The organism is Actinoplanes sp. NBRC 103695 (assembly GCF_030269485.1).
Lineage (GTDB): Bacteria > Actinomycetota > Actinomycetes > Mycobacteriales > Micromonosporaceae > Actinoplanes.
On record NZ_BSTL01000027.1, the window covers coordinates 1 to 55,833 of the forward strand.

The window sequence follows — 55,833 nt, forward strand, 5'->3', positions numbered from 1 at the left end:
GCACCCTGCAAGTGCCTTCCGTGACAGGAAACTTGGACCCTCAGCAAGTCCTATTTTCCCTGATCAGAAGGCACTTCTTCGTTTCTGCCCAGTCCTTGGACACCCCTTAACGAAGGGTCGAGGCTAGCGGGAAGGCTTGGCATCGAGATGCCCCATAATTGACTGAAGATCCGCCATATCCAGACCGCCGGCTACGGCGGGCTCTTCGGCGAGATCGGCGAGTTCTTGCACGTCGTGATCGTCCAATACGGCTCCCATGAATCTGAGCTTCATCGCCAACCTGTGTTCCACCACTTCGTCGATGGTTTCAGCGGTGACAAGGACCGTGATATTCGTCCGGACATCCGGCGCCAGTCCAAGGCGATGGATGCGGTCGAGGCTCTGCATATATCGCCCCGCGGCGAAATCTCGATCGATGTAGACCGCGTCATGACACGCGTGATGCAGGCTGATCCCCTCGCCGAGAGTTGCGGGGTTCGAGAGCAGGGCCCAGCACGACTCATCGTTGCGGAACCGATCAAGCTCCAACACGCGATCCGCATCGGCAACTCCACCATGGACCAGGGCCGGATTGAACTCCCGCAACATAGCTTTCAAGGTATTCAAGCTACGAACGAAGTTGGTCCAGACTATGGTCTTGCGTCCCTTGCTGGCATTCTCCGCGACTATGCCCAGCGCCTCCCGATACTTGGGGGAGAATTCATAGCTAGGAAGATCCGCGAGCACCTCCGTCAACGACGCGTTCGCGGGCGCCTCGAGTGGAGGCACCCGATAGACGAGGGGGTCGTAGCGAGAGGCCCCAACGGACAACAGCGCCGGACTGGTCGCGGCCATCAGCAGGTACATGACGATGCGGCCCATGGCCTCGAAGTCGCCCGGGCTATTCGCCGCGCGTGCACTCATCTCGCCAACCAGCGCCCGGTAGATCTCATCATGCAGCGGCGGCATCAGGAGCCTGCGTATCCCCATGCTTACCGGCGGAAGGTCCAGGTCAGCCTTCGTGGTACGCGTATAGAGAGGACGAAGCGCTTCGCTCGCCGAGCGCAGGTCGCCACCCGCCAAAGCCCTCGCCACCACTTGCCGTCCGTGGCCGGGCCACACGAAGCCCATCAAGTTTTCCAAGTCACGCGCGCCGTTCGGCGCCGGCGTGCCCGTCAAGATCATTCTGCGCTCGGCCAGTGGACTGAGCGCAATACACGCGCTGCCGTAGGCACCAAGATCTCCCAGCTTCATCCGGTGCGCCTCATCCAGCACGAGCATGGCTCGCCGCTGACTCAGCCAGCGCGCCAGAACAGCGCGGTTCCCGGGGAGCCGCTCATAGGTCGCGACCATGAGATCGGCGGCCGAGTCCGCAACGCCCTCGAAGACATGCATATGCAGCGGCGACCCCGCGTACGACTCCGCGTTCTCGGTACGCCACGCCTCAAATGCAGACTTGGGCGCGACGACCAGAAGTCTGTCAACACGACCGCGCAGCTTGAGAGCGTGAAACGTGGCTAGCGTGACGCGCGTCTTTCCGGCCCCTGGAACACTGAAGTTCGCGCCGTGGTTCATCGACAGCAGCTTGCGGACGTCACGACGCTGGCAGTCTGTGAGAGGCGACGTCCAGCCTTGCTCGAACAACCATTCGATTTCATCGTCGCCGATCAGGAGCTGAGGCTCCTCGCCGTCGTCCAGCTTCCCCGTAACCGCATTTGCGTCGGCAAGGTTGCCCTCGACGAGCCGCTGCAGATCGGTGCTCCAGACGACGTCAGCGGGCCAATGCTGAAGCTCGAGGATGTTCGCCATGAGGTCATCGAGTCCTACCTCGAGGAGCCCGGGACCGAGGAGCGTCGCCGTCCTGAACCGAGGCGCGAGATTTCGCAGCATGTCAGCGAAGTCGGCGCGGGCGCGCATGATCACTGTCGACGAGTCGGATCCGAACTCGATACGAAGCGCCGGAGACCCGCTCACTCACCCTCCCGGGTGGCCCGCTGTAGCCAGAGCAGACCGTCGCCCGGCTCGGAAACGCCGCGGGAAACCTGAGCCACGATAGCTGCCAGCGTGCGACGGATGACAAGAAAACCTTCATCAAGGGCATCGATATCGAGAAGCCCCTTGCTACGTGCTTCGACGATGTCATCGACCACACTCTTGAGCAGGTCGTTCGCGTCAGAGAGCTTCTCGGGAGCTGCCGCCTTGCGCTTGCGCAGTGAGCCGTCTCGCCCCGCCGCACGGATACCCTTTTCCAGAGCGGCATCCATCGAGTTGATTAGGTCATTGGCCTCTTGGAGCGTCGCCGCTGGTGCTTTGCCGGCAGACGAGGTCGCTTTGGCCTTCAGGACGGCGTCGGTCGTCGCCTTGGCCGCCTTGACACTCTTCGACTCGCCTGTGACGGTCGCTCTGGGACTCAAGCCTGGAATGGAGACCCTGTCGCCGCCACCCTCGCCGTCAAACTTTAATTGTGCCGGGAGCTTTCCCTCAAGGTGCTTTTCCCGGAAATTTGGTTCGATCCAGCGAATATCGGTCTTGGCTTTACCAAGAACGATAGCGATGAGGCGATTCTCCTTCATGCGCTCAGCGCCTTCGTGATCTCTCGGTTCCAGTTCAACGTACTTTCTCTGCAGCTCCTTGAGCTTTTCCTGATGATCCTCGAAGTCAACGAGGCGCATGCCCGCGATCGAGCCGTCCGGGAGCTCGACCTTGCTACGCTCGATCGCGTCCCGGACAAACTGAAGAATCCATCGAGCCTGCCGGAAGGTCTTGCTCTGGATGCGGAACTTCTTGCAAATCTCGGCCTCTGGCAGCCCTCGGGCCGCCTCATCCTCGATCGCGATCAGCTGATTGATGTACGAGTAGTCACGGCGATGCTCCTTCCGGAGCTGTAGCTCAAGCTCCACCGCCCGGATGTCGGGCCACGTCCAGTCCCCAGGGAGTACACCGACCCTGATGTTCTCGCGGCCCAGTTCTCGAAGTGCAGCGTGGCGCGTGTTGCCGTTAACGAGGATCCCGGACGGCGTGATGATGCCCGGATCCTTCTGCTCGTACAGCCTGAGATCATCCATCAGGTTGTCGAAGTTGACGTCTCGACGGCTCGGGTCCGCCGGATCAGCCGTCAGCAGGTAGTGCAGGTATTCCTGGCTCTCGTCCGACCAAGGATCGGATGTCAGGCCCTTGTCCTTTGCCAAGTCATGGTCACGCTGCGCGCGGATCCGATGCGTTTCCGGGTTGTAGTACAGATCAGCGATCGGCATGGGGACGACATCGATGTGACAAGGCTGGCCACGCCACTCGATGGTCACCGACTCACGCGTGCCGCCCTGAGAACGCGCCTGCTCGATGCGGTCGGCGACCATCTCACGAATCTGTATTCCATTGGGCGGCTCTTGGATTGTCACTACGTTCCCCCAGGGCTCGAACGGCGGGCCTAAGCTTCTCGTATGATGCGGCATCACGCCTCATCCGGTTCGTCAAACGCCGCCAGCCGTGGAGGTAACGTCGTGGCTCCTGCTCCACAGTGGGACGACAGATCGGTTAAGCGCGGCACGATGGTTCGTGTCGCACTCTGGCTACTTCAGGAGGTCGGCGAGGGAAATGTATTTACCAAAGCGGATCTAAGGAACGCCTTCCCTGGTGTTGAGCAGGTTGACCGCCGGATGCGAGACCTCAGAGTACGAGGATGGCGTATCGGCACGAACACCGACGATGCATCCTTGACCCCGAACGAGCTTCGATTCGCCCAGGCCGGAGACAACGTCTGGGAGGCCGGAAAGGCGCGGCCATCAGACGGAACACTAACGAGTAAGTCGCGTAAGGCGATCTTCGAGCGAGACCACTACCTATGTGTCAGCTGCGGAGTTGGCGGTGGCGAGACCTACGCTGACACCAGCTATGACACCGCCCAGCTGGGGATATCGGTACGGCGAGAGGAGACGGGTGGCGTCCCCAGGGTCTCGTACTTCACCGAGTGCGGCCGGTGTCGCGCTGGTGGCAATGCGACCCGAGCGCTGGAGCTCGAAGAGGCGCTCCGCATCGTTGAACGGCTCAGTGGCGACCAGCGCTCGCTCTTGAGTAGCTGGATCCGCCGAGGCCAGCGATCCGCGACGTCGGCCGACCAGGTCTGGGCGATCTACCGTCGGCTCAGCGACGCCGACCGTAAAGCAATTGCCGACGCTGTGGATGCCCCACGTTGATCAGCTGATCCGCGAACGCTGCTTGAGGAACGCCTCGTGACGGTTGTGATCGTCCTGGCCAACGAACGCCTTGAATTCGCCGAGCCGGTAGGCCGGGCCGGAGGTTCCGTTCTCCACCTGGATGTCGAAGTCGCGGCTGAGCAGGCTGATACGTCGCTCCAGGTCAGGCGCAGCGATCGCTGCGCCGACGGCCCTGGAGAGCTGATTTGCCGTGAGGAAGCCGTCTGCGTCGCGAAGCGCGGTGTAGATCGGGTCGTGCTCGGCGGACACCCGCTGCTGCGGAATGCCCTCATGCCGGAAGGCGCGCGCGATTGACTCGCCGACGGCCCTGGCCACCGGCGGTGGGAAGGCATTGCCGATCTGCCGATACTTCGTCGTCTTCCGGCCGTGGAATTCCCATGGGTACTCGCCAGACCAGCCCTGAATCCGAGCGACCATGTCGCAAGTCAGCTTCGGCCCAACCGCGAAGCTGGCGCCTGGCTGTGGCGGGTTGTCCGCCACGCCCAGGCCGTCCACTCCCATATCCGCCCACGCCCGCTTTGCCCGTGTCGGCCCGAGGTCCGCACCACCGTGCTTCTTCGAGCCGCCGACAACGGTAGGTGCGATGCGGTTGGCGCGTGCCGCCCAGGCACTCGCATCTTCCCAGCCGTCGGCACCCATGAGGTCCACCAACGTCTCCCCTACAGTCAACGGCGGATCCATCGGTTCCGGCCAGCGGAAGTACGGTGCATCCACCGCGTTCATCGCCACCAGGACAAACCGTGGCCGGAGCTGGGGAACCCCAAAGTCGGAAGCCTGCAACAGCCGCCACTCGCCGACGTACTCCAGCGCGGCGAGCCTGTCCAGAACGTGCTGCCGGTACCCAGCGAACCGGGGCATGCTCAGCCCACGGACGTTCTCTAGCATCAATGCCCGTGGCTTGACCTGATCGACCAGCTCGATCGCCCAGGCGAAAAGGTCACGCTCATCAGTCGCGCCCAGTTGCTTGCCCGCAATGGTGAACGGCGGACAGGGAACACCGCCGGCGAGCAAAGAAACTCCCTCGTAGGCGCGGGGTTTCCACACCGCCTCGTCGGCTACGTCGCCGGTCTCCACCTTCCAGGAGGGGCGGTTGTTCTTGAGTGTCTGTGACGCGTTCGCGTCGAGCTCAACCGCGAGCGCATGCTCGAAGCCCGCCTTCTCCAAGCCTAGTGCCTGACCGCCGGCACCGGCACAGATCTCGACGACGTCGAAGCTAGTCACGAGACTCCTCCTCCAGGGGGTAGGCATGGCGGTCCTGGACCGCCGGGTATCTTGCCGTCAGCGATGCGGCGTCGCCGATGCGCTGCGTAACGGTGGAAACCGGATGTCTGACGAGCTGGCTGACAAGCGAGCCGCGGCCCACGCCCGCGGCCTTTACCCGGCGCCGCTGAATGCGGGCCGGTCGCGAAACATGCAGGCCAACCGGCGCACGAACACCAAACCCGAAGTGCTGCTGCGATCGGCGCTGCATCGGCTTGGCTACCGATACCGGAAAGATCTGCAGCTCAAGCTGGACAGCGTCCGCGTGCGCCCTGACATCGTCTTCACCGGCCGGAAGGTGGCGGTGTTCGTCGACGGGTGTTTCTGGCATGTGTGCCCGGAACATGGCCGTCAGCCCACGACAAACGAGTGGTACTGGACGCCGAAGCTCAGGCGCAACATGGAGCGTGATAGGTCGGTCAACGCCTCCCTAGAGGAGGCTGGTTGGCAGGTTGTCCGCATCTGGGAGCACGAGCCATTACCCAAGGCAATTGAAGCCGTACGCTCTGCATTGGAATGACCGAACATGCGTTCTACTCTATCGGCCGCTTCCCGGTACGCGGCAACCGCCACGCCTGACACATTCGAGTTCAATTCTTCACACTTTCCGCTACTCGACCTCGGCGCGGACCTGCTCGCTGAGCGGACCGTAACCATCCAGGTCAGGTGCGGGAACGGCCACCCAGGCCGCACCGGTCAAATCGAAGCCTAGGTCCTCTGCCAGCTCACGCTGCGCCGGCCACTTGCCGCAAAGTAATTCCAGACCGAAGGGGCGAACGAGTGGCCGGATCGCCCGCACTCTGCGCATGGGATCGTCGCGATTAGCGCAAACCGTCAGAATGACAGCCCGAGGAATAACGACCTGCGGCAATGTCCGGAACAGATGGGTTAAACGCGGCTGCTGTCCCGCGTCGCCAAAGACGACGTCGAGGTCGGCAGGTTCCAGCATTTTCAGCGGGTTCGGCCGCAGTGGCTCCCATCCATAGAGTTCGACTGCATATGCGCGAAGCGCGTTCGCGAGCACCCCTCGCTTGCCGTCGTTGTTCGCGCCGTCCCGCAACCACGCCCGATGCGTACGCATCAGCCATGCCTTATGGCGATCCCTCTCGAGGTCAAGCCGGATGAGCAGTGTTACCCCGCACTGCCCCTCCTTGGGTACGGCCCAGTTGCCGCCGATGGTCCCTTTGATCTCCAGCCCGACACCCGCCACCTCGGTGTCAGGGTGCCTGAGACGAGGCAACTCGAAGTTCTCGATAACGTGGAACTGCAGTTTGGTACCGATGCTGCGCCGTTCGTCGCTGTCGACACGTTCATCGCGGATGTCGAACCTGTGCGTCCGGGCACCGTCGAGGACGTAGTAGATCGCGTCTTCGACCGCGTCTCCGATGAGTTCCGGGGTCCGGCCGAAGATCTCGAACCAGCCATGGACCGCCTGAAGTTCGGAGTCATGCTCAGGGCGGTCGAGAACGTGTACGTCGCCCCTGTCGTTACGACAAGTTTCGCCCGGTGGCGGCGCGGGTCTCCCACGACCGCCAGCGCTGGTGGCCGGCATTTCAAAGAGCGCATCCGCGGCACCGCTGTCCACCCGCGGCACACTACGCGCCGCCGATCGAGCGTGGCGACAGGCGGTGTGTTCCTCGCCTGCCGCCGCTGTGGCGTAGGTCTCGCTACCTAGATGCAGCCGAGTGGAACCTGGGCCGGTTCTCAAGGTTTGGGGGCTGTCGTCGATCGAAGGGAGATCGGTCCCCCCGATCCACGATGAGGCTGGTCATGAAGAACTCTGTGTTCGTGCGGATGCTTGGCGCCGCTGTTCTGGTTGCCGGTGGGGTTGTTGTCACCGGGGCGCCTGCCTCTGCGGCCGCTCTCACCAACGTCGGGTGGTCGATCTCCAAGCCGCACCCTGGGGACTCCGGGGTGCGGTACAGCTGGAACTTCACCACCGCCACGCTGGGCACCATCAGGACCGTCGCCTTTGATGTGCCGGCCGGCACCTCGGGCGGGGCCCTGAGCGTGACCGATGTCTACGGCATCACGGCGGGCGGCACCGCTTCGCTTTCCGGGACCACCGTCACGTACACGATGGCCTCGGGGTTGTCTGTCGGGCCTGGTGTGAACGTGCTGGTGGCGATCGACGGGTTCACCAACACGGCCACGCCGGGGACCTATGCGAGCACGGTCACCACTCAGACGTCCGTGCCGGCGACCATTGACACGGCGGGCAGCAACACCGTGTCCGTCAGCAACAACTCGACGTCGGTCACCGTCAAGGTGGCGCGGTCCACCGGGTTCTCGCTGAACACGACCGGGTTCACCATGATGCTCGACCCGTCGGTGCCGGCTCTGACCGACCGGACGCAGCCCGTCACGCTCAGCGTGATGACCAACGCCGCCAACGGGTACGCGCTGGACACCCGGATCGACCACCAGCTGCAGGGGTCGGGCGCCACCATGGCGGCCAGCTCCGCCGGTAAGGCGACCGGCTTCAGCGGCGGCGCGTTCCCGGTCAACACGTTCGGTTACACCGTGGGCGTGACCGGGGCCGGCACGGCGAACGGGGCGGGCTTCGCGTCCACCGGCTACGTCGGCTACACCACCGCCGGGGAGACCGTGGCGTCCGCCACCGGGCCCACCAACGGTGACACCGTGACCCTGACCAACCGTGCGCGCGTGGACTTCCTGCAGAAGTCGGACGCGTACACCGGCACGGTCACGTACACCGTGACACCTTCCTACTGATGAAGGTCCGGCTCGCGGCGGCGATCGCGGCGACGCTCCTGGCCGTGCCGGCGCCGGTCCAGGCCGCGCCGGGTGGGACCTCCATCTCGGTGGGTGGTCCGGCCGAGCCGGTCGTGATGCGGACCGGTGGGTCGGTCACCACGAGCATCAGGATCACCAACGGTACGAACACCGCCGAGCGCGTCGCCCTGCAGCTGGCCACGTTGACGCCGGAGGACGACGGGCGGCTGTCGGTGGTGGATCGGGCCGACCCGGCGTGGTCGGGACGGGTGGACCTGCCGGCGCAGGTGACGGTTCCGGCCGACGGTGGCATCGAGGTGCCGGTCACGGTGACCGCGCCGGCCTCGCTGCCGGCCGACTACTACCTGATCGGGGTGCTCGCCGAACCGGTGGTCACCACGCCGCGCGAAGGTGTGCAGGTCAACGCCCGGGTCGCCGCCGTGCTCAACATGGACGTGCCGGGGGTGCGGGAACGCGAGGTCAGCGCGGCGTTCGGCTCGCTGCCGCGGTTCCGCTTCGCTTCCGAGTTGACGGGTACGGTCGACGTCAGCAACGTGGGTGACGCCGGCGCGATGACCCGTACGCAGGTCCGCATCGACGACCGCGACGGCCGCAACCTGGCCGTGCTGCCGGTGTCCGGCGAGGACCTCCAACTGCTCCCGGCAGGGACCAAACGCACCCTCGGGTACGCCTGGACGGCGACCGACTGGGTGACCGTGGTGCGTCCGCGGTCCGATGTGTCGTATCTGAACGACGGCGAGATCGTCGGTGATGTGACCGTGCGGGGCAGCCCGATCGTGCTGATCGCCCCGGCGTTCATCGTCACCGTCGCGGCCGCCGTCGCGCTGCTCGTCGGGCTGGCAACCGGCCTGATCGTGGCCCGCCGGCGCCGCCCGGCCATCGCCGCGCGCCACGCCACCAGCTCGCGCAACAAGACCGGCCCGCGTAACAAGACCGGCTCGCGCAACGGAACCGGCCCGCGCAACGCCGGCCCGCGCAGTGAAAACGCCCCACGGCACGCCGCCGCGGGAAGACAAGGGAAGGCCGCGCGATGAGACTGCGCGCGACGCTGGCCGTGGCCGCGTTGGTGGCCGCCCTGGCATACGCGCCTCCGTCCACCGCCGTGGCCTCCGGCGACCTGGTCTCCGTCGGTGGCGTCGCCGGCGCCGGCCCGGCGACGTCGATCGCGGTGAACCCGCGCGGCCTGGCCGTTACCGCCGACGCTCTGTACATCGCCGACCAGCGCAACAGCCTGATCCGCAAGGTCGACCTGGTGTCCGGCGTGGCGTCGGTCGCGGCCGGCACGGCGGCGCAGGGGTTCACCGGCGACGGCGGCCAGGCCACCGTGGCGTCGCTGAACACCCCGACGGACGTGGACGTCTCCGGCACCACGATGTACATCGCGGACAGCCTCAACCACCGGGTCCGCGCGGTGTCGCTGACCACCGGCGTCATCTCCACGGTCACCGGGATCGGCACGAACGCCTCCACGGGTGACGGCGCCGCGGCCACCGCCGCCGCGGTGATGGGTCCGACCGGGATCGCCGTCGACCCGTCGGGCAACATCTTCATCACCGAGCCGTCCGCCGACAAGGTCCGCAAGATCACCGCGGCGACGGGTCTCATCAGCACGTTCGCCACGCCCACCACGCCGCGCGGGATCGACACCGACTCGGCCGGCAACGTCTACGTGACCACCGGGCACACCGTGGTGCGTTATCCGGCCGCCGGCGGCGCGGCGACCACCCTGGCCGGGACCGGCACGGCCGGCTCGGGCGGCGACAACGGCCAGGCCGCCATCGCGCAGCTGAACAACCCGTACGGCGTGACCGTCGACGCGAGCGACAACGTCTACATCGCCGAGACCAGCGGTCACCGCATCCGGCTGATCACGGCGGCCACCGGGATCATCACCACGGTCGCCGGCAACGGCACCGGCGGTCTGCTGGGTGACGGCGCGGCCCCGACGGCTGCCCGGCTCTCGTACCCCGGCGAAGTGGTTGTCGGCCAGGACGGCGCGCTCTACATCGGGCAGTTCTCCACCACCGCGCAGACCCCGATCTACTCCGTGGTCCGCAAGGTCGCGAGCAACGTGATCAGCACGTTCGCGGGCAACGGCTGGTTCGCGTTCTCCGGCGACGGCGGCCAGGCGGCGGATGCCCAGTTCGACAGGCCCGCCGGGATGGCCGTCGATTCGGCCGGGAACCTGTTCGTGGCGGATTCCTACAACAACCGGATCCGCAAGATCGCGCTGGACGGCGTGGTGACCACCGTGGCCGGGTCGGGCAGCGGGTGCACGACGGGCTGCACGACCGCGCTCAGCGTGAAGGACGGTCAGCTCGCCACGACGGCGTTGCTGTACCGGCCGACGAACGTGGCGGTGGACGCCGCCGGCAACCTCTACATCAGCGACGTGGGGCACCGCAGGATCCGCATGGTGGACGCGAACACCGGCCTGATCAGCACGATCGCCGGTACCGGCAGCAGCGGCTGGCAGGCGGACGGCGTCGCGGCGGCGTCCACCAACGTCAGCTCGCCGCAGGGACTGCTGGTGTCCGCGGACGGCACCACGATCACCTTCGCCGACTCGGCCGACCGGCGGATCCGGCAGTTCACGGTGGGCGGCACCATCGCCACCATCGCGGGTACCGGAGTGCAGGGGCGCGTGGACGGCGACGCGCTCACGGTCGCCACCCTCTACCAGCCGATGGACGTGGTGTTCGGCCCGAACGGCGCCCTCTACATCGCCGACGGCACCGGCAACCAGATCCGCCGGCTCAGCAACGGCGTGATCACCACGATCGCCGGCTCGGCCTCCGGCACCGGCGGCGTGACCGGCGACGGCGGCCTGGCCGCGGTGGCGGCCCGGCTGTACAACCCGGCGTCGCTGGCCATCGACCCGGCGGGCAACCTCTACGAGGCCGAGGTCAACGTCGCATCCGGCCTGGTCCGGCGGATCGACCGGAACGGCGTGATCAGCAACATCGCCGGTACGGCCGGCATCACCGGCGGGTACACCGGCAGCGGCGTGTCCACCAGCAGCCGGCTCTTCGCCCCCGGCGGGATGATCTTCGACGCGGCGGGCAACCTCTACATCACCGACCAGAACGCGCAGCGGATCCGGATGGTCCGCCGGGCCACCACGATGGCCACCTGGTGGGTGTCGTCCTATGTACAGTCGGCGACCAACGTCTCGTACGCGTACGACCTGACGACCGTCACCGCGGCCACGCTCGGCTCGATCGCGGTGACCATCCCGACCGGCTCGGGTGGGACGCCGACGGTGAGCGCGGCGTACGGGGTGCCGGCCGGTGGCTCGGTGGTGCGCAGCGGCACGACGGTCACCTACACGCTGCCGGCGCCGCTGGACGTGCCGGTCGGCGTACACATCTATCTGCGGTTCGCGGGGTTGTCGAACCCGGCCACGGGCGTGCAGGCCGGTGGGGTGAGCACGATCAGCAACGTCGGCGCGGTGGTGGACTCGGCGGGGACGAACTCGATCAGCTTCGCCACGTCCGGCACCGCGTACTCGCCGGGCACGCCGCGGGTGGCCACGCTGAGCCAGCCCGCGGCGCTGACGGTTTCGGTCAGCCCGGTGAGCGCCGCGCAGTCGGACCGCACCTCGGCGAGCGCCTGGTCGATCGTCAGCACGGCACCCCGCGGTTACACGCTGACCGTGCAGAGCAGCGGTTTCTCGGGTACGGAGGGCACGCTCACGCCGATCTCCACCGGCATCGCGACGGCCGTGACGTCGGGAACGATCCCGGTCAATCGATTCGGGTACGCGGTGAGCATGTCCGGCACCGGCACGGTCAACGGCACCCTGGGCACGAAGTGGGCCGGCTTCTCGTCGACCCCGGAGCAGATCGTGTCCGCCGCGACGGCCGCTCCCGCCGACACCATCACGCTGAGCATGCGCGCGGAGATCGACTACCTGATGAAGGCCGGCACCTACACCGGCACCGTCACCTACACCTTGACGCCCACCTATTGAGATCGATCGGCCGGGCTGACCTCCGGAATGGTGATCATCAGGTCGTAGGCGTCGAGGATCGGCGCCTGCTGGTAGGTGTCGAGGATGCGCAGGCGGTCCGGGGCGTCGCCGATGCCGGCGGCACGGGCCGGGCGCAGATCCACCGCAGACAGGGTGCCGGGCATCGCCGCCTCGACGCTGCCCGCCTCCGGCGCCGGGAGGTCGGCGCCGACGATCGCCACGCCGCCCGGCGCGTCGGCGTCCGGGCGGTGGGTCAACGTCCGGCCGCCGGCGCAGGTCACGCCGACCGCCACATAGTCCGATCCGAGCCTGGTCGCCAGATGGTGCCCGGCGGCGGAGAGCGGGAAGCCCGGGGACCGCACCGGGGTGCGCTGGATGTGGCTGTTGTGGGCCGCAACGATGATCTTCGCGTCCGGCCCGAGGCGGTCCAGCAGCCAGAACACCGTCTCGGCCATCCCCCGGTCGCGGGCGGCCACCCGCGGGTGCACGGTCGGCGCGCCGCCCTCGCTCGCCACCTGCGCCGCGTAGCCACGCATCGCCTGGTCCAGCAGAACCGCGAGGCGCAGCTCGTGCCGGGCGATCGCGTGGGGTTCGACGCCCGCGGCGGCCCGGTACTCGGGTTCCAGCGCGTCGAACCGGGTCGCCAGCTCGGCGAGAGTCGCGGTGATCCGGTCCCGCTCGGCCGCGTCCAGGCCGAGATAGGCCGCGTACGCCGGCAGCGCGTGCTCACCGGCGTACTTCCCGATCAGCGCGGCCAGGCGGTCCAGGACCGGCTCGGCATCCGGGTCCACTTCCCGCAGGTAGCGGCGGATCCCCTCGATCGCCGGCAACGACGATGAGGTCGAGCCCGGCACGTCGAGTCCGAAGAACCGGACGGGCGGGGTGGCCGCACGCATCCACGCCAGGTGATCGCGCATCTGCGCGCACCGCCCCATGGTGTACGTGATGTTCTCGTCGGCCAGCGTCCGCAGATCCTCGGCTGTTCCGGCGCCGCGCACCCAGGCGTCGACGGCGAGGCCCTCGCTGAACCCGGTCTCCATCGCGTACACCGTGAAGCCCAGCCGCTCGGCCAGGAACCGCTGCAACCGATGCCGCAGCAGGTAGAACTCGCTTACCAGGTGCGCGTTCTCGCCGATGGCGATCACCCGGGCCGCTGCGAGGCGCTCGGCCAGCGGTTCGAGGTCGTCGAGCGGCGCGGCCGGATCCACAGTGGTCAGCGGAATGGCGTGCTCGGCGACGTACCGGGAGAAATCCATCGCGCCAACCTACTCGTGCCTCCTCAGAGGCGGTAGGTACGCGGCTTGGTGCTCGACGCGTTGCCGACCGGGTCGAAGGCATAGAAGGACACCGCGTACGACCTGCCGTAGATGCCGGTGTTCAGCAGGAACGAGAACGGCGCCGACGTGTCGGTGGCCACGATCCGGTTGTTGACCCGCATCTCGACGCGCTGGACGCCGTTCAGGTCGCCGGCCGTCGCCGGGATGCGCAGGAAACCGCGCGGCAGCTTCGTGCCGGTCGCCGGTGCGACGATCGTGATCGTCGGCCGGGTGTTGTCGACCCGGACGACGCGTCGCGAGATGGTCGCGTTGCCCCAGCGGTCCTTGACCGTCCAGGTGAGGATCCGGGCGCCGTCGCCGCCGATCGGCAGCGTCGTGGTGAACGGCGGGGTGATGTCGGTCGCCCCGCCGAGCAACGTCGCCTCGGCCACGCCGGACGGGTCACTCGCAACGATCGTGCTGGTCAGCGTCGTCCCGTTGACGAAAGCCTTGTCGCCGGGGCTGACCGAGCCGACCGTCGGACCCAGGTCGTCCACCTGGAAGGCACTCTGCACCTTGGTGACGTTGCCGGCGCGGTCGGTGAGCTCGAAGTTCAGGTGTCCGCTGTGGCCGAGCGCGTCCCAGTTCAGGGACCACGGCGCGGCGCTCGTCCGGCCGAGCTCGGTGCCGTCGGCGTCGAACATGACGAACTCGACCACGTCGGCGTCCGGGGTCGCCGTGACGACCGTGTCGCCGTGGACCAGGTCGGTCAGGCCAGGCGTGAACGTGGCCGCCGGCGCCTGGGTGTCGACCCGCACCCGGGTGGTCAGCGAACTGACGTTGTCGAAGTTGTCGTAGGCCCGCACGGTCACGTCGGCCTCGGTGTCGTTGAGGTCGGCGGGCGGCTTGAGCAGCACCGGATCGGCCGTTCGCCGCTGCTTCTTGAGCACCACCTTGTTGTTGATCAGCACCTCGATCGAGACCGCGCCGGTGGTGAAGGTCGGCGAGATGAGCTGCTCGATGCCGATCCACTGACCGGCCTCCAGACCGGTGCTGAGCACCAGCGGAGCGGCCGCCGCCGCGGGGGCCGTCAGGCCCGGACCCGCGATCACCACCAAGCCCAGCGCCGTCACCGCGGCCAACTGCCGTGCCTTCACGTCGCGCCCCCGCTCATCGCTGTGCGTTCCCCGTCAGACACGATACGACAGCGTCCACTGTCGACGAGCCAGCCGATCAGTCAGGTTTCCGGCAGTTGAGCGTCCAGGGTGGACGCCTCAGCCGGCCAGCGTTCCGGCCAGGTGCGCGGCCGCGGCGATCGTGGCGGCGTACTGCGCGCCGACCAGCCGGCGGATGGCGATCGGTTCCAGCTCGGCGGCCTTCGCGTCCTCGGCGAGCCAGCCCGCGTACCGCTGCTCCACCTCCGCCAGAGCGGCCCGCGCCGCCGCACGGACATTGCCCACCGCCGCCTCGCCGCGCAACGCCCGCAGCAGGATACCGCCGTAACGCAGCCGCCATTCGTGCACGTTGAGGGCGAGCGACGTGGCCTCGGCGACGGTCGCCGGCCGGTCCGCCGACTGGCGCAGGCTGCGCTCATTGCGAGCCGGGCCGGTCTCGGAGAGGAAGCGCGTGAAGAACCGGGCGGCACGCCAGAACGGCGACTGCGGGGCGAGCAGGTCGTCCCCCACCGCGGCCAGGGTGCGGCTGAGCAGGTCGGCGACGTCGATGAGCTCGGCGGCGTTCGCGGCCAGTGCGTCCCGGTACGAGACACCGGCCGGCGACGTGTCCCCGACGCGCGGGTCATGCCAGTACGGCAGCTCGCTCACCAGCATCAGGGCGCCCCAGCGGTCGGCGTACCAGGTGGTGCTGCCGCCGCGGATCAGCCACGGCTCCCCGCGGGCCATGGTCCGCTCGTAGACCTTCGCCAGGGCGGTCGCCTCGTAGATCGCGTCGTCCAGCACCACCAGGTCGGGCGCCTCCGGCTCACCTCGGTCCAGCGAGATGCCCAGGTGGACGGGCACACCCTGGAGCACCGGGTGCAACGCCGGCTCCGGCCGGCTGAGCCAGTAGTACGCGCCGCCCAGCTCGCTGTTGTGCAGCGAGGCGACCAGGGCCGGCCGGTGCTCGTCGATCAGCCGCATCAGCGCCTGCGTCTCGGCGATCGGCTTGTCGAAGTACGCGCCCTCGTGGTTGATCGGGAACGTCCACTCCACCTGATCCCGTCCGGCCGGGCGGTAGAAGTTCCGCGCGTAGTGCGACCGGGTGAACGGCCCGCGCAGCCAGCCCTCGTTGAGCCGCAGCCCGTCCGGGTCGGCGCAGTCCACGATCCGCCAGCGGTGCCCGAGACGTTCCCGCAGGCCCGGGTCGGCGCATAACCGCTCGGCCAGGTGCAGCGCGGTCAGCCCGCCGATCGGCTCGTTCGGGTGGGGCAGCCCGAAGGCGAGCGCCTCCGGCACCGAGCCGGGCGCCTCACCCGGCCGCCGGTCCACGGTCAGGCACCAGAGCGGGTCGCCCTGCCGCGAACTGCCGCACCGCCGCAACGTCGCCGCCTCCGGGTATTTCTCGGCGATCCGGCGCAGCCCCGCGTGCAGCTCGTCCACCCCCGCGAACGCCGGATAGTCCGGCACCGTGTCGAGTTCGGTGAGCAGCCAGTCGGGGAGGGCGTCGATCATCCGCCCATCCTTACGAAGAGTGCGCCGATGAGACCAGACGGTCACAGCGGTGTTCCGGTCGCCGTCAATCCGATAAACGCACTGGTCGACGGGTCCGGAGTCCGATTGTGATCTCCCTCTGAGTTGACGTTCTCCAGGCCGGCACGACCAGTCAACCTGTTCTGTGGCACCCGCAATGACCGTTACCACGAGGTTCCCGGTCGGGCCGGCATCCGCCGGCCGCCGCAAGATCGTGACCGCGCCGTCACGTGACGTTGTCCTCCCGTATACCGGGGGATCCTCCCGGATGCCGGGACGTCATCCGGCGGCCTTTCGGAACTCGCCGTCGGTCAGCAACGGGACCACCGAGCTGCTGTCGATCTCGGCGGCGATCGCCACGTCCTCCGGGAAGCCGCCGGCGATGAGCTCACGGCCGCTGACCGTCGCCGTCAGGTCGCCCGGCTCGGCGGCAGCCGCGGTCAGCGCCTCCGGCGAGGCCTCCGAGAGGTCCAGGCCGCGCAGGACGGCCGCGGCGCCCCACAGGTCCTCGACGGCCGGGCGCAGCGAGCCGTCCGGCCAGTGCTCGCCGCCCGCCACCACGGCCACCGCCACGTCGCCCTGAGCCGCGATCCACCCGGCCACCGCGGCGGCGTTGCGCAGGGAGGCGGCCACGACGCGGGCCCGGCCGGCGGCCAGGGTGAGCGCGATCGTCGAGCCGTTCGGCGACGGCAGGACTACGCGTGCTCCGGGCGTACCCCCCTGGCGAAGAGTGACCGGCGACAAGCTGAAGTCGCCCGGGCCGGCCGCGCGCCGTCCCAGAGCCAGCGCCGCGTCCTTCTCCTGCGCGTAGCGCGCGGCCGTCTCGTCGTTCCAGCGGTACGGCAGGACCACCATCCCGGTGTCCAGGGCGACGGTCACCGACGTGGTGAAGGACAGCACGTCGACGACCACCACGATGTCGGCGTTCCGGCTGATCACCCGGCCGCCGGTGAGACCCCACTCGAAGCTGACTCGCACGGCTGGGGATTATGCGCGAAGCGCCTTGACCAGCGGCAACGCCGCACCCAGCGCAACCAGGACGATCACCGCCGTGAACCCCACCAGCGCGGCGGTCAGCGACACCGACAACGTCGCGACCCCGAGCCCCACCACCGGCACGGCGAGCCCGATGTAGCCGGCCAGGAAGATCCCCGCCAGCACTTCTCCCCGGTGCGCCGCCGAGGCCAGCGACCCCGCCACCGCCAGCGCCGCCTTGAACAGCACCCCCGCGCCGCCCCCGCCGAGCACCCCTCCGGCGAAGAACCATCCGAGCGACCCCGACCCCGCGACGACCACCGTCACCATGACGATCCCGATCACCAGCAGACCGGCGCCGAGACCGACCTGGGTCCGCAGGCTGACCGTCCGCAGGGCGATCTGCCCGACCACCGCGGCGGCGAAGGCCACGAACACCACCGACCCCGCGACCGCCCGCGACGTGATGTGCAGTTGCCCGGAGACGAACCCCGGCACCAGGGACGTGAACAACCCGAGCACCGCGAACGCGGCGAAGGCGATCCCACCGGCGAGGTAGAAGCGTCCCCGGGCGTCGTGCGGCACCCGTACCCGCTGCGGGCGGTAGGCGGGCCGGACCGCGGGGACGTCGGCGGTCTCCGGCACCAGCCCCACCCCGACGAGCGCCAGCGCGAGCAGCACGAGGAACACCACGAACGGGGTGACGAGGGGCGCGGGGATCCATTCGGCGAGGGCACCGGACAGCAGGGCGCCGACGCCGAAACCGCCGATGTTCGCCGCCGTGGCCACGATCTGGCCGCGGGCCACGCCGGCGCCGGGGCGGGCGGTCAGGTGCAGTTCGAGGATGTGCGCGGTGATGGTCGCCGTCAGCATGCCGATGCCCAGCCCGGAGATGAGGCGCGCCAGGATCAGGCCGGGCAGGGCGGGCCACAGCAGGAAGAGGACGGCCGAGGCGAGTTCGAGGGCGACGGCGGGCAGCAGGATGCGCCGCCGGCCGAGAGTGTCGCCCAGATGCCCGGCGAGGAAGAGGCTGACCGCAACCCCTACCGCGTACGCGGCGAAGGCGATCGTCACGGCGAACGTCGAGAAGCCGTCGCGCTGCTGGTAGAGGGCCCAGAGCGGGGTCGGCACGGTGCTGTACGCCATGACGATGAGGAACGCGCCGGCGGCGATCCAGAAACCGGCGCCGTGGCTGACCGCCTGCCGCCGTGCGGAGAGAAGGACCATGTCACGAGCTTCCGCCGCCACACCCATCGCGTCCAACGCTAAAATGCGATGAGATTGATCGGGGAAGCAGATGGGTCGGAAGGGCAGATGGAACGACGTCAGCTCGAGGTGTTCGCCGCCGTGGCGCGGGCGGGCAGCTTCACCCGCGCGGCCGGCGAACTGCATCTGGTGCAGTCGGCCGTCTCCGCGACCGTCGCCGCGCTCGAGACCGATCTGGGCGAGCGCCTGTTCGACCGCACCACGCGGCGGGTGCAGCTCACGGCGGCCGGCCAGGCGCTGCTGCCCCGGGCGACGGCGATCCTGGATTCCTTCCAGGCGGCCAGGGACGCGGTCGACGCGGTGCGCGGCGGCCTGTCGGGGTCGGTGCGCATCGGCTACATGACGAACGTGACGCTCTTCGACATTCCGCATCTGCTCGGCCGCTTCAACGCCGACCACCCGGCCGTCACCATGCACCTGGCGCCGGCGGCGACCGGCACCGCGGGACTGGCCGAGGGCCTGCGCCGCGGCGACCTCGACCTGGCCTTCCTGGCCGCCACACCGGAGGACTACCCGGACCTGGACGTGCAGGTGCTGGCGTCGTCGGCGCTGGGGCTGGGGGTGGCGGCACGAGATCCGCTGGCCGCCAGGACGACCATCCCGCTGGCCGGCACCGCTGGGCTCCGCTTCGTCGACTTCCGGGCCGGGTTCGCCAACCGCACCCTGGTCGACGCCGAGTTCCGGCGCCGCGGGCTGTGGCGGGACATCCGGATCGAGACGTCGGACACCAACGACACGGCCGCCCTCGTCCGCAACGGGCTCGGCGTCGCCTTCCTGCCCAGGTACCTGGTCGAGGGCGACGACAGCATTCACCTGATCGAGATCGAGGACGCCACCCTGGAGATGAACGTGAGCGTGGCGACCGTTCGCGACCGGACCCTCAGCGCGGCAGCGCAGAGCTTGGCGAGGATGGCGTACCGAAGGCGGTGAAGTTGTTCAGGGCGGCCAGCACGCTGGTCAAGTGGGCTCGCATGGCCTCCTCGGCCGCCACGGGGTCACGCGCGGCGATGGCGTCGATGATGGCCAGATGCTCGGGCAGGGACGTGAACGGGCGGCCGGGCATCAGGGAGAGCCGGAACTGGTGGCGGACCATCTGGCCGTGCAGCTGCTCGATGATCCGGCTGGCGGACGTGTGGCGCGCGATGGCGCGTACGCGGGAATGCAGTTGGGCGTTGAGATCCGAATAGCGCAACATGTCCGCCCGGCCGACCGCCGACTGCATCTCCTCACCGAGCGCGCGCAGCGCCGCGACCTCGTCCTCGGTGACCCGCTCAGCGGCGCGCGCGGCGATCAGCCCCTCGATCGCGCGGCGCAGCTCGGTGATCTCGATGGCCTCGTCGAGCGACACCTCCCGCACCCGGGCGCCGCGGTTCGGCTGGAGCTCGACCAAGCCCTCGGTCGCCAGCTTCGTGAACGCGTTGCGTAACACGAACCGGCTCGTGGAGAACCGCTCGGCCAGCTCGGTCTCGATCAACCGCTGGCGAGGGGCGTATTCCCCACGCAGGATCGCGTCACGCAACTCCGACAGGACGTCACTCATGGTGAGATGTTATTCAAGAATCCTTCTTGGCCTGCTGAACCAAGGTCCAGACCTGACTGCGGATTTCGGCGAACGCCGGCGAGGAGCGCGTCTCCAGCTGAGTGCGTTCCTCGGGGAGATCGACGGGTACGTCGGCGAGCACGGTCGTCGGCCGGTTGGAGAGCACCAGCACCCGCTGACCCAGGTACACCGACTCGTCGATGTCGTGGGTCACGAACACGATCGTGATGCCGAGACGGCGCCACAAGGTGCGTACCAGGTCCTCGAGGTCGGCCCGGGTCTGCGCGTCGACGGCGGCGAACGGCTCGTCCATCAGCAGGACGCTCGGCTCGTACGCGATGGCCCGCGCGATCGCCACCCGCTGCTGCATCCCGCCGGAGAGCTGCCACGGGTGCGCGTCGGCGCTGTCGCTCAGCCCGACCGCCTCCAAGGCCGCCTCGGCCGACTTCCGGAAGGCCGGGCGCGACTTGATGGGCAGTTCCACGTTCTTGCGTACGGTCAGCCACGGGAAGAGGCTGCGCCCGTACTCCTGAAAGACCACCGCCATCCCGGGTGGAGGCTCGGTGACCGGCACGCCGTCCAGGCGCACCTGCCCGCCGGACGAGTCGAGCAGCCCGGCGATGCAACGCAGCAGCGTGGTCTTGCCGGCGCCGGACGGGCCGACCACGCAGACCAGTTCGCCCTGCTGCACCTTGAACGTCAGATCGCGGATCGCCTCCACGTCCCGGCCGTGGCCGGTGTACGTCTTGGCGAGCCCGTCCACGTCGAGGCTGACGGCCATCTTCACCCTTTCCGTTCCGCCTGCCGCTGGCCGTGGTACCAGGCCAGCGTCCAGTTCTCCACCAGCCGGAACAACACCGACAGGACGACACCGAGCAGGCCCAGCAGAATGATGCCGGTCCACATCTCGGGCACCTCGAAACCCCGCTGGAACTGCACGATCGTCGCCCCCAGCCCCCGGTTGGCGCCGAACAGCTCGCTGATCACCATCAGGATCACCCCGATGGACAGGGCCTGCCGCGCGCCGGTGACGATGCGCGGGCTGGCGCCACGCAGCACCACGTGCAGGAACCGGTCGACCGGGCCGAGCCGGTACGAGCGCGCGGTGTCCCGCAGCACCTCGTCCACCGACCGGACGCCGTCCACCGTGTTCAGCAGGATCGGCCACAGACAGCCCAGCGCGATCGTGACGATCTTGCTGGTCCACCCGGTGTACCCGGCGAACAGCGCGATCACCGGGATCAGCACCGGCGGCGGGAGGGCCCGGAAGAACTCCAGCACCGGCTCGGCCATCGCCCGCAACGTCCGGAACGAGCCGATCGCGACGCCCAGCACCACGCCGCCGACCAGGGCGATCAGGTAGCCGATGGCCAGCCGGGCCAGGCTGGGCAGCACGTCACCGACGATCCGGTCGGCGTTCCAGGTCTCCGGGAACACCGCCAGCACCGTGGACAGCGGCGGCCAGAAGAAGCTGCCCGCCAGCGCCGACACCACCCACCAGACGGCGATCAGGACGGCCGGCAGGGCGACGGCGAGCAGGACACGTCTCATGCCTCGCTCCGGATGCTCGTGTGCCAGCGCAGGGTGCGCCGTTCGACCGCCCGCGCGCCCACGTTGACCACGACCCCGATCAAACCCACGACCAGGACCAGCGCGTACGTGTCGGGCACGGCGCCGGACGACTGGGCGACGCCGATCGCGCGGCCCAGTCCCGGCACGCCGACGATCAGCTCGGCGGTGATCTCCAGGATCAGGGCGACCGCGGCGGCGAGGCGGAAACCCGTCATCACGTACGGCAGCGCGGTCGGCCAGACCACAGTGCGCACGATCCCCCAGCGGCTGAACCGGAACGACCGCGCGGTGTCCCGGACCACCGGGTCGACGTCCGCGACGCCGTAGAGCACCTGCACCAGCACCTGCCAGAACGCCGCGTAGACGACCAGCACCAGCGCCGACTGGATCCGGCTGCCGTAGATCAGCACGACCAGCGGGATCAACGCGACCGACGGGATCGGCCGGAGAAACTCGATGGTCGAGGCGGTGACCGCGCGCAGGAACGGCACGCTGCCGATCAGCACGCCCGCCAGGACCCCGGCGATCATCGCGATGGCCAGGCCGAGCGCCCAGCCGCCGAGCGTCTGCCCGAGCGCCAGCCAGAAGTCGCCCTCGACGACCTGGCGGCCGAGCGCGCGGACCATCGTGGTGAACGGCGGCAGGAACCGCGCGTCCACCAAGCCCGCCCGCGGCACGATCTCGGCGGCGGCCGCCACGATCGCGATGCCGGCCAGGGGCTTCCACAGCCTCATGTCAGGTCTTTTTTGTTTCTCAAGTCTTTTGATTTCTCAGGGGATCAGCTTGGCCAGGTCGGGGTCCTTGGTGATCAGACCGTCCGTCTTGGCCATGTCCAGCAGTTTCTGCACGGCCGGCCGGTCGATCTCGGACGGCCACTTCGGCAGGACCAGTTTCTGCTGTACGGCCGGCTCGAGCTTCAAGTAGTCGGAGAGGACAGCGCGCGCCTCCTCGGGGTGGCTGTTCGCGTAGTCCAGCGACTTCTTCATCGCCGTGGTGAAGCCGGTGACCGCCTTCGGGTTCTGGGCGGCGAACTGCTCCGAGGTGAAGTAGAGCGCGACCACCAGCCCGGTCACGTTGTCCACGATCGGCACATCGCCGCGTTCCTTGACGATGGTCAGGAACGGCTCGACGAGCTGACCGGCGTCCACGTCGCCCTTGGCGATCGCCTCCGGGATCTGCGGGAACGGCAGCTCGACGAACGTGACGCTCTTCGGGTCGGCGCCGGCCTCCCGGACCGCGTTGCTGACGGTCAGCGTGTTGATGTTCTTCAGCGTGTTCACCGCGACGCGCTTGCCGGCCAGGTCCTTCGCCGACTTGATCGGGCTGCCCTTCTTGACGACGACCGCGCCGAAGTCCTTGCCCGGCTCGTTCGTCGACGAGTTGCCCGGGGCGACGACCCGGAGCGGCAGGCCCTGGGAGCCGGCCAGCAGCAGGGAGGCGGTGTTGCTGAAGCCGAACTGGTACTGCCCACTCACGACACCCGGGATGATCGCGGCGCCACCCTGCGCGGTCTGGACGGTGATCTCGAGCTTCTCCGCAGCGAAGAAACCCTTCTTGATGCCGAGATAAACCGGTGCGACATCGACGATCGGGATCAGTCCGATGGTGACCTTGGTGGTGCCGTCAGAGGTGGTCTCGGCGCCGCCGCCACCACCGCACGCAGCGGTGAGCAGGGCAAACGCCGCGACGAGGGCGATTTTGGCGCGAACCATGGATCCTCCTTGGACGGTGGCGGAGGGAGAACCGACGTCGCGCACCTTACACACATTGTTGACAAAATTGAAGCCAATGTTATACACGATCGTTGACACAGTTGTTGACAATGCTTAGCGTGGCGACATGGCCAGTCACTACGTCGTACGAGATGTGGACCGGGCCGACCCGGCCGTAATCGCCGCGCTGCGCGACGCCGGGGTCGCCACCGCGCACGAGGCCGCCGGGCGCATCGGCCTGCTCGGGCCGTCGATCCAGGCCCGCCAGGCCGGCAGCGCGATCGCCGGCTCCGCGATCACCGTGACCTGCCACCCCGGCGACAACCTGATGATCCACGCGGCCGTCGAGGTGTGCCGCCCCGGCGACGTGCTCGTGGTGACCACCACGTCACCCTCCACTGACGGGATGTTCGGCGACCTGCTGGCCACCTCACTGCTGGCCCGCGGCGTGATCGGACTGGTCAGCGACGCCGGGGTCCGCGACATCGCGTCGCTGCGCGGCATGGACTTCCCGGTCTGGTCGCGGGCGGTGCACGCCCAGGGCACGGTCAAGGCGAGCCCCGGCTCGGTGAACGTCCCCGTCGTCGCCGCCGGCCAGCTCGTCCGCCCCGGCGACATCGTGATCGCCGACGACGACGGGGTGTGCGTCCTACCGGCGTCGCGGGGCCCCGAGGTGGCCGCCGCCGCGGCGAAGCGCATCGCGAACGAGGCGGAGAAGCGCGAGAAGCTGGCCGCCGGAACCCTCGGCGTCGACATGTACAACCTGCGGCCCCTGCTGGCCGACCTCGGCGTCGAATACGTGGACCGCCTCCCGGACGACGGCCGAGCATGACCGCCGACCGTCCATCGGCGAACACGACTCCAGCGCCCGAGCGGGCCGCGCACGCACCTAGTTCTACGGCCGTGCCTGCACCTTCTTCTGCGCCCGCGCTCTCTCCCGCGCCTGCACCTGCGCCCGCGCCCGCGCCCTCTCCCGCACCCGCACCTTCTTCAGCACCCGCGTCGGTGCCGGAGGCCGACGGTGGCGGTGTCCGGTGCATGCAGATGCGCGGGGGCAGTTCCAAGGGTGCCTACTTCCTCGCGGCGGACCTGCCGGCCGATCCTGCGGCCCGGGATGATCTGTTGCTGCGGATCATGGGCTCGCCGGATGAACGGCAGATCGACGGCCTCGGCGGCGGTCACCCGCTGACCAGCAAGATCGCGGTCGTCTCACCCTCCGACGACCCGGAAGCCGACGTCGACTACCTCTTCCTCCAGGTAGTCCCCGGCAAGCCGATGGTCACCGACGCTCAGACGTGCGGCAACCTGCTGGCCGGGGTCGGCCCGTTCGCCATCGAGCGCGGCCTGGTCCACCCCGCCGGCGACACCACCGAGGTACGCATCCGCATCCTGAACCCGACAATCGCCTTCGCGCGGGCACGGGTACAGACACCTGACGAACGCGTTCGTTATGACGGCGACACGGTGATGGCCGGGACGCCGTTCCCCGCCGCGCCGATCGACCTGACCTTCCCCGGCGACGGCACGTCGATCTTCCCCACGGGCCGCCCCTCGGACCGTTTCGCCGGCCTGGAGGTGACTTGCGTCAACGCAGGGATGCCCGTGGTGCTGGTCCGGGCGACCGACCTCGGGCTACGCGGCGACGAGTCGCCGTCCACCCTGGAGGAAGACGCGGACCTGCGCAAACGGGTCGAGAAGTTGCGGCTCGAGGCCGGTCAGGCAATGGGCCTGGGCGACGTGACCGCAGCAACCGTCCCTAAGATCAGCATCATCTCGGCGCCGCGCGGCGACGGCACAGTCACCACGCGCACGTTCATCCCGCACCGGGTCCACGCCGCAATCGGCGTACTCGGAGCCGTATCCGTCGCCGCCGCCATCCGCACCCCGGGAACGAACGCGTTCGCCTCACGCAACGAACACGTTCGCGCCGACCACCCCGCACTGTCGAACACGTTCGTCACGAACAACAAGGACGATCGCGCGGACCACTCCAACCGCGCCACCGGAACGAACGCGCCCGTCACCCACGACAAACACGACCACTCCAACCGCACCGCCGGAACGAACACGTTCGTCACCCACCACGAACACGACCACCCCGACCGCACCGTAGGAACGAACACGTTCGTCACCCACCACGAACACGACCACCCCGACCGCACCGCCGGAACGAACACGTTCGTGGTGGATGACGAACGCGTTCGGATTGAGCACCCCACCGGGAGCTTTGATGTTGCGGTCGCGCTTGAGGGTGACCGGCTGCGGGAGAGCTCGGTGGTGCGCACGGCGCGCAAGCTGTCCGACGGCCTGGTCTGGCCCCGACCCGGGACGGAGTCCCCGTGACCGGAGTCCGCATGACCGCGACCCACGACACCGCGACCCACGAGGCCGTGACCCCAGACACCGTGACCGCAGACACCGTGACCCACGACGCGAGGCAGTGGACGATCGCGGTGCTCGGACTTGGGGAAGCGGGCGGCGAGATCGCTCGGGACCTGGTCGGTGGGGGTGCCGACGTGCGGGGCTTTGATCCCGCGGTCTCGCCCCCGAACGGGGTCGTCGTGCGGGTCAGTGACGCCGATGCGGTGCGGGACGCTGATCTTGTACTGAGTGTTAACAGCTCGCACGACGCGATGCCCGCGCTCGAGGCTTCGCTGGCGGCTCTGCGGCCGGGCACCATCTGGGCCGACCTCAACACCGCGGCGCCGGATCTCAAGGCGTCTCTGGCCTCGATGGCCGCTGGGCGGGACGTTGCCGTCGTGGATGTGGCGCTCATGTCGCCGGTGCCGGGCAAGGGGCTGCGCACGCCGATGCTGGTCTCCGGTGAACGGGCCGCGGACTTCGCCGGCGTGTGGACCGCGCTCGGCGGGTCGGTGACCGTTCAGGACGGGCCCGCTGGTGCCGCTATCGGGCGCAAGCTGCTGCGGAGCGTGTTCTACAAGGGACTCGCCGCGGCTGTGGTGGAGGCTCTGGCCGCGGCCGAGGCGGCCGGGTGCGTGGATTGGCTGCGCGGGAACATCTCCGGCGAGCTGGCCGGCTTCGACGAGCGGACCATCGACCGGCTCGTGAACGGCACGCACCAGCATGCGAGGCGGCGGGCCGACGAGATGGCCGCCGCCACCGAGCAGCTGCGCTCGCTGGGTGTCGAACCTCGCATCGCCGCCGCCGCGCGGGATCTGCTCATCGAACTCCGGGAGGCGCAATGATCATCGACTGCCACGGTCACTACACGACCGCCCCGGAAGCGCACACCGCTTGGCGTACGGCCCAGCAGGCCGCCTTCCGCGACGGGACCGCGCCCCCGGCGTACCCGGGCATCTCCGACGACGAGATCCGCGCCTCGGTCGAGGGCAGCCAGTTGCGCCTGATGGACGAGCGCGGCATCGACCTGACGATCTTCTCGCCGCGCGCCTCGGCGATGGGGCATCACTTCGGTGACGAAGGGGTCAGCCTGGCGTGGACCCGGGCCTGCAACGACCTGATCGCGCGGGTGACCGGGCTGTTCCCGGGCCGGTTCGCGGGTGTGTGCCAGTTGCCGCAGTCCTCGGGCGTACCCATCGCCCGGTCTGTCCCTGAGCTCCGCCGCTGCGTGACCGAACTGGGTTTCGTCGGCTGCAACCTCAACCCGGACCCGAGCGGCGGGCACTGGACGTCGGCCCCGCTCACCGACGAGAGCTGGTATCCGCTCTACGAGGCGATGGTCGAGCTGGACGTACCGGCCATGGTGCACGTGTCGGCCGTGACCAACGACAACTTCCACGCCACCGGCTCGCACTACTTGAACGCGGACACCACCGCGTTCATGCAGTTCCTGCAGTCTGACCTGTTCGAGCGCTTCCCGGGGCTGCGGTTCGTCATCCCGCACGGCGGCGGCGCGGTGCCGTACCACTGGGGGCGGTTCCGCGGGCTGGCCGACATGCTCGACCGGCCGCCGCTGGAGTCCTTGTCGGGCAACGTCTTCTTCGACACCTGCGTCTATCACCAGCCCGGCATCGACCTGCTCTTCTCGGTCATCGACACGGGCAACATCCTGTTCGGCTCGGAGATGGTGGGCGCGGTGCGCGGGATCGACCCGCGGACCGGCCACCACTTCGACGACACCCGCCGGTATGTGGACGCGCTGGGCCTGTCCGCCGCCGACCTGGGGAAGGTCTATTCCTCGAACGCCCGTCTGGTCTATCCGAGGCTTCCCGTCTGAGGGTGACCGCCTGGAATTTCCTCGCGTTCCCCGGTAGGGATCGGGGAGATCCCACGCGGAGTTCCCCGGTCGCCGACGCGGCCGGGGAACTCCGCGTTGAAGCGGAAATCGCTGAAACGTGTCAGCACGGCCCCGGGGGACCGGCCAGCAAACTGGGTGTTGTCTGGATCACAAGTTGTTCATAGGATCGAAGAACGTCACTTTGAACGTTTCAAAATGACATTGCCTATCGGCACGCTCTCACCACCGAGAGGGGAATCCGCATGGGTCGCTCAGCCCTGCGCAGACACCTGTCCCTGCTAGCCACCGTCTCCCTGGTGACCGCCCTCGCAGCGGTCCCCGCCCAAGAAGCACAAGCAGCGGTCACCACGCCCGTCGCGCTGACCGGCGCCCACTGGATCTGGTACCCGGAGGGCTCCCCGGAAACCGACGCACCGGTCGCCACCCGCTATCTGCGGCGCACCTTCACCGCGCCGAGCGGCCCCTACACCGACGCCCAGCTCGTCGTCACCGGCGACGACACCGTGGACGTCTGGCTCAACGGCACCTGGCTCAGCGGCGCCCCACGCGGGACCGACGCCTGGCGCACCGCGATCTACGTGGACCTCGCCGGTTCCCTGAAGGCCGGCGAGAACACCCTGGTGATCGCCGCGCGCAACGACGCCGGCCCGGCCGGGGTCCTCGGCCGCGTCAAAATCAATGACCAGGAGTTCGTCACCGACGGCCAGTGGCAGGCAAGCCAGAGTGTGAACGAGCAACTCGCCGGCACCTTCGTCGCGGCGCGTGACCTGGGCCTGTACGGAATCGGGCCCTGGCGGACCGTCAACCGGCCGGACCCCACCATGGCCTCGCCCGTCACCGTGGGCGGGCTGACCACCGAACGGCGCACCGACCCGATCGGGATCGACGCACCGCAACCCCGCCTCGGGTGGCGGCTCGTCACCGGCACCAGAAGCCAGATCCAGGGCCGCTACCAGGTGCAGGTCGGCACCAGCGACGGCGGCGCCAACGTCTGGGACAGCGGCATGGTGGCGAGCAACCGGTCGTCCGACGTGGTCTACGGCGGACCGGCGCTCACGGCCAACACCACCTACTACTGGCGGGTGCGCGTCTGGGACGGGCAGGGACGGCCGAGCCCGTGGAGCGCCGGCGCGCGCTTCGACACCGGGCTGACGGCCGGCTGGACCGCGGACTTCATCGGCAAGCCGGGCACCGCGTCGGTCACCGGGGCGTCCTGGATCTGGTACCCCGAAGGCGATCCGGCGGTCGAAGTGCCGGCCGGGACGCGATACTTCCGGCGTACGTTCACCTCGGCGAGCGCCACCCGGGCGACGCTCGTGGTGACCGGCGACGACTCCGCCGACGTGTGGGTCAACGGCCGGCCGGTGACCAGCTCGCCACGCGTCGCCGACTCGTGGAAACGGGCCGCCACCGCCGAGATCTCCCTGGTCGCGGGCACCAACACGATCGCGGTCAGCTCGACCAACTCCGCGGCGGGACCGGCGGGGCTGCTGCTGAAGGTCGGCACCGTCGTCACGGACGGCTCATGGAAGGCCTCGCAGACCGGACCCGCCGGCTGGGAGCAGCCCGGATTCAACGACAGCGGCTGGGCGGCCGCACGGGTGACCGCGGCGTACGGCGGTGGCCCGTGGGGCACACAGGTGGTGGTGCCGAGCGCATCCCCGTACCTCCGCAAAGGTTTTGACGTGGCGAAGCCGGTGGCACGGGCACGGCTCTTCACCACGGCGCTCGGGCTGCAAGACACCTACCTGAACGGCGCGCGCGTCGGGGTGGAACGGCTCGACCCGGGCTGGACCGAATACACGAAGCGGCTGCAGTACCGCGGCTACGACGTCACCAGCGCGATCAGGAGCGGCCGCAACGCCCTCGGCGCGGTCATCGGCAACGGCTGGTTCAGCGGCAACATCGGCTTCGCCGGCAGCCAGCGGTACGGCACCTCGCCCTGGTACTCCGCGCAGCTGGTCATCCAGTACACCGACGGCACCTCGACGACGGTCAGCACCGACTCGTCGTGGCGCACCTCGACCGCGGACATCCGGGCCGACGACCTCTACGCGGGCGAGGACCAGGACGCACGCCTGGCCATCGCCGGCTGGAACACGCCCGGCTTCGACGACGCGAGCTGGGCGCCGGTCACCCTGCGCACGGCGGCCAAACCCCGCCTGGTCGCGGCGCTCGACCCGGGCGTAGTCGTACAGCAGGAATTGGCGCCGCGCGCCATCACCCAGCCCAAGCCCGGCGTCTACGTTCTCGACCTCGGGCAGAACTTCGCAGGATGGAACAGGCTCCGGGTACGCGGAGCGGCCGGCACCCGGGTGATGGTGCGGCACGCGGAAATCCTGAACGCCGACGGCACCATCTACACCACCAACCTGCGGGCGGCCCAGGCCACCGACACGTTCACGCTGGCCGGAACGGGCGCCGACGAGGTGTTCGAACCGCGGTTCACCGTGCACGGCTACCGGTACGTGGAACTGACCGGCCTGCCCGCCGCACCGACCACGGCCACCCTGACCGGGCTCGCCGCCTGGACAGCGGGCGCCGCCACCGGCACGTTCACCACCTCGGACGCGCTGGTCAACCAGGTGCAGCACAACATCCTGTGGGGCGCGCGCTCCAACCTGCTCTCCATCCCGACCGACTGCCCGCAACGCGACGAGCGGCTCGGCTGGACCGGAGACATCGCCGCGTTCGCCGCCACCTCGACATTCAATTTCGACACGTACGGGCTGCTCGACAAATTCTCCGACGACCTGGTCGACGCCCAGCGGGCCAACGGCGCCTTCACCGACGTCGTACCGGACGTCACCGACGGCGCGGGCAAGGCAGGGTGGGGCGACGCCGGCGTGATCGTGCCCTACCAGGTCTGGCAGCGGTACGGCGACGTGCGCGTCATCGACGAGAACTTCCCGGCCATGGTGCGCTGGGTCGAGTTCCTGCGCTCCACGGCCGGCGCCGACCTGATCCGCAACCAGGACACCTTCGGCGACTGGCTGAACGTCAACGACAACACCGCCAACGACCTGACCAGCACGGCGTACTTCGGCTGGTCGGCCCGCCTGGTGTCCCGGATGGCCGCGGCGACCGGCCGCACCTCCGACGCCAACCGCTTCTCTTTGCTGGCCGACCAGATCGCGGCCGCGTTCACCGCGAAGTTCGTCCGCGCCGACGGCACCGTGGGCAGCAATAGCCAGACCGGGTACGTGCTGGCACTCGCCTTCGGTCTCGTTCCGGCTGACCGCACCCAGGCGGTGGCCGACAAGCTGGCCGCCAAGGTGGCATCCGTCGGCGGCCACCTGTCGGTCGGCTTCATGGGCGTCGAAGGCCTGCTGCCGGTCCTGGCCGAACACGGGCACCTGGACACGGCGTACCAGATCCTGCAACAGCCCGGCTATCCCGGCTGGGGCTACATGAACAGCCGCGGCGCCACCACCATCTGGGAACGCTGGGACGGGATCCGGCCCGACGGGACGCTGCAGGACCCCGGGATGAACTCGTTCAACCACTACGGGCTCGGGTCGGTGGGCGACTGGCTCTACCGGACCATCGGCGGGGTGGCGCCGGCATCACCGGGCTACCAGCGGATTCTGATCGCGCCGCAACCTGGGGGTGGGCTGACCACGGCTTCGTCGGATCTGACCACTGTGTACGGGCAGACGGGCAGCTCGTGGACCAAGTCGGGCGGGACGCTCACGTTGCGGGTGACGATTCCGCCCAACACCACGGCTACGGTACGGGTGCCCGGCAGTTCTGTTACGGCTCCGCCGGAGGCTGTTCGGTTGGGCGGGTCCTCCTATGCGCTGGGGGCGGGTAGTTACGTGTTCACGGCACCGGCCTGACGGCTGGGCAGTGCGCCGCCGGGCAGCCCACCTGCCCGGCGGCGTTCCGCTTCCACTCCCCTTCCGCTTCCAGCCCCCTCCCGCTTCCAATTCCGAGAGCGGTCCGACCTACCACTGCCCCCGCATTAGTGGTAGCCGGACACCCGATCCGGCGGGCGACCCACCACCGTCGCGGGCAGTGGTAGCGAGACATGCCATCCGCGGCCGGATACCGTCGTGACCTACCACGCGCGGCAATGGTGGTGGGCGAGCGCGCCATCGCCGCCCAGATGCCGCCCAGACCTACCACCGCCACCCGGACCCACCACCGCCACCCGGACCCACCACCGCCACCCGGAGCTACCACTGCCGCCCGGAGCTACCACTGCCGCTTGGCGCTACCAGCGTGCAGGGCGCGAGCGGCGGCAGCGACCGCGATCCGCGCCCCCGCCGGCATGGCTACCCGCCTCGACCCACCGCCCCGCGCAAGCGGTAGTGGAGAGCAAGAACGAGCACGGCGCCGGGCCGGTCAGCTCGCGTGACTTCCCAGCTCGACGAGCAGGACGCCGGCCATAACCAGGGCGATGCCGCCGATCATGGTGCGGTTCAGCGGTTCCTTGAAGGCGAAGCGGGCGATGATCGCGGTCCCGGCGATGCCCACCGCAGACCAGACGCCGTAGGCGACGCCCAGTGCGATTCCCCCGCTCAACGCCAGCGAGAGCAGTACGAAAGAGACGACGTAACCGGCGATGGACACGCCAACCCAGGCAAGTCGCCGAAAGCCGTCCGACGCGCGCAGGGCCATGGTCGCGGCGATCTCCAGAGCGATGGCAAAGGAGAGATAGACCCAGGTCATGTCAGATCTCCGGTCGCCGGTGTCGATGAGTCCTCGTCGGCCGGCGTCCGAGCCGCTGGAATGAAAGGCGCGGGCGCGGCAGGCGCGGGCGCGGCAGGCGCAGGCGCGGGCGCGGCAGGCGCAGGCGCGGGCGCGGCAGGCGCAGGCGCGGGCGCGGCAGGCGCAGGCGCGGGCGCGGCAGGCGCAGGCGTCGGCTCGTGGTTGGTCGGCGGGTGGGAGCCCATCTCGATCAGGAGGACGCCGCCGATGATGGCCGCGAAGCCGGCGCCCATCGTCCAGTTCAGAGGGTCGTCGAAGAGGAACGCCGCCGCCACCGCCGTGATCGCGACCCCGCAGGCGGCCCAGATGCCGTACGCCACGCCGACCGGCGTGCCGAGCCGCAGCACCAGCGCGAGCAGCACGAACGACGCCACGTAGCCGATCGCCACCCACGCGTACCAGGCCGGATGGTCGAGTGCCGCGCGCAGGGCGAGGCTGCCACTGACCTCGGACAGGATGGCTGCGCCCAGGTAAAGCCACCTCACGGCGTACCCGTCAGATTGTCTATGAGTGCCAGCACGGCGGCGTGGTCGCGGGGCGCGGGCGGGAAGACCCCGGTCGCCGCGGCCGCCCACAGCCCGTCGGCGGCCAGGCGGGCCAGTGTGAGGCGGGCGCGCTCGTCGTCGGGCAGGTCGTCGGGCAGCGCGAGCCAGGCCGCCATCCGGGTGGTCCAGGGCTCGGTGAGAGCCGGACGGTACGCGGCCTCGGTGAAGATCGCGTACTCCGCGCGGCTGATGTCGCCGCGGGTGGTGATGCGCGCGTACGCCCGAATCCGCTGAGCCGGGGTAGACGTTTCGAGGGTCACGCCCGAGGCGCGCATGGCGGCCTCCATGCGAGCGGCCGCGTGTTCGACGATTGCCAGCAGCAGCGCCTCGCGGGTCGGGAAGTGGTACATCAGCCCGGGCTTGGTCAGGCCGGCCTGGCGGGCGACCGCGTCGAGGGTGATGTCGGCGCCGTCGGGCACCGAGACGACGGCCAGGGCGGCGTCCAGGATCGCGGTCTTCGAGCTCTGCCTCACGGGGCAAACTTTACCTTCCGGAAGGTAAAGTATTCAACGACGCCGTGACGGGTATCACCAAGGCATGGCGCGACCGATCTGGACCGGAGCAATCACGTTTGGGCTGGTGTCCGTGCCGGTGGCCATGTATTCGGCCACCCGCGAGCACGAGGTGTCCTTCCACCAGTACGAGAAGGGCACCAGCGACCGCATCCGCTACCAGCGGGTCAACGAGCGCACCGGCAAGGAGGTCGACTTCGCGGACATCGCCAAGGGCACCGACGTCGGCGGCGGCAAGCTGGTCATGCTCGAGCAGGAGGAGCTCGACTCGGTGGCGCCGGGCCGGTCCAAGAGCCTCGACCTGCACGCCTTCGTCGACCTGGAGGAGATCGACCCGATCTTCTACCAGAAGAGCTACTACCTGGCGCCGGGCAGCGAGGAGACCGCCAAGACGTACGCGCTGCTCCGCGACGCCATGGCCAAGGTCGGCCGGGCCGCCATCGGGACGCTGGTGATGCGCGGCAAGGAGTACCTGGCGGCGATCCGTCCGGACGGCAAGCTGCTCGTCCTGGAGACGATGTTCTTCGCCGACGAGGTGCGCGACGCCGAGGAGGAACTCGGCGGGCTGCCCAGCGCGACCGCGAAGCCGGCCGAGATGAAGATGGCCGTGCAGCTGATCGACTCGATGTCAGGCAAGTGGAAGCCGGCCGACTATCGGGACAGCTACACGGATCGGGTCAACGCACTGATCAAGGAGAAGAAGAAGGGCAAGGAGATCACCGTCGCCGAGCCGGCGCCGGAGGCCACCGACGTCACCGACCTGATGGAGGCGTTGCGGGCCAGCGTCGACCGCGCCAAGTCAACACGCGCCAAGAAGGCGGCGCCAAAGAAGAAGGCCCGCAAGAAGGCGGCGTAGGACGAGACCTACGACGCGTCACCGCCCGATGCGGGGAGCGCGACGATCATCGTGAGACCGCCACCCGGCGTCTCCTCGGGGGTCAGCGTGCCTCCCATCGCCTCGGTCAGGCCCCGGGACAGCGCGAGTCCGAGGCCGACGCCGGTGTGGTTGTCGCGGTCGCCGCGGCGCTGGAAGGGCAGGAACACGTCGTCCCAGCGGTCTTCGGGGATGCCGGGGCCGTGGTCGATCACTCGGATCTCGACGGTGGCGCCGTGCGCGCTGGCGGTGATCATCGGCGCCCGGTCCGGTGGGCTGTGCCGCAGGGCGTTGGCGGTGAGGTTGACGATGACCCGTTCCAGCAGGCCGGGATCGGTGTGCAGCACGGGCAGGTCGTCGGGGATGTGCAGGCCGACGGTGCGGCCGGGCGGGCCGAGGTCGTCGAGGGCGCGCGGGATGATCTCCTCGGCGCCGGCGTCGACGGTGGCCACGCCGAGGGCGCCGGCCTGCAGGCGGCTCATGTCGAGCAGGTTGGTGACCAGGCGGACCAGCCGGTCGAGGGACTCGTCGGCCGTCGCCAGGAGTTCGCCGCGGTCGTGGTCGTCGAAGTGGACGTCGTCGCTGCGCAGGCTGGCGATCGCGGCCTTGGCGGAGGCGAGGGGCGTACGCAGATCGTGGCTGACCGCGGCGAGCAACGCCGTGCGCAACCGGTTCGCCTCGGCGAGGGGTTTCGCCGTGGCGGCCTCGGCGGTGAGCCGTTCCTGGCGCAGCGCGAGGGTGGCCTGCGCGGCGAACGCCTCCACGACGCGCCGGTCGCTGGCCGCCAGCGGATGCCCCCTGAGCTGCATCGTCACCTCGCCGACCCGCACCGACGCGTCGGGCTCGGCGGTGGACACGCCCACCGAGGCGACCACCTCGTCGTGGTCCAGCAGGGCCACCGAGTCCAGAGTGAACGTCTCCCGCAGCCGTTCCAGCAGGGCCATCAGCGGCCGCTCGCCGCGCAGCACGCTGCCCGCGATGGTGGCCAGCGTCTGCGCGTCGGCGCCGGCCCGGGCGGCCTGCCGGGTCTTGCGGGCGGCGGTGTCGACCACCCAGCTGACCGCGATCGCGACCACGACGAAGATCAGCAGCGCGGCGAGGTTCTCTCCCTCGGCGATGGTGAACCGGCCGAGCGGCGGCGTGAACCAGTAGTTGAGCAGCATCGATCCGGCCACCGCCGCGAGCAGCGCCGGCCAGAGCCCGCCGATCAGCGCGACGCCCACGACGGCGGCCAGGAAGAGCTGGATGTCGAGGGTCAAGGACAGTTCCGGGTACGCGTGCAGCAGGGCGGTCAGCGCCGGAAGGCCGCCCAGCACCGTGGCGAACCCGGCGATCCGCCGGCGACGGGACAGAGCGGCGGGGGTACGCCGGGCGCGACGCCCCTGTCCGGCCCGTTCGTGCGGGACGAGATGGACGTCGATGGTGCCGGACAGCGCGGTGGTGGTGACTCCGACGCCGGCGGTGAACAACTGGGCGAACCTCCCGCGACTGCTGGCGCCGAGCACGATCTGCGTGGCGTTGACGGCGCGGGCGAAGTCGAGCAGCGCCCGGGGCACGTCGGCGCCGGCGACCTGGTGGTAGGTGCCGCCCAGGCTCTCCACGAGCACCCGCTGCCGGGCCAGCGTGGCCGGGTCGGCGCCGGCCAGCCCGTCGTTGCGGGTGACGTGCACCGCCATCAGGTCGGCGCCGGAGTTGCGGGCGGCGATCCGGGCGGCCCGGCGGATCAGGGTGTCGCCCTCCGGACCTCCGGTGAGCGCGACGACGACCCGTTCGCGGGTCTCCCATGTGGCGTCGATCCGGTGGTCGGCGCGGTACTTGCCGAGCTGGTCCTCGACCTGGTCGGCGAGCCAGAGCAGGGCGAGCTCGCGCAGGGCGGTGAGGTTCCCGGCGCGGAAGTAGTTGCCCAGCGCGGCGTCGATCTTCTCCGGGCGGTAGATGTTGCCGTGCGCCATCCGCCGGCGCAGCGCCTCCGGGGTCATGTCGATCAGCTCGATCTGCTCGGCCGCCCGGACCACGGCGTCGGGCACGGTCTCCCGCTGCGCGACGCCGGTGATCTGGGCGACCACGTCGTTGAGCGACTCCAGGTGCTGCACGTTGACCGTGGTCAGCACGTCGATGCCGGCGTCCAGGATGACCCGGACGTCCGCCCAGCGCTTGGCGTGACGCGAGCCGGGCGCGTTGGTGTGCGCCAGTTCGTCCACGACCGCGAGCTCGGGCTTGCGAGCGAGCACGGCGTCGACGTCCAGCTCGGTCAGCTCCACGCCGCGGTAGTTCACCGTCTTGCGGGGCAGGACCTCCAGGTCGTCGAGCATGGCCTCGGTGTGTTTGCGGCCGTGGGTCTCGACGAAGGCGACCACCACGTCGGTGCCGCGCTCGGCGCGCCGGTGCGCCTCCTCCAACATGGTGTACGTCTTGCCGACGCCCGGTGCGGCGCCGAGGAAGATCCTGAGCTGACCCGTGGCCATGACCGTGCCTAGGCGCCGTCGAGCGCGAGGTTGAGCTCGAGCACGTTGACCGCCGGCTCGCCCATGAAGCCCAGCGCACGCCCGTCGGTGTTCTCCGCGACCAACCGGCGGACCGCGTCCTCGGCGATCCCGCGTTCGCGGGCCACCCGGGGCACCTGCAGCGCGGCGTAGGCGGGGCTGATGTGCGGGTCGAGGCCGCTGCCCGAGGCGGTCACCGCGTCGGCCGGAACCCTCGGTTCGGCGGGAGCGTCACCCCGGATCGGCGTGATCACCCCGCCGAGAGCGACGTAGTCCTCGCCTTCCTTGGCCGATTCGACCGGGACACCCTCGTAGGCCGCAAGGAACGGCGTGCCGGTCTGGTCGACCGAGACGACCCGGGTGACCGGCCCGGTGAAGCCGTCCCGGCGGAAGACGGCGAGGACCGCGCCGACGCCGTCGCCGGTGCAGAAGGGCCGCCGACCGTCCACACCCTCCAGCTCACCGATGGCCTTGCTGCGCGCACAGACGTCGTTGAGCAGGTCGAGGCTCTCCGGGCCGAGGTTGCTGGCCGACGTGGCGGTGGGGTCGTAGCCGTCGCCGGCCGCGGAGGGCCGGCTCTGGAAGTATCGCCGGACCGGGTTGCCGTCCGCGTCGGTGAAGGCCTGCCCGATGAGCCGGGTGTCGCCGGCCCGGTCACGCAGCCCGGGCAGTTGCCCGACCGCGACCATCGCGAGCGGATAGGCCAGCCCGAGCAGAACCGTGAGAACAAGTAGCGCACGCAGCGCCGCGAGGTGCTGGGCGAGCCAGGTGGGAAGTCGCATGATGATCAGATCCCGGGGATGAACTGGAGGAGAAGGTCGATGAGCTTGATGCCGAGGAACGGCGCGATGACGCCGCCCAGCCCGTAGATCCAGAGGTTGCGGCGCAGCAGCGCGGCGGCGCCGGCCGGCGTGTACCGGACGCCGCGCAGGGCGAGCGGGATCAGCGCCACGATCACCAGCGCGTTGAAGATGACCGCGGACAGGATCGCCGACCCGGGCGAGTGCAGCCGCATGACGTTGAGCGCGTCCAGGCCCGGGTACACCGCGGCGAACATGGCCGGGATGATCGCGAAGTACTTGGCGATGTCGTTGGTGATCGAGAACGTGGTCAGCGCCCCGCGGGTGATCAGCAACTGCTTACCGATCTCCACGATCTCGATCAGCTTCGTCGGGTCGGAGTCGAGGTCGACCATGTTGCCGGCCTCCTTCGCGGCCGACGTTCCGGTGTTCATCGCCACGCCGACGTCCGCCTGGGCCAGCGCCGGAGCGTCGTTGGTTCCGTCGCCGGTCATCGCGACCAGCCGGCCGCCCTCCTGCTCCATCCTGATCAGCGCCAGCTTGTCCTCGGGTGTCGCCTCGGCCAGGAAGTCGTCCACGCCGGCCTCGTCGGCGATCGCCTTGGCCGTACGCGGGTTGTCGCCGGTGATCATCACGGTGCGGATGCCCATCCGGCGCATCGCGTCGAACCGCTCCCGCATCCCCGGCTTCACCACGTCCTTGAGGTGGATCACCCCGAGGATCCGGTCGTTCTCCGCCACGACGAGCGGGGTGCCGCCGCCGGCACTGATCCGGTCGACGATCTCAGCGACCTCGTCGTTCTCAGCGACCTCGTCGTTCTCAGCGCCGGCCCACCCGATGACGGCCGCGGCCGCTCCCTTGCGGATCTGCCGTTCGCCCAGGTCGACGCCGCTCATCCGGGTCTGCGCGCTGAACGGCACGAAGGTCGCGCCTCCGATCAGGCCCGCCTCCCGCTCCCGCAGGCCGTACTCGTTCTTGGCGAGGACCACGATCGATCGCCCTTCGGGCGTCTCGTCGACGAGGCTGGCGAGTTGCGCGGCCTCGGCGAGGGTCGCGGCGGTGAGCCCGTTCACGGGTACGAACTCAGCAGCCTGCCTGTTCCCCAGCGTGATGGTGCCGGTCTTGTCGAGCAGCAGCGTGCTCACGTCACCGGCGGCCTCCACCGCACGCCCGCTCATCGCGAGCACGTTGCGTTGCACCAGCCGGTCCATCCCGGCGATGCCGATCGCTGAGAGCAGCGCCCCGATCGTCGTCGGGATCAGGCACACGATCAGCGACACGAGTACCACGCCGGTGACGCCGTTGCCGTCGATGGCGGCGGTGTCCGGCGCCGCGGCCTGGTAGGCCTTCGAGAAGATCGCCAGCGGCTGCAACGTCACCACCGACAGCAGGAAGATGAGCGTCAGCGCGGAGAGCAGGATGTTCAGCGCGATCTCGTTCGGCGTCTTCTGCCGGTTGGCGCCCTCCACCAGCGCGATCATCCGGTCGACGAAGCTCTCGCCGGGCCGCTGCGTGATCCGGACGACGATCCGGTCGGAGAGGACCCGCGTGCCGCCGGTCACCGCCGACCGGTCACCACCGGACTCACGGATGACCGGCGCCGACTCGCCGGTGATCGCCGACTCGTCGACGCTGGCGATGCCCTCGATGACGTCGCCGTCGCCCGGGATGATCTGACCGGCCACCACGACCACGACGTCGTCGCGCTGGAGTTCGGAGGCCGGGATGGTCCTGCCGTCCCCCAGGTGCGCAACGGTGTCCATCTTGGACTGCCGCAGCGTCGCCGCCTGGGCCTTGCCGCGCCCTTCGGCGACCGCCTCGGCCAGGTTGGCGAAGATCACGGTCAGCCACAGCCAGCCGGTGATCGACCAGGCCAGGATGCTCGGGTCGACGATCGACAGCACGGTGGTGAAGACCGCGCCGACCTCGACGATGAGCATGACCGGGTTGTGCCAGAGGGTGCGCGGGTCGAGCTTGCGAAGCGCGGACGGCAGCGATTTCCCGAGTTGCCGCGGATCGAGCAGCCCGCCGCCGACCCGCCTGGGCGTGGTCGCGGTGCGCTGGGTGGGAGGTTTGTCGAGAACAGGTGTGGTCATGAAAGGCGCTCCGCGACGATTGCGAACTTCATTTCGGGCTTGTTGCCGCGCGCCGCCACCTCCCCCACCCAGGCACTGGGTGGGCCGAAATGTAGGCGGCGGGTACGACGTTTTTGGGGCGTTGTCCACAGGGGCATCACGACAAGCCCTCCGCGAGGGGCCCGAGAGCGAGAGCGGGCAGGAACGTGAGCGCGACCAGCACGACCGTGACGCCGACGACCATCGCGACGAACAACGGCTGGTGGGTGGGCAACGTGCCCTCCGACGCCGGCACCGACTTCTGCCTGACCAGCGACCCTGCCAGCGCCAGCACCAGCACCATCGGCAGGAAGCGGCCGAGCAGCATGGCCAGCCCCAGCGCGGTGTCCCACCAGCCGGTGTTGACCGTGATCCCGCCGAAGGCCGAGCCGTTGTTGTTGGCGGCGCTGGTGAAGGCGTAGAGCACCTCGGACAGGCCGTGCGGGCCGGCGTTGAGCGCGGTGGTGTTGTTGCCGGTGGCGAAGGCGGCCGCCGTGCCGATCAGCACCAGCGCGGGGGTGACCAGGAAGTACAGCGACGCGAGCTTGATCTCCCGGGCGCCGATCTTCTTGCCCAGGTACTCGGGTGTGCGCCCGACCATCAGCCCGGCCACGAAGACCGTGATGATCGCCAGGACCAGTAGGCCGTACAGGCCGGAGCCGACGCCGCCGGGCGCGACCTCGCCGAGCATCATGTTGACCATCGGCATCATGCCGCCGAGGGCGGTGTAGGAGTCGTGGAAGGAGTCGACCGCGCCGGTCGAGGTGAGCGTGGTGGTCGCGGCGAAGACCGCCGAGTCGGGTACGCCGAAACGGACCTCCTTGCCCTCCATCGCGGCGCCGGCGGCCTGTGGCACCGTACCCGCGCCGTGGATCTCGAAGCCGACGGTCAGGGCGATGCTGCCCAGGGCGAGCACAGCCATCACCGCGACGATCGCGTAGCCCTGCCGGTTCTGGCCGACCATCCGGCCGAACACCCGGGGCAGGCTGAACGGGATCAGCAGGATCAGGAAGATCTGCAGCCAGTTGGTCCAGGTCGTCGGGTTCTCGAACGGGTGCGCGGAGTTGGTGTTGTAGAAGCCGCCGCCGTTGGTGCCGAGTTCCTTGATGGCCTCCTGGGAGGCGACAGGTCCGCCGGTGATGTGCTGGGTGGCGCCGGTCAGGGTGGTCACGTCGGTGCCGCCGGACAGGTTCTGCACCATGCCGGCCGCGAGGAAGACGATCGTGGCGACCACGCAGATCGGCAGCAGCACGCGCAGGGTGATCCGGATCAGGTCGACCCAGAAGTTGCCCAGCGTCCGGCGGGAGAACCCGCGGATCAGCGCGACCGCCACGGCGATGCCGACCGAGGCCGACACGAAGTTCTGCACGGCCAGGCCGGACATCTGGACCAGGTGGCCCATCGTGGACTCGCCGGCGTACGCCTGCCAGTTGGTGTTGGTGACGAAGCTGACCGCGGTGTTCCAGGCGATGTGGTCGGTGACCGCGGGCAGTCCGAGGGAGAGCCACAGCTTGTCCTGGACGCGCAGGAACAGGTAGAGGAACAGGATCGACACCGCGGAGAACGCGAGCGCGCTCCGGGCGTACACCCCCCAGGTCTGCTCCGCGGCCGGGTTGACGCCGACCAGGCGGTAGACGCCGCGCTCGACCACCGACGATCGTGTCCCGGTGACGACGCGGAACAGGTAGTCGCCGAACGGCCGGTAGGCGGCCGCGACGGCGAGCGCGAGCGTGCCGGCGAAGATCCAGCCGGCCATCAGAACTTCTCCGGGAACAGCAGGGCGGCGACCATGAAGGCCGCGAGCAGGACGGCCACGATCAGGCCGATGAGGTTGACGGCGCTCACCAGCGTTCGACCGCCCGGATCAGTACGGTCAGCGCGGCGAACAGCGCGACCGTGATCACGACGAACACGAGATCAGCCACGGGACGGCTCCTAGACGAGGATGTGTGCTTGCTCCTCGAGAACAGCGCGCGGCACGACGTGCTGTCATCGGTGTTCACGCGACCCCTACGCGCACGGCCCGGTTCTTGACGCGTTCTTAGCGCCCTTGACTTTTGTCAACAGTCTTGTGAACAATCCGGGTCATGGCACGGACCGCCTTCGACCGCCTGTGGTCGCAGATCGTCACCGGCGAGCTGATGCCCAACGAGCGCCTGGTCGAGACCGATCTGGCGGCTCAGCTGGGCGTCGGCCGGGCCGCGGTCCGCACCTTCCTGACCCGGCTGGAGCAGGAGGGCCTGGTGGTCCGTGAGCCCAACCGGGGCGCGCGGGTTCGCCTGGTCACCGAGGCCGAGGCGGTCGAGATCACCCAGACCCGGATGGTGCTGGAGGCGCTCGCCGCGCGAGAGGCGGCCGGCCACGCCACCCGGGACGAGGTGGCCGAGATGCGGGCGATCCTCGCCGAGATGGGCGAGCGGTTGTCGGCGGGCGAGCTACTGCTCTACTCCGACGGCAACGCGCGGCTGCACGCGCTGATCCTGCGAGCGTCCCGGCACGCCACGGCCGCCCGGCTGGTCTCCGGGCTCAAGGCCCAGACCGTCCGTTTCCAGTACCGCACGGTGCTCGTGCCGGGCCGCCCCCAGCACTCGTACGCTGAGCACACCGCCATCGTCGACGCGATCGACACCGGCGATGCCGACGCCGCCGAGGCGGCCATGCGACACCATCTCTTCCACGTGACCACGACCCTGCGCGAGAGCCGCGCTCAGTCCTAAGGGGAAGCCGTGCCTACCGAAGCAGCGCGCCGGATCGTCGCGGGCGCCTACGACACCCACGTGCACGTCGCCCCGGACGTGATGAAACGCCTGGTCGACGACGTCACGCTGGCCCGGCGCTGCGCCGAGACCGGGCTGGCCGGGTTCGTGCTCAAGTCGCACTACGTGCCGACCGCCGAGCGGGCCGAGGTGGTTCGCGGCGCGGTGCCCGGCGTGGACGTGCTCGGCGCGATCACCCTGAACGCGTCGGTCGGCGGCCTCAACCCGGTGGCCGTCGAGATCGCCGGCCGGCAGGGCGCCCGCGTGGTGTGGCTGCCCACGGTGGACTGCCGCAATCAGCGGGAGAGCCGGGCGCGGGCACCCGAGGGTGCGGTGCCGCCGATGTGGGCGCAGCTCCAGGATGACCTGGCCGAGCAGGGCATCATGGCGCCGGCGATCGACGTGGTCGACGAGTCCGGCGAGGTGGTTCCCGAGCTGCGGCAGGTGCTCGCGCTGATCGCCAAGCACGACATGGTGCTGGCCACCGGGCATCTGTCCGGGACGGAGATCAAGTCGGCCGTGGAGGCGGCGGCCGATGCGGGCGTACGCCGGATCGTGGTCACCCACCCCGAGTTCACCTCCCAGCAGGTGCCCGTGGACGCCCAGCGGGAGCTGGCCGAACGCGGCGCGCTGATGGAGCGCTGCTTCACCACACCGCACAGCGGCAAGATCAGCTGGGATGAGTGGTACGCACACATCCGCGCGGTCGGCCCCGAGCACTCGGTGCTCTCCAGCGATCTCGGCCAGCCGTTCAATCCGCCGGTCGAGGACGGCCTGGCGCTGCTCGCCGACCGCCTGCTGGCGAACGGCTTCACCGAGGACGAGATCCACACGATGGCCGTCGTGAACAGCCGCCGCCTGGCGGTGGTGGAATGACGTCCCGGACGGTCGGCTCCGGGACCTGTACGGGCAGCGCCGCCAAGTGCGGCGGGACGTGCTGATCACGTTGCCTGCCTTGTCGACCGCGTAGAACGCGACGGTGATCGCACACGGCGCCGAGGTGACCTTGGCGAGCACCGTGCCGTCGGTCCGGCACCGTTCCGTCCATGGTCGAGTGGCTAATCGCTGAACAGGATGTGACGCAGCGCCCGTTCCAGATGCGCGGTCAGCGCGGCGGGATCCATCGCCGCCAGCGGGCCGGTCCGGGCGATGTAGCGCGCGAACGTCACGCCGATCAGGCAGGCGCCGAGCATCGCGACGCGCTCGGGGACGTCCGGGCCGGTCAGGACCGTGGCGTACGCCTCGACGCTGTTGCTCTCCATCGCCGCCAGCAGGGCCGCGGCCGCCTCCTGGTTGGCGGCGGCGCCGCGCAGCAGGGCGACCAGCGGATCACCGGCGGCGTCCGGCTCCATCCGCTCCACATAGGCCCGTGCCACCCGCCCCGGCAGCCCGTCCGCGTCGCCCGCGACGACCCGGTCCAGGTCACGGTGGCCGGGCACCGCCGCCAGGAACAGCTGCTCCTTGCTCCCGAACTGGCGCATCACCAGGCCGTGCGTGACACCGGCGCGGCCGGCGACAGCGCGGATCGTCGTTCCGGCGTACCCCTGCTCTCCGAAGATCGCCCGCGCCGCAACCAGAATCGCCTGCCTGTGCCCCTCGGGGTCGCGCCGGCGACGGCGCGGGGTGGTGTCCGTCATGGCGCTAATGTACACGTGGTCATTAAGCTGAGGATCAACTACCAGGATGGGGTACGCCATGAGCACCGCAGTCGTCATCGGTGGCACCGCCGGGCTGGGCCGGGTCATCGCACAGCGCCGTGCCGACCAGGGCGACGACGTGATCGTCGCCGGCCGGGACGCATCCCGCGCCGAGGCCGTCGCCAAGCAGATCGGGGACCGGGCCACCGGCCTGGCCGTCGACCTGTCGAAGCCGCACGGCATCGAGGAGGCGCTGGCCGGCGTCGGCGCGGTCGACCACCTGGTCATCACGGCCATCCACCAGAACCCGAACACGCTGGCGAACTTCGACATCGACGACGCGGTGACCGCGCTGACCACCAAGCTCGTCGGCTACGCCGAGGCGGTGCGGGTGCTGCGCGACCGATTCACGCCGGCGGCGTCGGTGGTGCTCTTCGGCGGGCTGGCCAAGGAACGGCCGTACCCCGGATCGACGGTGGTGACCACGTTCAACGGCGGGCTCACCGGGCTGGTCCGGACCCTGGCGGTGGAGATCGCGCCGCACCGGGTCAACGCGGTGCACCCGGCCCTGATCGGCGACAGCCCGAAATGGCAGGGCATCGACCTGAGCATGCAGGTGGAGCGGACCCCGCTCGGCCGCCTCGTCACGATGGACGAGGTGGCCGAGGCGGTCGACTTCCTGCTACGCAACGGCGGGATGAACGCCCACGACCTCTACGTGGACGGTGGCGTCCTGGTCCGCTGAGCTCAGCGCCGCCAGGTCCGGCGGGACGTGCTGACCACGTTGCCGGCCTTGTCGACGGCGTAGAACGCGACAGTGGACGGCAGATGGGCGCTACTACTGCAGACGGAAGCTCTGGGCCGCGGTGCCGTTGCAGGCGTACTGCACCAGTTGGACGCCGTCGGCGGTGGCGGCCGCCGGGACGTCGAGGCACTTGCCGCTGTTGCGGTTGACGAAGTGGTAGGTGCCGCCCGTCTCGGCGACCGGCTGCCACTGCTGGTTGGTGCCGCCGCCGTACGACCAGGTCTGGATGAGCGCGTTGTCGGCGCTGGAGACGTCCTTGACATCCAAGGCCTGGGCGCTGTTGCCACGGTTGTTGATGCGTACGAAGCCGCCGCTGGTCGCCGCGAACTGGTACTGCTGGGCGGTCGAGGCGTTGCAGGCGTACTGCTGGATCGCGGTGCCGTTGACCGTGCCGGCCGCGCGGGCGTCGACGCACTTGCCGCTGTTGACGTTGGTGACCGCGTACCAGCGGGCCGGGTCGATCGGGTCGTTCGTCGGCGGCGGGGTGTCGCCGGAGACGCCGGCCAGCCACTTGATGCCGTTGACCAGCCACTGATTCTGCTGCGCGCTGGCGAACGTCGACGACGTACGGGTGTTCGTGTCGTAGTTCATCGCGTTGTGACCGAAGTTGGCGTACAGCATCTTGTAGTTGCGGTTGGTCCAGATCAGCGGATAGAAGCCGCTGGTCCACTGCTGCGAGGTGCCGACCGGGAAACTGGAGTTGTCGATCGACGCCAGGACGTCGATGTCCGGGTTCTGGCGCAGGTCCCGGCTCCACGAGTACCACTCGCTGACCGAGCTCGGGAAGGTGGCGGGCAGGCCGGCCATCGTCGGGTGCGCCGGATCGTTCACACGCAGCGTCTCGGCGGTCGGCAGCCACGTGTTGGTGGCGAAGTTCCCGGTACCGAGGAACGTGTTGTGGTACCAGCTCCACTCGTTGGCGTTGTCGGTCCACGCGCTGACGTGGAAGCCCATCCACGCCCCGCCGTTCTGCATGTACGTCTGGAAGGCGGCCCGGCGGTCGGCCGGCGGACCGTCGTCCAGGAACATGATCACCTTGTAACCGGCCAGGCCGGAGGTGCTCAGGCGACTCCAGTCGGTGGTCGCCTCCCAGGTGAAACCGTTCGCGGCGCCGAGGCGCGGGAACCAGTCCCGAGCCTCCTTGTCGAAGTCGATGTGTGCCGCGTCCCAGGTCCCGTTGTAGAACGCGAGCACTTTGAACGGGTCGGCGGCGGCTGCGGGGACAGCGGCTCCTGTTACCAGGACCAAGGCGAGGACGAGGGCTCGCCAGAGCATCTTGGGGGACATGGTGTTCATCATCATCCGTCGATGTCTGCCGCCACAAGACAATTGTTAACTTATTTTCCAGTCAGCATCCCTCGCCGGGGTCGACCGCCCGCATGATGCGGCGGTTGATCTCGCCGAGCTGGCGGCGCTGAGCCTTGGTCAGCGGATCGAAGATCAGGCGGTGCACGGCCTCGACATGCCCGGGAGCGGCCGCCGCCACCTGGGCGAAACCGTCGTCGGTCAGCACCGCGAGCGTGTAGCGCCCGTCGGTCGGGTCGGGCTCGCGCCGGGCGCAGCCCCGTTTCTCCAGCCGGGACATCACCTGGGACAGCCGCGGCAGCGAGCCCTCGGCATACCTGGCCAGCTCGCTCATCCGCAGCGTCCGGCCGGGCGTCATCGACAGCTTCGAGAGCACGAGATATTCGAAGAGACTGAGGCCGGCATCCGCCTGCAGCTGCGCCTCCAGCACCTGGGGCAGCCGCATCAGCACAGAGGCCGTGGCGATCCAGGTCTGCTTGTCGTCCTCGTCCAGCCAGCGCGGTTCCACGGGCCCAGATTAGCCCACCGGGTCACTTGCACCGTTAAGTCATCACACACTATGTTGACTTAAAACTTTAAGTCAAACTACCTCTGGAGCCATACATGAACGTCGTCCTTTGGATCATTGCCGCGCTGCTCGCGCTGGCGTTCGTCGCGTCCGGGGCGATGAAGGTGCTCCGGACCAAGGCGCAGCTGAAAGAGGCCGGCCTGAGCTGGGTCGACGACTACGGCGACAGCACGGTCAAGCTGATCGGCGCGGTCGACATCATCGGCGGGCTCGGCCTGGTCCTGCCCGCGCTGGTCAACGTCGCGCCGATCCTGGTGCCGATCGCCGCAGTCGGCCTGATCATCGTCATGGTCGGCGCCATCGTCACGCACGGCCGGCGCAAGGAGACCCCGATGGTCGCCTTCAACATCGTCCTGCTGATCCTCCTGGCCGTCGTCGCCTGGGGACGCTTCGGCCCGTACGCGTTCTAACCTTCTCCGTCATGCGGGTGACGACGCATGACGGCAGAGGCGCCATCGAGCTGGTCAGCCGGACGCTCCCGGCGGACGTGGTGGCCGAGCGGGTCGGCGGCCACCTCTCCTACACCTCGAACGGCGCGATCGCCCAGGCCGCGACGTTCGCGGCGGGCAAGGTCAACGGCTCCTGAGGGTACGGGCGGCGCGGCAGGCCCCTCGCCGTGCCGCCCATCCCCGAACACGATGCGGTGCCGCCCATCCTCCGAACAGCCGTCGAAAGTGGACGGTACGATGCCGTACTCTCCTCGATCGTGAAGCTACGGGGATTCGCCACGGTCATCGCCATGGCCGGAACACTCATCGCGGGAGCCGCCGCTCCCGCCTCCGCCGCCGTCGACCACGTCGCGGATGACGCCGGCCCGCGTGTCACAGTCGACGGTGGCACGGTCGTCTACCGCTGGCCCGGCCTCGCGTACCTGTGGGCGGAGCTCGACGACCAGTCCAGCCTCGGGCGCATCGAGTGGTGGGTCGACGGGGCCCTCCGCTCGACCGAGCGTGATCTCTCCTACGACTTCGGAGCCACCGTCCGGCGGATCCCGGTCGAGGTGCGGGCGTGGGACACGTGGGGCAACGCCTCGGTGACCACGATCCAGGTCCAGCTCGACCACACCGCTCCCGTGGTCACGAAGGTGACGCCGAACTTCCGGCAGCTGGTCCGCGGCACCCGCATGACCAGCACGCTCACCGCGACCGACCCGGCCGGCTTCATGTACGCCGAGCTGGAGGACACGAAGGTCGGTGAGGGCACGCCCGGACCCACCGCCACGTTCACCGCGTCGACCCGGCTCGGCCGGGACGGCCAGTACATGTTCTTCTGGCACGTCATGGACCGCGTCGGCAACTCCATGACGTTCCCCCGGACCGTGATCGTCGACAACACCCGTCCCACCATCACCAAGATCACCGCACCGGCCGCCAACGCCAAGGTCGGATCCCAGGTCAAGACGTCGATGTCGGCAACCGACCTGAACGGCGTCAAAGAGGTCCAGATGTGGGTCAACGGCAGGCTCACCCTCTCCGACTCCAAAGCGCCGTACACGATGGCCCTGAGCACCCCCAAGTACGGCAGGTCGTTCACCGTCGCGTTCTACGCCGTCGACAAGGCCGGCAACACGATCAGCACGTCCCGCCGCACCTGGCGGCGCTGAGCCATCCTGGAGCGGTGCACGCGCCGACGCTGGTAGTGATCCGGGGTAACTCGGGCAGCGGAAAGTCGACCACCGCCCGGGAGGTGCGCTCCCGCTACGGACGCGGATGCGCGCTCGTCGAGCAGGACCACCTGCGCCGGATCATCCTGCGCGAGCATGACGAACCCGGTGCCGTGGCGCCCGCCTTCATCGCCGCGACCGTGCGCTCGGCGCTGGACCTCGGCTACCACGTCGTGCTGGAGGGCATCCTGCACGCCGGGCGCTACCGGCCCGCCCTGCTCGACCTGCTCGCCGCGCATCCCGGCCCGAGTCACGCCTTCTACCTGGACATCCCGTTCCCGGAGACGGTCCGCCGGCACGGGATGCGCGGCGACTTCGGGTTCACCACCGAGGACATGCGCGACTGGTACGTCGAGCGCGACCTGCTCGGCGTACCCGGGGAGGTGGTGATCGGAGAGACCAGCAGCCTCCCGGCGTCGGTGGCGACGATCCTCGAGGTCAGCGGCCTGGACCGGGCGCCGACGCGAACGCCGTGCCCGACCAGTTGCCCGCGCTGCACGCAGAAGGACGCGGTCCGGTAGCACCGCTCAGGCCGTCCGCAACGCAACGGCCTTCTGCCACACCTCGGGGGTCACACTGACCCCGTACTCGAAATCGCCCGACGCGTTCGGGTCGGGAAGATCGGGGACGCCGTTCTCCCGCATGCACTCGGCGAACTTCACCCCTTGATCTCGAGTGGCCGTCTTGTCATCGGCGGCGCCCGTCTCGGAAGGTGCGCCCAAGCGGCGCATTCGTCTGCTCATGCCCCAGTCAAGGCATCGCGCTGTTGCCGGTCCGTACGTGTTTTCCGATACGTCGGCGATATGCGCCGGGCAGTAGCTTCATCGGTGCCATGCGTGTCTTGATCGTCGAGGACGAGCCCTACCTGGCCGAGGCCATCCGCGATGGTCTGCGCCTGGCAGCGATCGCGGGCGACGTCGCCGGGGACGGCGACACGGCCCTGGAACTGCTGAGCGTGAACGCCTACGACATCGCCGTCCTGGACCGGGACATCCCAGGACCCTCCGGCGACGAGATCGCCGAACGTATCGTCGCCTCCGGCAGCGGCATGCCGATCCTCATGCTCACCGCGGCCGACCGGCTGGACGACAAGGCGTCCGGGTTCGAGCTCGGCGCCGACGACTACCTCACGAAGCCCTTCGAGCTGCGGGAACTCGTGCTCCGCCTCCGGGCGCTCGACCGCCGGCGCTCCCAAGTCAGGCCGCCGGTGCGCGAGATCGCGGGCGTACGGCTGGACCCGTTCCGCCGCGAGGTCTACCGCGACGGCCGTTATGTCGCGCTGACCAGGAAGCAGTTCGCGGTGCTCGAGGTCCTCGTCGCGGCCGAGGGCGGTGTCGTCAGCGCCGAGGATCTGCTGGAACGGGCGTGGGACGAGAACGCCGACCCGTTCACCAACGCCGTACGCATCACGGTCTCGGCATTGCGCAAACGGCTCGGCCAGCCGTGGATCATCACCACGGTGCCCGGCGTCGGCTACCGGATCAGCGATGGATAGAGCTCCCGGTCTGAGTGTCCGGCTCAAGCTGACCCTCAGCTACGCCGGATTCCTGATGGTCGCGGGCGCCCTGATGCTCGCCGTCGTGTGGGTGTTCCTCCTGCGGTACGTGCCCGACTACGAGGTCATGTTCGGCCCGGCCGGGCAGATCCCCAACCGTTCCGACCTGTTGGCGGCGTTCGGCCCCAAGGCGGCCGCCATGCTGGTGTTCCTGCTGGCATTCGGGCTGGTGGGCGGGTGGATGCTGGCCGGCCGCATGCTCGCGCCCCTGTCCCGCATCACCGACGCCACCCGCATGGCCGCCGGCGGGTCGCTCTCGCACCGGATCCGGCTGGACGGCCCGCAGGACGAGTTCCGTGAGCTCGCCGACAGCTTCGATGCCATGCTCGCCCGGCTCCAGGCACACGTCGACGAACAGCGGCGCTTCGCGGCCAACGCCTCGCACGAGTTGCGGACCCCGCTGGCCACGACGAAGACCCTCCTCGACGTCGCCCGCGACGACCCGGACAGCCTCACCGGCGGGCTGGTCGACCGCCTGCACACCGTCAACACCCGGGCGATCGACCTGACCGAGGCCCTGCTCCTGCTCAGCCGCGCCGATCAACGGGCCTTCGCCCGGGGCCCGGTCGACCTGTCCCTGCTGGCCGAGGAAGCCACCGAGACCCTGCTGCCCTTCGCGGAGAAGCATGGCGTCACCGTCGAGACCGCCACCGACGTGAGCCGCACCGTCGGCTCCCATGCGCTGCTGTTGCAGCTGACGATGAACCTGGTGCACAACGCGATCGTCCACAACCTGCCCGGACACGGCACCGTGTGGGTCACGACCGGCGCTCACCCCGGAGGTGTCCGGCTCGCCGTCGAGAACACCGGCGAGCGACTCAGCCCGTTTCTGACCTCCACGCTGGTCGAACCGTTCCAGCGCGGCACCGCGCGCATCCGCACCGAACACGCGGGCGTCGGCCTCGGCCTGGCGATCGTCAACAGCATCACCCAGGCCCACGACGGCACCCTCACGCTCACCCCGCGCGCCGCCGGCGGGCTCCGCGTGACGGTCGAGCTCCCCAACGGCTAGACCGTCACTCCCACATGGTCATGGCGATGCTGATGCCGCGGAGGTCGACGGTCGTCGCGGCCATCCGGTTGGTGACGAAGGCGAAGGTGCTGCGCGCACGCATGTCGATGAGCGCGAACGAGCCGCCGTTCCCGCCCCAGGAGAGGAGGTCCTGGTGGGGCGCGAAGCCGCCGCCCACCGCGAATCCCAGCCCCCATCGGATGGGGAAGCCGAGCACCAGGTCGGTGCCCTCGATCTGCACGTCCAACGCCCGCCGGCAGCCCGCCTCGGACATGATCCCGGCGCCGCCGGTGGCCAGGACGGTGTGGGCGACCGCGACGGACCGGGCGTTGCCGTGGCCGTTGCCGGCCGGAATCTCGGCGCCGCGCCACTCCCGGGTCTGCACGGTCGGCACGTCGATCGGCGGATTGCCGGCCGCGTTGACCTGGATCTCGCTGCCGTCGAAACCCGCGATCGGGGTCGGCGGCGCGACGAGCTCGGCGACCCGGTGATCCTCGGAGGCAGGCAGCCCGATGTGGAAGTCGGCCCCTAGCGGACCGGCGATCTCCTCGCGGAACACGGTGCCGAGGGTGCGCCCGGTGATCCGGCGGACGATCTCACCGATCAGATAGCCGTGGGTGACGGCGTGGTAGCCGGAGGCGGTGCCCGGTTTCCACCACGGCTCCTGCGCGGCCAGCAGGGCGGTGGCCTTCTCCCAGTCGTAAAGGTCGGCCGTGGCCAGCGGCTCGCGCCAGCCGGAAAGTCCGGAGGAGTGGCTCATCACCTGCGCCACGGTCACGTCCTGCTTGCCGGCCGCGGCGAACGCCGGCCAGTACCGGGCGACCGGCGCGGCGAAGTCGAGCTCGCCGCGGTCGGCCACGAGCAGCGCGGTCAGGGCGGCCATGGTCTTGGTCGTCGAGTAGACGTTGAGAATCGTGTCCCGCTCCCAGGGCCGGGCGCCCGCCGCGTCGCAGTTGCCCTGCCACCGGTCGACCACGGTCTCGCCGTCGACGGTCACGCAGACCGCGGCGCCGTCCTGGCCGACCGTCTCCGCAAAAATCTTCTCCACCCGCTCACGCATGGCGACAGACCTAACACGATCGAAAGTGAGGCGGCGACCGAATTTCAGGGCAAGGTGAAGAGCATGACCGTTTACTCCGCCGAGAACACGCGCTACGACAGCATGGAATACCGCCACACCGGCCGGAGCGGGCTCAAACTGCCCGCCGTGTCGCTGGGCCTGTGGCACAACTTCGGCGATGACAAGCCGCTGGAGAACCAGCGGGCGATCCTGCGCCGCGCGTTCGACCTGGGCATCACGCACATCGACCTGGCCAACAACTACGGCCCGCCGTACGGCTCGGCGGAGCAGAACTTCGGCCGGATCCTGGCCACCGACTTCAAGCCGTACCGGGACGAGCTGGTCATCTCGACGAAGGCCGGCTACGACATGTGGCCCGGCCCGTACGGCGACCACGGCTCCCGCAAATACCTGACCGCGTCACTGGACCAGTCGCTGCAACGGATGGGCCTGGACTACGTCGACATCTTCTACTCGCACCGCTTCGACCCGGAGACTCCGCTGGAGGAGACGATGGGCGCGCTGGACGCGGCGGTCCGGGCGGGCAAGGCGCTGTACGTGGGCATATCGTCGTACTCGCCGGAACGCACCGCGGAGGCCGCCGCCATCCTGCGCGACCTCGGCACGCCGCTGCTGATCCACCAGCCGTCGTACTCGATGCTGAACCGCTGGATCGAGGACGGCCTGCTGGACACACTGGAACGCGAGGGCGCCGGCTGCATCGCGTTCTCCCCGCTGGCCCAGGGCATGCTGACCGACCGCTACCTGAACGGCGTACCCGAGGGCTCCCGGGCCGGCGCCGACAAGTCGCTCTCCACCGGCCTGCTCAGCGACGAGAACCTGGAGAAGGTCCGGGCGCTGAACGGCATCGCCGAGCGCCGCGGCCAGAGCCTGGCGCAGCTGGCCATCGCCTGGGCACTGCGCGACACGCGGATGACCTCGACGGTGCTGGGCGCGAGCAGCGTCAAACAGCTCGAGGCGAACGTCGCGGCACTCAACAACACCGCGTTCACCGACGACGAGCTGGCCGAGATCGACAAGTACGCGACCGAGTCCGGCATCAACCTCTGGGCCCGGTCCAGCGACTCGTAGGCCGTGATCACCTGGCTTATGGCTACCCGGCGCATCACCCCCCGATCCGGCGGGTAGTCATAGGGCATGTCCACCAACGAAACGCCCAACGCGGGCTCGGAGACCGACCAGCACATCACCGGCTCCGACGAGACCGGCGACTTCCAGACCGACAAGGCGCCGACCGCCGACACCCCGTCCGGCGGCAGCAGCAACATCGGCATCAACAAGACCAAGGCGAACCGCGTCGAGCCCGAGGCGGAGAACGAGCGCTAGTCAATCTTGGCGGGTGATCCGAGGGCGGCCTCGATCGTGTAGCGGCGGCCGGCCTCCGCCAGCTTGTCCTGCGCCGCCGTGACCAGGTCGATGCCGAGAACGTCGGCCAGCCGGACCAGATAGATCGTGACGTCGCCGATCTCCGCGCGTACCCTCGGCCCCAGGTCCTCGTCCGCCATCACGGTCGCCGACTGCTCCGGGGTGAGCCATTGCAGCTCCGCCAGGAGTTCGCCGACCTCGCCGGCCAGCGCCATGGCGAGATTTTTCGGCGTGTGGAACTGTTCCCAGTTGCGGTCCCGCGCGAAGGCGCGCACCTGCTCGGTCAGCTCTGCGATCGAGGACATCAGAATTCTCCCAGGGAGCGCATTTGACCAACGACAACGCCATCAAGCTGGCGGTACTCATCGACGCGGACAACGCCCAGCCGGGCATTGTCGAGGCGTTGCTCGCGGAGATCGCCAAGTACGGCACGGCACATGTCAAGCGAGCGTACGGCGACTGGACCGGGCCCAGCCTCAAGGGCTGGAAGGACCAGTTGCTGGCCCAGTCGATCCAGCCGATGCAGCAGTTCGCGTACACGATGCGGAAGAACTCCACCGACTCGGCGATGATCATCGACGCGATGGATCTGCTGTATTCGGACCGGTTCGACGGGTTCTGCATCATCTCCAGCGACAGCGATTTCACCCGGCTCGCGTCGCGGATCCGGGAGTCGGGGCTGATCGTCTACGGCTTCGGCGAGCGTAAGACGCCCAAGGCGTTCGTCTCGGCCTGCGACAAGTTCATCTACGTCGAGAACCTGCAGGAGCCACTGGAGGAGCCCGAACCGGAACCCGCCAAGGTCAGCGCCGCCCTGGTGAACAAACTGCGCAACGCGGTCGAGGCAGCCTCGGATGAGGACGGATGGGCCATGCTGTCGCATGTCGGGCAGATCCTCACCAAGCAGAGTCCCGACTTCGACTCCCGCAACTACGGCTTCGGCAAGCTGAGCGGCCTGGTCACGGCGATCAAGCAGTTCGACCTGGACCGCCGGGACGCCGGGACCGGCAAGCACGGCGTGATCTACGTGCGTGACCGGCGCCGCCGTACCGAAAAATAGCTAACGTGGCAGCATGAGCGAGCGAGTCACCAACTGGGCCGGCAACATCGTCTTCACGGCCGAGCGGGTGCATCGCCCCGCCTCGGTCGACGAGCTCCAGGGGCTGGTCGCGGACGCCGAGCGTGTCCGCGTGCTGGGCAGCGGCCATTCGTTCAACCGCATCGCGGACACCCCCGGCGACCTGGTTTCCCTGTCCGGCATGCCCCGTTCGGTGGAGATCAGCGAGGACAAGCGCACGGTCCGGGTGGACGGCGGCATCCGCTACGGCGACCTGGTCGGTCAGCTGCACGAGGCAGGGGTGGCGCTGCACAACACGGCGTCGCTGCCGCACATCTCGGTGGCCGGCGCGATCACGACGGCCACGCACGGTTCCGGCGAGCGCAATCAGAATCTGGCCGCCTCGGTCGCCGCCATCGAGCTGGTCCGCGCGGACGGTGAGCTGGTCACGCTGCGCCGGGGCGAGCCCGGCTTCGCCGGCTCGGTGGTCGGCCTGGGCGCGCTGGGCGTGATCACCTCTCTCACGCTCGATCTCGTCCCGGCCTTCGACATCCGCCAGTACGTGTACGACGATCTGACGCGCGATTCCCTCGGTACGAACCTGGATGCCGTGCTCGGCGCCGGTTACAGCGTCAGCCTGTTCACGAACTGGGCGAGCACCACGATCAACCACGCCTGGTTGAAGCGCCTCGACGAGATGCCGGCCGGCCCGTTCTTCGGCGCGACGCCGGCCGGCGGCAAGCGCGGCCCGATCCCCGGCATGGACCCCACGAACGCCACCGACCAGGGCGGTGTGCCCGGCCCGTGGCACGCCCGGCTGCCGCATTTCAAGCTGGAGTTCACCCCGAGCTCCGGTGCCGAGTTGCAGTCGGAGTACATGGTGGCCAGGTCCGACGCTCTGGCAGCGATCGACGCCGTGGCTCGCGTACGCGAAAAGATCTCTCCGGTTTTGCAGGTCAACGAGATCCGCACGGTGGCCGCCGACGACCTGTGGCTGAGCATGAACTACCAGCAGGACAGCCTGGGCCTGCACTTCACGTGGATCGCCGACACCGAGGCGGTCCTGCCCGCGGTCCGCGCCTTGGAGGAGTCCCTGGCCGGCCTGTCGCCGCGCCCGCACTGGGGCAAGGTCTTCACGATGCCCACGGCGACGATCCGCACCCGTTACGACCGTTTCGCCGACTTCACCGAGCTGGCGAAGAGCTACGACCCGACGGGCAAGTTCCGCAACGCCTGGCTGGACGAGCTGCTCAGCTGAGTTCGCCCAGGCAGCGGGTGGGCACGGCGATCCATCCTTCGGTACGCGCGGCGGCACGCTGCCGCGCGTCCGGAGCGACCGGACCGTAAGTGCCCTGTCCCGGTGTAGCCATTGCTGCAACAGGCAGCGACTTGAGGCGGACTTAAGAAAACTGGCAAGGCTTGTTAAGCCGCACGAGCACACGATCAGAGCCGTTCGGAAAGGCCCCCTGATCGGAGAGTTGTCACATGGGACGCAAGCGACTGCGGCTGGCCATCTATGCGGGAGCGGCGGTGTTGGCCGCTGGTGGTGGCGCCATCGCCGCAGTTGCCGGGACCAAC

55 protein-coding genes (1 of these 55 only partly in view) are annotated in these 55,833 nt (G+C 69.3%); 26 read left to right on the forward strand and 29 right to left on the reverse strand.

Annotated elements, in window-relative coordinates; genetic code table 11:
- Positions 1-123 precede the first annotated feature (123 nt).
- Positions 124-1,788, reverse strand: coding sequence for a DEAD/DEAH box helicase (locus QSK31_RS36955; protein ID WP_285689351.1), 1,665 nt, complete (start codon positions 1,786-1,788; stop codon positions 124-126).
- Between the two features lie 161 nt (positions 1,789-1,949).
- On the reverse strand, positions 1,950-3,335 hold the full coding sequence (locus tag QSK31_RS36960; protein WP_285689352.1) for a ParB N-terminal domain-containing protein: 1,386 nt from the start codon (positions 3,333-3,335) through the stop codon (positions 1,950-1,952).
- A 192-nt stretch (positions 3,336-3,527) separates the two neighbouring features.
- Between QSK31_RS36960 and QSK31_RS36965 the strand changes: the two genes are divergently transcribed.
- Positions 3,528-4,172 carry a KpnI family restriction enzyme N-terminal domain-containing protein gene (locus tag QSK31_RS36965; protein ID WP_285689353.1) on the forward strand — a complete coding sequence of 215 codons (645 nt, stop codon included), beginning with the start codon at positions 3,528-3,530 and terminating at the stop codon, positions 4,170-4,172.
- Here QSK31_RS36965 and QSK31_RS36970 read toward each other — a convergent pair whose 3' ends face one another.
- Complete coding sequence (locus QSK31_RS36970; RefSeq protein WP_285689354.1) at positions 4,173-5,414, reverse strand: DNA cytosine methyltransferase; 1,242 nt, start codon at positions 5,412-5,414, stop codon at positions 4,173-4,175.
- 103 nt (positions 5,415-5,517) lie between these two features.
- Here QSK31_RS36970 and QSK31_RS36975 point away from each other — a divergent pair, with 103 nt between their 5' ends.
- Positions 5,518-5,973: a very short patch repair endonuclease gene (locus tag QSK31_RS36975; RefSeq protein ID WP_285689355.1), complete on the forward strand. Its 456-nt coding sequence runs from the start codon at positions 5,518-5,520 to the stop codon at positions 5,971-5,973.
- Positions 5,974-6,063: 90 nt separating this feature from the next.
- On the opposite strand, the gene QSK31_RS36980 is transcribed toward QSK31_RS36975, so the two are convergent.
- The gene (locus QSK31_RS36980; RefSeq protein ID WP_285689356.1) at positions 6,064-7,038 is read right to left on the reverse strand and encodes a NaeI family type II restriction endonuclease; all 975 of its coding nucleotides are present in this window, start codon (positions 7,036-7,038) and stop codon (positions 6,064-6,066) included.
- Positions 7,039-7,223: 185 nt separating this feature from the next.
- Between QSK31_RS36980 and QSK31_RS36985 the strand changes: the two genes are divergently transcribed.
- The 3 genes from QSK31_RS36985 to QSK31_RS36995 are packed head-to-tail and all read left to right on the forward strand — an operon-like array spanning position 7,224 to position 12,183.
- Positions 7,224-8,189, forward strand: a complete 966-nt coding sequence (locus QSK31_RS36985) for a hypothetical protein (protein ID WP_285689357.1) — start codon at positions 7,224-7,226, stop codon at positions 8,187-8,189.
- Positions 8,189-9,244: a hypothetical protein gene (locus tag QSK31_RS36990; RefSeq protein ID WP_285689358.1), complete on the forward strand. Its 1,056-nt coding sequence runs from the start codon at positions 8,189-8,191 to the stop codon at positions 9,242-9,244. Before QSK31_RS36985 ends, QSK31_RS36990 begins: the two co-directional genes overlap by 1 nt.
- The gene (locus QSK31_RS36995; protein ID WP_285689359.1) at positions 9,241-12,183 is read left to right on the forward strand and encodes an NHL repeat-containing protein; all 2,943 of its coding nucleotides are present in this window, start codon (positions 9,241-9,243) and stop codon (positions 12,181-12,183) included. Before QSK31_RS36990 ends, QSK31_RS36995 begins: the two co-directional genes overlap by 4 nt.
- Here QSK31_RS36995 and QSK31_RS37000 read toward each other — a convergent pair.
- The 5 genes from QSK31_RS37000 to QSK31_RS37020 form a co-directional block, all read right to left on the reverse strand.
- The gene (locus QSK31_RS37000) at positions 12,177-13,439 is read right to left on the reverse strand and encodes an erythromycin esterase family protein (protein ID WP_285689360.1); all 1,263 of its coding nucleotides are present in this window, start codon (positions 13,437-13,439) and stop codon (positions 12,177-12,179) included. The genes QSK31_RS36995 and QSK31_RS37000 overlap by 7 nt on opposite strands.
- Before the next feature lie 23 nt (positions 13,440-13,462).
- Positions 13,463-14,596, reverse strand: a complete 1,134-nt coding sequence (locus tag QSK31_RS37005) for an Ig-like domain-containing protein (RefSeq protein ID WP_285689361.1) — start codon at positions 14,594-14,596, stop codon at positions 13,463-13,465.
- Positions 14,597-14,713: 117 nt separating this feature from the next.
- Positions 14,714-16,108: a M14 family zinc carboxypeptidase gene (locus QSK31_RS37010; protein ID WP_285689362.1), complete on the reverse strand. Its 1,395-nt coding sequence runs from the start codon at positions 16,106-16,108 to the stop codon at positions 14,714-14,716.
- A gap of 297 nt (positions 16,109-16,405) precedes the next feature.
- The gene (locus tag QSK31_RS37015; RefSeq protein ID WP_285689363.1) at positions 16,406-17,104 is read right to left on the reverse strand and encodes a 2-phosphosulfolactate phosphatase; all 699 of its coding nucleotides are present in this window, start codon (positions 17,102-17,104) and stop codon (positions 16,406-16,408) included.
- A 9-nt stretch (positions 17,105-17,113) separates the two neighbouring features.
- Entirely contained in the window at positions 17,114-18,328 is a 1,215-nt protein-coding gene (locus QSK31_RS37020) for an MFS transporter (RefSeq protein ID WP_285689364.1), read from the reverse strand.
- Positions 18,329-18,415: 87 nt separating this feature from the next.
- Here QSK31_RS37020 and QSK31_RS37025 point away from each other — a divergent pair, with 87 nt between their 5' ends.
- Complete coding sequence (locus tag QSK31_RS37025) at positions 18,416-19,297, forward strand: LysR family transcriptional regulator (protein ID WP_285689365.1); 882 nt, start codon at positions 18,416-18,418, stop codon at positions 19,295-19,297.
- Here QSK31_RS37025 and QSK31_RS37030 read toward each other — a convergent pair.
- From QSK31_RS37030 to QSK31_RS37050, 5 genes are read right to left on the reverse strand one after another with little or no spacing between them, the layout of a single operon-like run.
- Positions 19,248-19,907 carry a GntR family transcriptional regulator gene (locus QSK31_RS37030; protein ID WP_285689366.1) on the reverse strand — a complete coding sequence of 220 codons (660 nt, stop codon included), beginning with the start codon at positions 19,905-19,907 and terminating at the stop codon, positions 19,248-19,250. The genes QSK31_RS37025 and QSK31_RS37030 overlap by 50 nt on opposite strands.
- Before the next feature lie 13 nt (positions 19,908-19,920).
- Positions 19,921-20,688 carry an ABC transporter ATP-binding protein gene (locus QSK31_RS37035; protein ID WP_285689367.1) on the reverse strand — a complete coding sequence of 256 codons (768 nt, stop codon included), beginning with the start codon at positions 20,686-20,688 and terminating at the stop codon, positions 19,921-19,923.
- Positions 20,689-20,690: 2 nt separating this feature from the next.
- Positions 20,691-21,458: an ABC transporter permease gene (locus QSK31_RS37040; RefSeq protein WP_285689368.1), complete on the reverse strand. Its 768-nt coding sequence runs from the start codon at positions 21,456-21,458 to the stop codon at positions 20,691-20,693.
- On the reverse strand, positions 21,455-22,213 hold the full coding sequence (locus QSK31_RS37045; protein WP_285689369.1) for an ABC transporter permease: 759 nt from the start codon (positions 22,211-22,213) through the stop codon (positions 21,455-21,457). Before QSK31_RS37045 ends, QSK31_RS37040 begins: the two co-directional genes overlap by 4 nt.
- A gap of 36 nt (positions 22,214-22,249) precedes the next feature.
- The gene (locus QSK31_RS37050) at positions 22,250-23,191 is read right to left on the reverse strand and encodes an ABC transporter substrate-binding protein (protein ID WP_285689370.1); all 942 of its coding nucleotides are present in this window, start codon (positions 23,189-23,191) and stop codon (positions 22,250-22,252) included.
- 127 nt (positions 23,192-23,318) lie between these two features.
- Between QSK31_RS37050 and QSK31_RS37055 the strand changes: the two genes are divergently transcribed.
- The 5 genes from QSK31_RS37055 to QSK31_RS37075 all read left to right on the forward strand — a co-directional run bounded on the left by QSK31_RS37055 (position 23,319) and on the right by QSK31_RS37075 (position 31,249).
- Positions 23,319-24,023, forward strand: a complete 705-nt coding sequence (locus QSK31_RS37055; protein ID WP_285689371.1) for a 4-carboxy-4-hydroxy-2-oxoadipate aldolase/oxaloacetate decarboxylase — start codon at positions 23,319-23,321, stop codon at positions 24,021-24,023.
- 206 nt (positions 24,024-24,229) lie between these two features.
- A complete protein-coding gene (locus QSK31_RS37060; protein ID WP_285689372.1) occupies positions 24,230-25,534 on the forward strand; it encodes a PrpF domain-containing protein in 1,305 nt (434 codons plus the stop codon).
- Positions 25,531-26,397 (forward strand): NAD(P)-dependent oxidoreductase, encoded by an 867-nt coding sequence (locus QSK31_RS37065; protein WP_285689373.1) that lies wholly within the window; start codon positions 25,531-25,533, stop codon positions 26,395-26,397. The genes QSK31_RS37060 and QSK31_RS37065 overlap by 4 nt, the downstream gene beginning before the upstream one ends.
- Positions 26,394-27,389: an amidohydrolase family protein gene (locus QSK31_RS37070; protein WP_285689374.1), complete on the forward strand. Its 996-nt coding sequence runs from the start codon at positions 26,394-26,396 to the stop codon at positions 27,387-27,389. The genes QSK31_RS37065 and QSK31_RS37070 overlap by 4 nt, the downstream gene beginning before the upstream one ends.
- 317 nt (positions 27,390-27,706) lie before the next feature.
- Complete coding sequence (locus QSK31_RS37075) at positions 27,707-31,249, forward strand: alpha-L-rhamnosidase (RefSeq protein ID WP_285689375.1); 3,543 nt, start codon at positions 27,707-27,709, stop codon at positions 31,247-31,249.
- A 508-nt stretch (positions 31,250-31,757) separates the two neighbouring features.
- On the opposite strand, the gene QSK31_RS37080 is transcribed toward QSK31_RS37075, so the two are convergent.
- The 3 genes from QSK31_RS37080 to QSK31_RS37090 are packed head-to-tail and all read right to left on the reverse strand — an operon-like array spanning position 31,758 to position 33,141.
- On the reverse strand, positions 31,758-32,084 hold the full coding sequence (locus QSK31_RS37080) for a DMT family transporter (protein WP_285689376.1): 327 nt from the start codon (positions 32,082-32,084) through the stop codon (positions 31,758-31,760).
- Positions 32,081-32,608 carry a DMT family transporter gene (locus tag QSK31_RS37085; RefSeq protein WP_285689377.1) on the reverse strand — a complete coding sequence of 176 codons (528 nt, stop codon included), beginning with the start codon at positions 32,606-32,608 and terminating at the stop codon, positions 32,081-32,083. The genes QSK31_RS37080 and QSK31_RS37085 overlap by 4 nt, the downstream gene beginning before the upstream one ends.
- Positions 32,605-33,141 carry a TetR/AcrR family transcriptional regulator gene (locus QSK31_RS37090; RefSeq protein ID WP_285689378.1) on the reverse strand — a complete coding sequence of 179 codons (537 nt, stop codon included), beginning with the start codon at positions 33,139-33,141 and terminating at the stop codon, positions 32,605-32,607. Before QSK31_RS37090 ends, QSK31_RS37085 begins: the two co-directional genes overlap by 4 nt.
- A gap of 64 nt (positions 33,142-33,205) precedes the next feature.
- Between QSK31_RS37090 and ku the strand changes: the two genes are divergently transcribed.
- Positions 33,206-34,036, forward strand: a complete 831-nt coding sequence (ku, locus tag QSK31_RS37095; protein ID WP_285689379.1) for a non-homologous end joining protein Ku — start codon at positions 33,206-33,208, stop codon at positions 34,034-34,036.
- Positions 34,037-34,044: 8 nt separating this feature from the next.
- On the opposite strand, the gene QSK31_RS37100 is transcribed toward ku, so the two are convergent.
- The 6 genes from QSK31_RS37100 to QSK31_RS37125 form a co-directional block, all read right to left on the reverse strand.
- On the reverse strand, positions 34,045-36,519 hold the full coding sequence (locus tag QSK31_RS37100; RefSeq protein ID WP_285689380.1) for a DUF4118 domain-containing protein: 2,475 nt from the start codon (positions 36,517-36,519) through the stop codon (positions 34,045-34,047).
- Between the two features lie 8 nt (positions 36,520-36,527).
- Positions 36,528-37,319, reverse strand: coding sequence for a potassium-transporting ATPase subunit C (locus tag QSK31_RS37105; RefSeq protein WP_285689381.1), 792 nt, complete (start codon positions 37,317-37,319; stop codon positions 36,528-36,530).
- Between the two features lie 5 nt (positions 37,320-37,324).
- Positions 37,325-39,433 (reverse strand): potassium-transporting ATPase subunit KdpB, encoded by a 2,109-nt coding sequence (kdpB, locus tag QSK31_RS37110; protein WP_285689382.1) that lies wholly within the window; start codon positions 39,431-39,433, stop codon positions 37,325-37,327.
- A 136-nt stretch (positions 39,434-39,569) separates the two neighbouring features.
- A complete protein-coding gene (gene kdpA / locus QSK31_RS37115) occupies positions 39,570-41,207 on the reverse strand; it encodes a potassium-transporting ATPase subunit KdpA (protein ID WP_285689383.1) in 1,638 nt (545 codons plus the stop codon).
- Positions 41,207-41,296 carry a K(+)-transporting ATPase subunit F gene (gene kdpF, locus QSK31_RS37120; protein ID WP_285689384.1) on the reverse strand — a complete coding sequence of 30 codons (90 nt, stop codon included), beginning with the start codon at positions 41,294-41,296 and terminating at the stop codon, positions 41,207-41,209. The genes kdpA and kdpF overlap by 1 nt, the downstream gene beginning before the upstream one ends.
- The gene (locus QSK31_RS37125) at positions 41,293-41,454 is read right to left on the reverse strand and encodes a hypothetical protein (RefSeq protein ID WP_285689385.1); all 162 of its coding nucleotides are present in this window, start codon (positions 41,452-41,454) and stop codon (positions 41,293-41,295) included. Before QSK31_RS37125 ends, kdpF begins: the two co-directional genes overlap by 4 nt.
- Before the next feature lie 84 nt (positions 41,455-41,538).
- Here QSK31_RS37125 and QSK31_RS37130 point away from each other — a divergent pair, with 84 nt between their 5' ends.
- A complete protein-coding gene (locus tag QSK31_RS37130; RefSeq protein ID WP_285689386.1) occupies positions 41,539-42,168 on the forward strand; it encodes a GntR family transcriptional regulator in 630 nt (209 codons plus the stop codon).
- 9 nt (positions 42,169-42,177) lie between these two features.
- On the forward strand, positions 42,178-43,083 hold the full coding sequence (locus QSK31_RS37135) for a DUF6282 family protein (RefSeq protein ID WP_285689387.1): 906 nt from the start codon (positions 42,178-42,180) through the stop codon (positions 43,081-43,083).
- 182 nt (positions 43,084-43,265) lie between these two features.
- Here QSK31_RS37135 and QSK31_RS37140 read toward each other — a convergent pair whose 3' ends face one another.
- Entirely contained in the window at positions 43,266-43,844 is a 579-nt protein-coding gene (locus QSK31_RS37140; RefSeq protein WP_285689388.1) for a TetR/AcrR family transcriptional regulator, read from the reverse strand.
- 58 nt (positions 43,845-43,902) lie between these two features.
- Here QSK31_RS37140 and QSK31_RS37145 point away from each other — a divergent pair, with 58 nt between their 5' ends.
- Entirely contained in the window at positions 43,903-44,589 is a 687-nt protein-coding gene (locus QSK31_RS37145) for an SDR family NAD(P)-dependent oxidoreductase (RefSeq protein ID WP_285689389.1), read from the forward strand.
- Positions 44,590-44,682: 93 nt separating this feature from the next.
- Here the strand turns inward: QSK31_RS37145 and QSK31_RS37150 are convergent, their stop codons facing one another.
- A complete protein-coding gene (locus QSK31_RS37150) occupies positions 44,683-45,936 on the reverse strand; it encodes a ThuA domain-containing protein (RefSeq protein ID WP_285689390.1) in 1,254 nt (417 codons plus the stop codon).
- Positions 45,937-45,997: 61 nt separating this feature from the next.
- Positions 45,998-46,462 (reverse strand): MarR family winged helix-turn-helix transcriptional regulator, encoded by a 465-nt coding sequence (locus QSK31_RS37155; RefSeq protein WP_285689391.1) that lies wholly within the window; start codon positions 46,460-46,462, stop codon positions 45,998-46,000.
- 95 nt (positions 46,463-46,557) lie between these two features.
- Here QSK31_RS37155 and QSK31_RS37160 point away from each other — a divergent pair, with 95 nt between their 5' ends.
- From QSK31_RS37160 to QSK31_RS37175, 4 genes are all read left to right on the forward strand, one after another.
- A complete protein-coding gene (locus tag QSK31_RS37160; protein ID WP_285689392.1) occupies positions 46,558-46,932 on the forward strand; it encodes a DoxX family protein in 375 nt (124 codons plus the stop codon).
- Between the two features lie 11 nt (positions 46,933-46,943).
- Positions 46,944-47,108, forward strand: a complete 165-nt coding sequence (locus QSK31_RS37165) for a hypothetical protein (protein ID WP_285689393.1) — start codon at positions 46,944-46,946, stop codon at positions 47,106-47,108.
- A gap of 120 nt (positions 47,109-47,228) precedes the next feature.
- Positions 47,229-48,125 carry an Ig-like domain-containing protein gene (locus QSK31_RS37170; RefSeq protein WP_285689394.1) on the forward strand — a complete coding sequence of 299 codons (897 nt, stop codon included), beginning with the start codon at positions 47,229-47,231 and terminating at the stop codon, positions 48,123-48,125.
- Between the two features lie 14 nt (positions 48,126-48,139).
- Positions 48,140-48,706 carry a kinase gene (locus QSK31_RS37175; RefSeq protein ID WP_285689395.1) on the forward strand — a complete coding sequence of 189 codons (567 nt, stop codon included), beginning with the start codon at positions 48,140-48,142 and terminating at the stop codon, positions 48,704-48,706.
- A 6-nt stretch (positions 48,707-48,712) separates the two neighbouring features.
- Here QSK31_RS37175 and QSK31_RS37180 read toward each other — a convergent pair whose 3' ends face one another.
- The gene (locus QSK31_RS37180; RefSeq protein ID WP_285689396.1) at positions 48,713-48,847 is read right to left on the reverse strand and encodes a hypothetical protein; all 135 of its coding nucleotides are present in this window, start codon (positions 48,845-48,847) and stop codon (positions 48,713-48,715) included.
- Positions 48,848-49,017: 170 nt separating this feature from the next.
- Between QSK31_RS37180 and QSK31_RS37185 the strand changes: the two genes are divergently transcribed.
- Together QSK31_RS37185 and QSK31_RS37190 are read left to right on the forward strand one after the other, a co-directional pair.
- Complete coding sequence (locus tag QSK31_RS37185) at positions 49,018-49,680, forward strand: response regulator transcription factor (RefSeq protein WP_285689397.1); 663 nt, start codon at positions 49,018-49,020, stop codon at positions 49,678-49,680.
- Positions 49,673-50,752 carry a sensor histidine kinase gene (locus tag QSK31_RS37190; RefSeq protein WP_285689398.1) on the forward strand — a complete coding sequence of 360 codons (1,080 nt, stop codon included), beginning with the start codon at positions 49,673-49,675 and terminating at the stop codon, positions 50,750-50,752. The genes QSK31_RS37185 and QSK31_RS37190 overlap by 8 nt, the downstream gene beginning before the upstream one ends.
- A gap of 4 nt (positions 50,753-50,756) precedes the next feature.
- Here the strand turns inward: QSK31_RS37190 and QSK31_RS37195 are convergent, their stop codons facing one another.
- The gene (locus QSK31_RS37195; protein ID WP_285689399.1) at positions 50,757-51,812 is read right to left on the reverse strand and encodes a serine hydrolase domain-containing protein; all 1,056 of its coding nucleotides are present in this window, start codon (positions 51,810-51,812) and stop codon (positions 50,757-50,759) included.
- 63 nt (positions 51,813-51,875) lie between these two features.
- On the opposite strand from QSK31_RS37195, the gene mgrA reads away from it, so the two are divergent.
- Both mgrA and QSK31_RS37205 read left to right on the forward strand, forming a co-directional pair.
- On the forward strand, positions 51,876-52,904 hold the full coding sequence (gene mgrA / locus QSK31_RS37200) for an L-glyceraldehyde 3-phosphate reductase (protein WP_285689400.1): 1,029 nt from the start codon (positions 51,876-51,878) through the stop codon (positions 52,902-52,904).
- A 66-nt stretch (positions 52,905-52,970) separates the two neighbouring features.
- The gene (locus QSK31_RS37205) at positions 52,971-53,159 is read left to right on the forward strand and encodes a hypothetical protein (RefSeq protein WP_285689401.1); all 189 of its coding nucleotides are present in this window, start codon (positions 52,971-52,973) and stop codon (positions 53,157-53,159) included.
- Here the strand turns inward: QSK31_RS37205 and QSK31_RS37210 are convergent.
- Positions 53,156-53,503 carry a nucleotide pyrophosphohydrolase gene (locus tag QSK31_RS37210; protein ID WP_285689402.1) on the reverse strand — a complete coding sequence of 116 codons (348 nt, stop codon included), beginning with the start codon at positions 53,501-53,503 and terminating at the stop codon, positions 53,156-53,158. The two genes, QSK31_RS37205 and QSK31_RS37210, sit on opposite strands and share 4 nt — an antisense overlap.
- 23 nt (positions 53,504-53,526) lie before the next feature.
- Here QSK31_RS37210 and QSK31_RS37215 point away from each other — a divergent pair, with 23 nt between their 5' ends.
- The 3 genes from QSK31_RS37215 to QSK31_RS37225 all read left to right on the forward strand — a co-directional run.
- Positions 53,527-54,258 carry an NYN domain-containing protein gene (locus QSK31_RS37215; protein WP_285689403.1) on the forward strand — a complete coding sequence of 244 codons (732 nt, stop codon included), beginning with the start codon at positions 53,527-53,529 and terminating at the stop codon, positions 54,256-54,258.
- Positions 54,259-54,271: 13 nt separating this feature from the next.
- Complete coding sequence (locus QSK31_RS37220) at positions 54,272-55,513, forward strand: FAD-binding protein (protein ID WP_285689404.1); 1,242 nt, start codon at positions 54,272-54,274, stop codon at positions 55,511-55,513.
- A 227-nt stretch (positions 55,514-55,740) separates the two neighbouring features.
- Positions 55,741-55,833, forward strand: the 5' end (the start) of a protein-coding gene (locus tag QSK31_RS37225) for a cellulose binding domain-containing protein (protein WP_285689405.1). The gene runs 1,302 nt beyond the window's last position; only the first 93 of its 1,395 coding nucleotides appear in the window; it begins with the start codon at positions 55,741-55,743; its stop codon lies off the right edge, out of view.

Excerpts from the sequence above, each read along its gene's own strand:
- QSK31_RS37060 (WP_285689372.1), top strand. The coding sequence starts at position 24,230 with ATGCAGATGCGCGGGGGCAGTTCCAAGGGTGCCTACTTCCTCGCGGCG.
- QSK31_RS37055 (WP_285689371.1), top strand. The coding sequence starts at position 23,319 with ATGGCCAGTCACTACGTCGTACGAGATGTGGACCGGGCCGACCCGGCC.
- kdpB (WP_285689382.1), bottom strand. The coding sequence starts at position 39,433 with ATGACCACACCTGTTCTCGACAAACCTCCCACCCAGCGCACCGCGACC.
- QSK31_RS37100 (WP_285689380.1), bottom strand. The coding sequence starts at position 36,519 with ATGGCCACGGGTCAGCTCAGGATCTTCCTCGGCGCCGCACCGGGCGTC.
- QSK31_RS37020 (WP_285689364.1), bottom strand. The coding sequence starts at position 18,328 with ATGGTCCTTCTCTCCGCACGGCGGCAGGCGGTCAGCCACGGCGCCGGT.
- QSK31_RS37045 (WP_285689369.1), bottom strand. The coding sequence starts at position 22,213 with ATGAGGCTGTGGAAGCCCCTGGCCGGCATCGCGATCGTGGCGGCCGCC.
- QSK31_RS37025 (WP_285689365.1), top strand. The coding sequence starts at position 18,416 with ATGGAACGACGTCAGCTCGAGGTGTTCGCCGCCGTGGCGCGGGCGGGC.
- QSK31_RS36965 (WP_285689353.1), top strand. The coding sequence starts at position 3,528 with ATGGTTCGTGTCGCACTCTGGCTACTTCAGGAGGTCGGCGAGGGAAAT.
- QSK31_RS37070 (WP_285689374.1), top strand. The coding sequence starts at position 26,394 with ATGATCATCGACTGCCACGGTCACTACACGACCGCCCCGGAAGCGCAC.
- QSK31_RS37000 (WP_285689360.1), bottom strand. The coding sequence starts at position 13,439 with ATGGATTTCTCCCGGTACGTCGCCGAGCACGCCATTCCGCTGACCACT.
- QSK31_RS37145 (WP_285689389.1), top strand. The coding sequence starts at position 43,903 with ATGAGCACCGCAGTCGTCATCGGTGGCACCGCCGGGCTGGGCCGGGTC.
- QSK31_RS37160 (WP_285689392.1), top strand. The coding sequence starts at position 46,558 with ATGAACGTCGTCCTTTGGATCATTGCCGCGCTGCTCGCGCTGGCGTTC.
- ku (WP_285689379.1), top strand. The coding sequence starts at position 33,206 with ATGGCGCGACCGATCTGGACCGGAGCAATCACGTTTGGGCTGGTGTCC.
- QSK31_RS36955 (WP_285689351.1), bottom strand. The coding sequence starts at position 1,788 with ATGGCGAACATCCTCGAGCTTCAGCATTGGCCCGCTGACGTCGTCTGG.
- QSK31_RS37165 (WP_285689393.1), top strand. The coding sequence starts at position 46,944 with ATGCGGGTGACGACGCATGACGGCAGAGGCGCCATCGAGCTGGTCAGC.
- QSK31_RS36960 (WP_285689352.1), bottom strand. The coding sequence starts at position 3,335 with ATGGTCGCCGACCGCATCGAGCAGGCGCGTTCTCAGGGCGGCACGCGT.
- QSK31_RS37150 (WP_285689390.1), bottom strand. The coding sequence starts at position 45,936 with ATGTCCCCCAAGATGCTCTGGCGAGCCCTCGTCCTCGCCTTGGTCCTG.
- QSK31_RS37185 (WP_285689397.1), top strand. The coding sequence starts at position 49,018 with ATGCGTGTCTTGATCGTCGAGGACGAGCCCTACCTGGCCGAGGCCATC.
- QSK31_RS37035 (WP_285689367.1), bottom strand. The coding sequence starts at position 20,688 with ATGGCCGTCAGCCTCGACGTGGACGGGCTCGCCAAGACGTACACCGGC.
- QSK31_RS36990 (WP_285689358.1), top strand. The coding sequence starts at position 8,189 with ATGAAGGTCCGGCTCGCGGCGGCGATCGCGGCGACGCTCCTGGCCGTG.
- mgrA (WP_285689400.1), top strand. The coding sequence starts at position 51,876 with ATGACCGTTTACTCCGCCGAGAACACGCGCTACGACAGCATGGAATAC.
- QSK31_RS36975 (WP_285689355.1), top strand. The coding sequence starts at position 5,518 with ATGTCTGACGAGCTGGCTGACAAGCGAGCCGCGGCCCACGCCCGCGGC.
- QSK31_RS37140 (WP_285689388.1), bottom strand. The coding sequence starts at position 43,844 with ATGACGGACACCACCCCGCGCCGTCGCCGGCGCGACCCCGAGGGGCAC.
- QSK31_RS37105 (WP_285689381.1), bottom strand. The coding sequence starts at position 37,319 with ATGCGACTTCCCACCTGGCTCGCCCAGCACCTCGCGGCGCTGCGTGCG.
- QSK31_RS36985 (WP_285689357.1), top strand. The coding sequence starts at position 7,224 with ATGAAGAACTCTGTGTTCGTGCGGATGCTTGGCGCCGCTGTTCTGGTT.
- QSK31_RS37030 (WP_285689366.1), bottom strand. The coding sequence starts at position 19,907 with ATGAGTGACGTCCTGTCGGAGTTGCGTGACGCGATCCTGCGTGGGGAA.
- QSK31_RS37080 (WP_285689376.1), bottom strand. The coding sequence starts at position 32,084 with ATGACCTGGGTCTATCTCTCCTTTGCCATCGCTCTGGAGATCGCCGCG.
- QSK31_RS37205 (WP_285689401.1), top strand. The coding sequence starts at position 52,971 with ATGTCCACCAACGAAACGCCCAACGCGGGCTCGGAGACCGACCAGCAC.
- QSK31_RS37220 (WP_285689404.1), top strand. The coding sequence starts at position 54,272 with ATGAGCGAGCGAGTCACCAACTGGGCCGGCAACATCGTCTTCACGGCC.
- QSK31_RS37050 (WP_285689370.1), bottom strand. The coding sequence starts at position 23,191 with ATGGTTCGCGCCAAAATCGCCCTCGTCGCGGCGTTTGCCCTGCTCACC.
- QSK31_RS37190 (WP_285689398.1), top strand. The coding sequence starts at position 49,673 with ATGGATAGAGCTCCCGGTCTGAGTGTCCGGCTCAAGCTGACCCTCAGC.
- QSK31_RS37195 (WP_285689399.1), bottom strand. The coding sequence starts at position 51,812 with ATGCGTGAGCGGGTGGAGAAGATTTTTGCGGAGACGGTCGGCCAGGAC.
- QSK31_RS37210 (WP_285689402.1), bottom strand. The coding sequence starts at position 53,503 with ATGTCCTCGATCGCAGAGCTGACCGAGCAGGTGCGCGCCTTCGCGCGG.
- kdpA (WP_285689383.1), bottom strand. The coding sequence starts at position 41,207 with ATGGCCGGCTGGATCTTCGCCGGCACGCTCGCGCTCGCCGTCGCGGCC.
- QSK31_RS37010 (WP_285689362.1), bottom strand. The coding sequence starts at position 16,108 with ATGATCGACGCCCTCCCCGACTGGCTGCTCACCGAACTCGACACGGTG.
- QSK31_RS36995 (WP_285689359.1), top strand. The coding sequence starts at position 9,241 with ATGAGACTGCGCGCGACGCTGGCCGTGGCCGCGTTGGTGGCCGCCCTG.
- QSK31_RS37130 (WP_285689386.1), top strand. The coding sequence starts at position 41,539 with ATGGCACGGACCGCCTTCGACCGCCTGTGGTCGCAGATCGTCACCGGC.
- QSK31_RS37040 (WP_285689368.1), bottom strand. The coding sequence starts at position 21,458 with ATGAGACGTGTCCTGCTCGCCGTCGCCCTGCCGGCCGTCCTGATCGCC.